Here is a 57,671-nt window from a genome sequence, read left to right on the forward strand (position 1 = left end):
TTTTAAGCTGGGAGCCCGCGTGATATACGGTTCAGGCAGTTCAACAGGGATGCATGTGTCCGGCCACGGCTATCAGGAAGATTTAAAGCTTATGCTCACATTGATGAAGCCGAAATACTTTATTCCGATTCACGGTGAATACAGAATGCTTCACCATCATAAATTGCTTGCTGAATCCATCGGAGTTGAAGACGGGCATACTTTTATCATTAAAAATGGGGATGTCGTTGATATTGAGAACGGAGAAGCACGCCAGACAAGGCGGGTACCTGCCGGAGATACTTATGTAGATGGTGTGGGTGTTGGTGATATTGGCAGCATCGTGCTCCGCGACAGAAAGCAGCTGTCCGAGGATGGCATGATTGTGATCGTGCTGACCATGAGCAAGAGTGAGCGCAAAATGATATCGAGACCTGATACGATATCGCGAGGTTTTGTCTACGCACGCGAATCCGAAGATCTGCTGAGAGAAATAAATCGGATTGCGGAGAAAACCGTCAATGATCTTCCAGAACAGGATAAAAGCCAGTGGAATGTCATTAAGCAGAGCATTAAGAAATCACTGGGGCAGTATTTATTTGAAAAAACAAAGCGCAAACCAATGATCCTGCCAATCATAATTGAAATTTAAACGAAAAGAGGCAAGCCGTAAACGGCTTGCCTTTATCACAGGATAACTCCAATCAGTCAGGAAACTTCCCTCCAGATTGGAGTTTCCCATTATCTAAAGGGCTGCTTATCCGCGGCGTCCGCCTCGGCCGCCCCGCTTACCTTCAGTATTGCGCTTTAATGACGAAATATTTTCTTCACTCGATTTTAAGAATTTTGCCATTTTGTCTTCAAAGCTTTCCTTCGGCTTAAAGTTTCCTTTAGAACGGAAATCTCTGGAACCGCCGCGGCGATCATCTCTTCCCTGGCGCGGCGGGCGCTGAGAATAAGAAGATTGGCCTTCCGGTCTGTCCACTGCTTTTTTGATGGAAAGGGCAATTTTGCCTTCCTTCTCGCTAAGCACTTTAACAGTTACCTCATCGCCAACTTTTAAATGCTCGTTCACATCTTTAACATAGCTGTCCGCTACCTCACTAATGTGAACAAGACCTGTCGTGCCGCCTGGCAGTTCGACAAATGCTCCGAAATTTGTAATACCTGTTACTTTTCCTTGTACCTTACTTCCAATTTCGATTGACAAAAAAACTTCCCCCTCGGTAGTGTTAACAACGTCTTATTATAACTTTTTTTTAAGATAATTTCAACGCCCGCGATATTCCACCGATATTCTACCCGTTAAAATAAGGGATAAATCATATTTTTTGTTAAATTTTATTAAAATTTATGTATTTTATTTCATGTTAAGCCATGAAACTAACTAATTTTGTATGCAGATGGCACTCTTTTAGATTGAAAAAATTTTTTATGTGCGGATACCTCTTTTTTATGTGCGGATAAAAATTTTTATGTGCGCATAACGCTTTTTTATGTGCGGACAGCTGGATTTTGTGTGCGGAAGGTTAATTTAGCCAAATATTTAAATTGCAGCTTGAATCATTGATCCCATGACATAATGGCAAACAAAAAAGCTCCTGAAACAGGAGCTTAAACCCTACACTGAATGACCTTCCTGCAGAACCTTCCTGCTGAAATGGCGCTTCATGATAATCCCATAGAGGGAAGCTAAAACCTGCTGAAAGAGCATGCCGATAACCACAGGAACCGCAACAGGAGCGGGAAAATACGTGACTGCCAGTACAGAGCCAACACTGATATTCCTCATTCCGCCATTAAACGTAACAGCCACAGTCGTACCCTGATCGTATTTCAGTAAATTTGCGATGATGAAGGATATAAGATAGCCCATAAACGCTACACAAAATACAGTGATCCCAATGAGGACCAATTTAAGATTGACCTCCTTCAGATACGGGGCAACAACAGCTCCATTAAGCATAACCACAATGGCCATTCCAAGCTTTGAAAAAGGAGAGAGGCGGCTGCTTAAGGCTGCGGCGCTTTTTCCTGCAAACTGATTGAAGAGCATGCCAAGGAACGATGGCAGAACAACCATTCCGAATAATCCAGCCATCATCGGCACGGCATCGATCTGTACAGATTTCTGAAAAAACACAGACAATGTCAGCGGAACAATAAAGGGTGACAGAAAGGTATCAACCAGAATGATGGACAATGTCAGCGGAATATTGCCGCGATAAATGGAAACCCAGATGAAGCTCGATATGCCGGTCGGAATAGCCATAGCCAGTACCAGACCTGTAATAGTTAAGGAATCATCACCGAACGCAAGTTTACCGGTGCTCCATGCAAAAAGAGGCATCAAGATATGAAGCAAAAACAAAATAAGAAAAAGCGGCTTAGGATGATGAATGATTTCTTTTAAACTGCTAAAACTGGAGTTCAGACTGCCAGAAAACGTCATAAACGCAAAAACCAAAGGAATGATAAAGGCTAAATCCTTGATATAACCAGCGAGCATAACACCTAGCACTACGCTTATTGGAGTAATCAATGGCATCATTTTCTCCAGCTGTTTATTTATTTGAAGTAGCACACTGAGTACTCTCCTTTTCCGAATAATTGTTTACCTAACTAATTATTTTATCATAAACTAGCTGGTTATATATCAAAATAGTGAAAAAGAGCCAAAAATAGGCTCTTTTGATTATCTGCGTCTTTCCGGCATATATTTCAGCCATTTTCGCAATCTCCAGCTATTCACTCCATACCCTGCAAGCCCAATGGCTGCGATGCCTGCGGATAACTGCATGATCAGTATTTCTTCTAAATAAATGCCAAAGCCTGACCCAGTTAAACCTAGCATGAACAGCTGAAAGAGCTGGTTCTTCCGATTTTCATAGATTGAAAACTGAAACTGCCTTCTTTGCCCGGCCACTTTCATTGTTTCCAATTTACGCGGTGTTTCCAGGAATTCCGCTGCTGAATAAAATATTTTAAAGAGCGGCTGGGATTGAATAATACTCCAAATAAATGACCATTTATTCCCCTGGGAGCTTAACCACTCTTTAAAAACAGGTTTGCCATGGTCAAGAAGATCATCTTCCGGTACCAGATGGCGAACAACCCCTTCTATTGTCATAAATGACCTGCCCAGAAAAACAAAGCGGGTTGGCACCTGTATGGGAAGAGCAGTAATCAGATCATTCAGCTCAAGCTTAAGAGCAATTAAGTCTATATCCTTTAATTGAGAAAAATCAAATGACATCCAATCCGAGAGCAGCTTTTCCATTGATCCCGCATCTGCTTCAGGCAGTAAAAACCCTAACTGTGACAGACAGTCAACAGTTTTACTGTAGTTTTTAGCGAGAATGGATTCAATTAAATTCTGAAAAGAGACTGCATCTTTTTTTGAAATTTCACCAGCCATGCCGAAATCGAGAAGAATAATCCGCCCTTCCCTTGTGAACAGCACATTTCCAGGATGGGGATCGGCATGAAACATCCCAGGTTCCAGCCATTGCGGCAGGAAGATCTTCATCAGACGGCGTGCCAGATCCTGACGGGATATTTCAAGCATTTCAACCGCTGCTGCATCATTAAGCCTTTTTCCCTCCACCCATTCCATGACAAGCACTTTTGAGGTGCAAAGCTCCTGATGGACATCGGGAATTTTAACTATCTCACTATCTTTAAATCGGTCTTTAAAATAAAGCAAGGTTTCCTTTTCCTTTGTAAAATCAAGCTCCCGCTCAATAACCTGCTTAAGCTCCTGAAATAGGACTTTTAAATTAATGAATCCCTTAGGAATAGGGACAAACCGATCCGCAAACCAGACAAGAATACTTAGGGTCCGGAAGTCGGTATGTACGATTGATTGGATATCAGGACGCTGCACTTTAATGGCAACAATTGAGCCGTCCTGCAGAGACCCTTTATATACCTCTCCAATCGAAGCGGATGCTATGGCTTCTTTTTCAATCGCCACCACCTTTTTAGAGAGCTCACTGCCCCATTCTTCGTTTAAAATCCTCTGGATTTCACTCCATTCCGATGGCGGTACCTTATCGGTCAGGTCTTGAAGCTCCTGGATAAAAGCATGCGGAAGCAAATCAGATCGGATACTGATGAACTGACCAATCTTAATCAGCAGCCCTTCCAATTCAAAAAGTGTTGTCCGGAATTTTTTCCCGATGCCAGACCATAAATTTTCCCATTCTGCTTCTGATTTGCGGGTCCATTTATACCAGTAAATTTGAAAAATAATGAGAATTGCCAACGAAAACACTTTGTACATGCGGAGCCATTTACTTCTCGCCTTCATTTCCATCATCTTCTTCCCAAGTAAAATGTACTGTCTTATTCTGCAATAAAGGCTGAATACCCTTTTCTTTTAATACGGTATCATGTTTAAAAAGTTTCATAACATAAAAAACAGCCCGTCCTTACACAAAGGACAAGCTGCCTGCTTGATTCTCCTGGATATACTGATGAGTTATGCTGACAATCTTTTCTTTATCATGGTCCATGGATGCCACATGATAAGAGTTATAGAGCGATATAGCCTTCTTTTTCGCTGAGCCAATCTTCTCTAAAATAAAATCAGTACATTCTGCCGGCACAACATGATCTTCTATCGACTTAAAGCCTAACACAGGTGTTTTAATGGAAGGCAATAAGAATGGTGTTCTTTCCATGATTTTCTGCAATTCGAAGATGGAGGGGACCGGAACTTTCCCGTAAGTAATTTCTTCTACATCCACTTTTTTAATATCAGGTGCACCTTCATCAATGTACCTGGGATATGTTTTCCCTTTTAAATATTCATAACCCGGAACCCGAAGAGCGGCATTTATTAACACAATACCTGCAATTTCCGGATATTTATTAGCCAGCCAAAGGGTCAATGCGCCACCCATCGATTGCCCTGCGGCATAGACAGATTTGCATCTGTCTTTTAGGAATTGATAACCCTTTTCAGCTTCAGCAAACCAATCCTCATGAGAGGTTATTTCAATATCTTTATAATGTGTGCCGTGGCCTTTAAGCCTTGGAGCAAAAACCGTATAGCCAAGCCTGGCAAATGACTCTCCCAAAAACCGTACACTCTGGGGAGTTCCAAGAAAACCATGTGTAATCAGGATTCCGACCTCATTGCCTTCATAGTAGAATGATTCTGCACCGTCCAAAACAGGATAACGTTCATTCATCAATTTGTTCCTCCCTCAGAATTAATTATTCACATTATATAACCAACTATTCCGACCTGTCAACTTGTATTTAAAGACATATACCCCCACCTAAGAAACTTTTAAAAAACGGCTGCACTATTATGTGCAGCCGTTCGGCCATTCTTTAATATCTCTCAAGTAATTCAATAATCACTTTAAATATTGAGGTTGTATCCATATAGGCGTATTTGCCTTTCCCATTAAAAAAATTGCCAGTTTGTATGACAGGATATCCCAGTCCTTCCAGCAATCTGATTTTTTCATCCAGGTTATCGACAACAAACGAAATATGATGGACACCTTCCCCGTATTTCTCCAGATGTTCCTGCCAAGTACTTGGTGAATCACTTGGTTCAATTAATTCAATTTGAATGAAGGGTGTATTGATGAACATATATCTAGATTTACCTTCTGTTGGCTGACCTCTGAAAATAACCTGTGTCTCTTCACTTGGGCCTGATTGTATAATGGGTGGCATATCGGCACCGAGAAGCTTACAATAAGCTTCTGCAGCTAACTCCAGATCTTTTACCACGATTGCCAGCTGCTCGACTTTATTTGTTCCAAGCATCGGGCTTTGTAATTCTGGGGCAGCTGCAGTGTTTCTTGCCTCAGGGCTTTCCAGGAGTTCAACCAATATCTTGCAGTCCTTCAAGGTATCTGCATAAACATATCTGCCTTCACTGGCTGTAAACTCTCCACTTTGCAGTGATGAGTATCCGCTCTCCTCGAAAAACGGCATCCGCTCTATGATGGATTCCACATCAAAGGCAATATGGTGTATGCCTTCTCCGGCTCTATCCAAAAACTCCCGCATCGTGCCCGGTTCCTCATTCGGTTCAATAAGTTCAAATTGAACAGTTGGCGTATTTAGAAAAGCTAATTTGCTTCTTGATGCAGTAGGCTTTCCACGGTAAATTACCTTTGATACTTCCTGATCACCTGTTAAAAACCATTCAGGTTTCGGAACACCCAGTAAACTTGAAAAAGCTTCACTTGCCTCTTCAATATCCCGAACAACAAAAGCCAGCTGGTTAATGGACTGATTTCCTGCCAATGGCACTTTAGCGGTTTTGCTTTCTGCCATAAAAACACTCCTCCTAAATAACGCTTCTCCTCAGGATAAACCCCGTACAGCAAGTCCTCCATCACTGGAAATCACTTCTCCTGTAATGGCACGGGATTGATCAGAAGCAAGCAATAGATACGCTCCAACATGGTCCTCACTGGTCATGGCTATGCGAAGTGGATTTCGGGATTTAATGCTTTTCTCTTTTGTATCCTGATCGACTGCTTTCACAAACGGCTTAAGCGGATGAATGACATTGAGTGCCGTCAATGTGCCGCCGGGGGCAACTGCATTTATCCTGATATCCGGGGCTAATTCAAAGGCAAGCTGGCGCATTAAGCCGATTTGCGCGTGCTTGCTTGCTGTATACCAGACTCCGCCCCCGTCCGGGTAAAAGCCGGCTCCGGAAACCGTGAAAATCATATTTCCATTTGTTTTTTTCAATTCTTCTGCACAAGCTTTTGCACCATTGAAGTAGCCTTTGACATTAATAGTAAATAAAAGGTCATAGGCGTCTGACATGGCCTCTGGCGGGACTTCGCTGAATTTGGCAAACCCGTCGAATACGCCGGCGTTAGCAACGAATACATCCAGTTTCCCCGCCGCTTCCACAGCCGCTTCAACGGCGTGAATGTGATCCTCGTATTCAGTGACGTCCCCTTCCACGCATAGAACACGATCACCGAATTCCTTTTTCAATTGCTCGAGGCCAGCTGCTGACTTATCCAAGACAGTTACAAAGGCTCCTTCCTGTATAAAACTCTCTGTAACAGCCCATCCAATGCCAGAGGCGCCCCCGGTCAAATAGACTGATTTTCCGCTAAGCAGTGCCATACTGGATGCTCCTCCTTATACAAAAATAGCAAGATTTCTGGTATTGAGTGTCGTCTGATCGACAATGAAAACCCTCTTGGACAATTTCCAGACGCCATCTTCATATATAAATTCATCATGCCGTTCTCCTGAAATCAGGTCATGATGGATGTCTGTACTGCGGCTGCGATAGATTAGAAGATAACTATTTACAGAAGCTTTTTCATTCGGGACATAGTCGGAAAGCTTCACATTGCTTACATAGCGGCGAGTGCGGGAAGGCGGAATTTCCGCCCAGGCATAATCCGTTTTTAACCGTTCGACTCTCAGGCTCAGCAACTCTATATCATCATTAAAAGAAAACATATCTTCCGCATAATCCGGCCTTTCAGTGCCTTCTTTATTGACGCGTACAGGCATTTGATAACTCAGAGATGAATGCATAAGGCTGAACCAGCCATCAAAATCGATATGATCAAGCAGCTCAGCTTCTCTGTAGAGCCATTGTTCAAATTCATAGGTTGCGAGCATTTTCTCTAAACTCATTTTGTATTCCCCCATTTCCAGGCATCGTTCCAGTTTACTTAAGCGTTCATGAGATCAAGCCAGTAGCGATAGAAGTTCCTTTGATTTGCTTCAGAAAACTTATCATCGTAGACAACACCAGGACCGATGAAACCACTGACCGGTTCACGGTGCATCCCCATCGTATAATTGTAAACAAGTTCTTTCATAACAGGCATTGGACCTGATGCGGCAGCGGTTATGTCAGTAAATACTTCTGTATCATCCTGCTCGAAAATGCCTGAAGGGCTGAACGTTAAAATGAATGAATCCCTTGAACGTTTCTTCCAGTCCTCTGCCGCATTTTTCTCTACGAGGAACCAGGCGATCACTTCCATTTTATCAGGCCCAATTGGCCTCCACATCCGAACGGTTGTATTCGAAATCAGCTGCCCTTTCACTTTTGTATGCGAAATGAGGAAGCTCAGGTTGGGAAAGATGTTACCGATCATATTTTTCAAATTGGCCAGCACACCATATTGTTCATCTGTTAAATTGGATTTATATTCCGATTTCAGCTCTTCAGGGAATGCGAAGTCAGGATTAGGAGTGCCCAGATTTAATCCATGCCCGTTCATTGTGTGGATCTGGTATCCCTTTTTAGAATATGTTGCACTGGGCACCATGCCCAATTTTGCAATGGATCCATGAGTGACCATTGTATGGTAGGAATCGCCGACAAAGTTATCTGCTCCTACCTTCCAGTTTGAATGGATGATGAATCTTTGCGGAGGGCCGACGACTTCCATTTCAGCACGCCCGGCTAAAATGTCCAAATACCATTTGAAATCGCCCAAAAAATCTGAAAGAGACTCTGCTTCTTCATTCCAGGTTCCAAAAATAAGGCCTTTATACGATTCAATCCTTATTTTGTGGAGTCCCAGCTTGGACTTATCCAGGTCAGTTCCATAAATATCCTTCTGCAGAGGCACTCCAATCAGATCACCATTGTTTTTAAAATTGAATCCATGATAAGGACATACAAATGAGGATTTATTTCCTTTGTCAGCACGGCATAATTTCATCCCCCGGTGTGTGCACATATTGTAAAAGCCGCGGATTTCATTCTCTGAATCTCTTGTAATGATAATAGAGTAGCCTGCTAAATCTCTTAGCATATAATCATTTTTATTTGGGATTTCTGATTCATGACCAATAAAAAGCCAGGTTTTCATAAACACCTTTTTATGCTCAATATCGTAAATCTTAGGATCTGCGAGGATAAAAGCAGGAATGGATCCAGCCTCAGGCTGGACTGTTTCGTTTAAGTAGCCGATTGTTTCTTTTTGGGTCATTTCTTCTAAGTTCTTAGTTGTCGTTTTAATCATATGTAAATTCCCCCTTCGTCTTAAAATAAGCTTCTCCAAGGAGCGAGGAAAAGAATTTACTATTCTCTTCCTCTATAGCAGCAGGCTCATCCAACCCGGATCATCTCATCCCTATTCTTCAATGAAGCCAGGATGCTTAGAGCTGCCAGGTAGCTTGTCTTTGGATTATTAGGCATCGGGTCATTTTCGACTTGAAGCGACAGCTTTCCGAAGGAACCTGCTGCCTCAATCGTATGGCTATTTTTCCTTACTGCTGGATCGGATATGATTTTTACTCCGGTATTCTCGGCACCTAACCCCGCGAGAGACAAAATAATGGATACATTGATATTCCTTGGGAATAATCTAATGGCTTCGGCGGCAGACCCCTCAAAAAGCACCTTTTCGCCATCAAGCGGGGCACCAGGAAGCGCCTGAGGAGGCTTCCTGGTGATAATGGATACAGAATCCAGTTCACCAATCGATTTAGCTGCTTTTAAAACATCCAGGCCGCCGATTGCCCCTGATGGCAAGTGAATTTTCGTATTATTTAAAATGCAAATTTCTTCAAGGCACTTATAAAATTCCCGGTCTGCCAATGCCCCAACACTGCTGACAACCAGATCTTTGCCTGAGAGCAAAATGGAAGCAGCGTACTCCTCTACAGCTTCAACAGTTGCTGCTTCTATAACCAGGTCGGCATCGGATTTTAAAAGGGATTCCACGTCTGCAAAGATTTCCGCACTAAATTCCAGTGATAATTCCTTTGCCTGTTCCTGGCAGCGGGTATGAAGGCCAATAATTTGCGCATTCGGTATTAAGCAGTCTTTATTAATGCTTTGAAGCAGGAACCTGCCTATATTCCCGCCTCCGATTAAGGCTAATTTCATATCGGTATCCCCCTAATTGGCAAACCCATAGGAATCTGCAAAAAACTCCAGGCCGCAATGCCGCGTTTCACGTGAAAGTCCGCTTTCCTTTAGGCCCGGGAAGTCCAGATGGAGATCCTGAAAAACGGTATGATTATTATGGAAAACGGCGCCGGCCTCTAACCGGTCTGCAAATTCGATTGCTTTGGATTCATCTGATGTCCAAACAGAAGCCCTTAAACCAAATTCACTGTCATTTGCAAGGCTGATGACTTCCTCATCCTCTTTAAATGGAAGGATCGGAATGACAGGTCCAAACTGTTCGGCACGAACAATTTCACTTTTCTGATCCACACCGGTAATGATTGAAGGAAGAATGTAATAGCCTTTATCCCAGGAATCAGGATCAAGCTGAATTCCCCCTGTGATGACTGTGGCACCGGATTTTCTGGCGCGTTCGATCAGGCCATTCACATATTCGTACTGAGCCTTATTGTTCAAAGGCCCCATCTCGGCATCAGGCTGAATGCCGTTTCCAACCTTAATATGCTGAAATTCTTTTCTAAGCTTTTCTGCCAGCTCACCGTATCGTGATTCATGGACATAGATCCTTTTAATGGCTGAGCACACCTGGCCTGCTGCCCGGAGAATACCGAAACGCAGGCGCTTAATAGCGCTTTCATCCAGATTGGCATCCTCGAGGATAATTGCCGCATCATTCCCGCCAAGCTCCATGTAGACATTTTTCACTGTGCCTGAAGCAGCACGCATGATTTCTTTGCCAGTCTCCGTACTGCCGACAAATGCAATGGTCCGGATTCGCGAATCTGAGCAAAGCTTATTGCCAATAACCCTTCCTGAACCAGTCACAACATTAATGACTCCGTCAGGGAAATAAGAAGCTACTGTCTTGAGAAATGACATGATCGTTAGCGGACAGCTCGTCGCCGGCTTTACAACGACTGTGTTTCCGGCAAGAACAGCCGGAATCACCCGCTTAAACGTAAGGATCATTGGTGAGTTCCATGGAGAGATCACCGCCGTTACACCACGGGGACGCTTGCGGATTTGAACCTTCTGGGAACCGGGAATGGATTCAGGCTTCCACCATTCCAGCAGCTCATCGGCAGCTTCCTTCATAATATCGACACAGCGCAGAAGGTCTTTTTTCGCTTCCACCAGCACTTTTCCATTTTCTCGGATCAGCAAGGTTACGTTCTCTTCGACACTTGCTTTAATCTCGTCCGCAGCCAGCTTCATCCGGTTAGCCCGATCCTCAATCTCACTTTTCGACCAGGTTTCAAAAGCTTTTGCTGCTGCTGAAATGGCCAATTCAACCTGCTCTTCTGTACATAAAGCAACTTCGCCCACGACTTCCTGATGATCAGCCGGATTTATAACATTTGTCTTTTTTTCTGCCTGGATCCATTTTCCGCTTATTAAATATTTTCCTGAAACAAATGGATACGTTGAAATCATCCCAATCACTCCCTTACAGCCTTTTCGGTTTGAAAGCTTCTGCCGCGCCCGGCGGCCCTCCGAATGGTTTCGCCATTGGCCCGACTGCTTCCATATCCACTACAATCATGGATGGTTTTCTCCTGTCCATTGCCTTCTCCAGTTCTGATGCGAATTCTTCAGGAGAACCGATTTTCGCAGAAGCAAATCCCATGGACTGAGCCAGCAAAACGAAATCTGGGCTAACTAAATCGACCGCTACCTGCCGTCCATAGGCTGCATCCTGAATATTCCGGAGAACGCCATATCCTGCATCATCAAACAGGATGACGATTAATGGAAGGTCTTCCTGTACTGCCGTTGCCATTTCACCCACATTAACCATGAAGCCGCCATCTCCAGCTAATAAAACAACTTGTCTATCCTTACATCCCATTTGTGCTCCGATTGCAGTCGGCAAACCTTGCCCAATCCCTCCGCCTGAAGCATGAATGGATGTACGAGGCTGAGATATTTCAAATAATCGGCTGCCCCAGACATTTGCCTGTACCGTAACGTCACGCACCAATACAGTATCCCTCGGGAGCAATTTACGCATAGCATCAGCAATATTTTCATATGGTCCAAGCGTAGCTCTCAGCTGAAGACGCAGTTCTTTTCTTACTGAAAGCACTTCTTCCAAATATTCTTCGGATGGCGTCGTAAATGATTCCTTAGCCAATTCTTCATTTACTTTTCTCAATATAAGCTTAGCATCACCTGCCAGCCCGATGGCAGCCGCATAATTTCTGTTCATTGCCTGCAGGTCAGCATCAATGCTGATATGATTTTCAGGAACTTCTATTTTCCAGTTGGAGGTTTCATTCCCTCTGAATCTGACTCCAATGCTGATCAGGAGATCCGATTTCTTCACTAAATCCTTTGTTAATTCAAAAGATGCAAAGTGGCCAATACACTGAGGATGATCCTCCGGAATGCTGCCCTTGCCTGACTGGCTTGTAATAACGGCTGCCCCGATTCTTTCCGCAAGCTCCTGCAATTCTTTGGAAGCCCCGGCGCTAATGACGCCCCCTCCTGCCCATATGACCGGGCGGCGGGCCTGGCTGACTTTGGTTATCGCCTCTTTTGGAAGATACGATATGGAGCTGTTTTCCTGCACATTCACTTCTTCCAATGAATAATCCTGTATAATCGCAGATTGGAAATCGATTGGGATTTCTACTGAAACAGGCCCTGAAGGTGCAGCAGCAGCTTCCTTAATCGCTTGTCTGATAACCGCTGCTGCCTGTTCAGGCCTTCTTAGCCGCATCGCTTTTTTGCAAGAACCCTCCATTATAGACAGCTGGTCTTTACACTCGTGAATATAGCCTCTGCCCGTTCCCAAATACGGTGATGCAACCTCACCTGTCAAATGAAGGACGGGAACACCCGCTGCCCATGACTCAATCAGTGAACCAGCTGCGTTTCCTGCACCAGTTCCCGTACTCGTGATGACCACTCCTAATTTTCCTGTCGCACGTGCATAACCATCTGCCATATTTGCCGCACCGCTCTCCCCGCGCGAGCATACCAGATGAATACTCCCATCACGAAGGATGGCATCATAGATCGGCATATTATGAATGCTTACAATCCCAAATGCCACCTCAACTCCAGCACGGACGAGTTCCTTCACCACTGCATCTGCTGCAGTAAATTCCATTGACTCATTTGCTTTTGCCGGCGCAATTTCCAATTGTTCCTGTTGGCTCATACTAATCATTCCTGCCTTTGCTTGAAATTAAAGCGCTTTCCCCAGCGCTCCAGCTGTTTCAATGGTTGATCCTGAAACATAACTTGCCTGCTTTGAAGCTAAAAAGAGAATGACACTGGCTACCTCTTCTGCTTCTCCAACCCTGCCCAGCGGAATCTTCCGCTTTGCTGCAAGATCTTTGTAATATTCCTCGGCATCCATATCAGGTGCATTTTTTAATCGTCTGCGTTCCCACTGGTCTGTACGGATTAATCCAAGACTTACGGAGTTGACCAGGATATTGTCTGATGCAAGCTCTTGGGAAAGCGTTTTACTTAAGTTCAGAAGACCTGCCCTTGTAGCAGCTGTAGCAACCATATGTCTTTCAGGTTCCTTTGCGAGCGTCGCATTAATATTAATGATCCTTCCGCCTCCGCTCTTCACCAAATATGGATGAACAGCACGTACCGCATGGATAATGGCAAAATATTTTAACTGAATCTGCTCCTGCCATTGCTCATCTGTAATATCGAAGAAATGGCCCATAACACTTTGTCCGGCTGCATTAACCAAAATATCAATTCCCTGAAATCGGGCTGCTGCCGAATCGACAAAACGGGTAACATCCTCTTTATTTGTTACATCACAAGTGGCAGCAAGAATCGACTCACGGGATCCGAAATGCAATAAATGGTCAAAGGCATTATCCTTCCTCTCTGCATTCCTGCCGCATACTGCCACATTGGCACCTTCCTGAAGGAACATTTCTGCTGTCTTGAGGCCTACTCCAGAAGTCCCGCCCATAATGACTGCTGTTTTTCCTTTTAAACCAAAGTCCATCACGATACCCCTTTCAAATATCTTTAGGTTAATGCTTTCAGGCTGATCCAGCCCGGATCTGGCTTTCCGCCCATCGCCGCACGTGCTTCAGGTTTTGGAGGTCCGGCTATTCCCCATTGATCCATCAGGTGTGGAACCCTTTTCCATACTCGAGCCACCCATTCTTCCTCGTCTTCAATGGTTTCGAGATAACAAGTGTATTCCATGACAAATTTGGCAGGATCCTGGAAGTAACAGAAGATGTTATTTCCCGGTCCATGGCGTCCAGGACCCCAAAGCTCCTGATAGCCTGCCTTTCGGACGTTCGAAATCCCCCGCATAACTTCGTCCACTGTGTCCACCTCATAGGCAATATGATTGACAGATGCATGCTGGTCCTGGTTGAAGGCAATTGAGTGATGCTTCCTGTTGCAGCGGAGGAAGGACATTTGGTGTTCGCTCCAATCAGTAACCTTAAATCCTAAAATATTTGTATAAAAGTCTGTAATCATATCCAGGTCTGCCGTATTCATGACAACATGATTCAGCTTCACCGGATCAACATTCTTCTTATTCCAGATTGTCGTGTGCATTTCCACCCATGCTGAAAGTTCAATGCAGCGGTTTTCCGGATCAGCAAAGCGTAGCCCGTACCCTTTACCTTCTTCATCTAAATAGCCCGGCGGTGAAATAATCGGGATCCCCTTGGAAGCCAGAATCTCCGCAGCCCTGTCAACGGCGTTCTTATCAACCATTCCAAATGCAATATGATGAAGCCCCGCTTTTTCTCCCCGCTTCAAATGTAAAATATGATTCTCTGAACCAGCACCTCTGAAATAGACAGAATCCCCATCTTCGGATACCTTATCAAGACCCCAAATCTTCTCGTAAAATTCAGCCTGCTCCTCAAGAACTGGAGTAATGAGACTAATGTGCCTCAAGTGAGTAATGCCTAACATCCCATGCACCTCCAAAGTAATAAGTCTTTCATTCAATCAGTTGCATGCAGCCATGTGTATCAGGAAACCTTTTTTGTTAAAGGAACCGGGATGACCCGGCAAATTTAAGTGTTAGCGGTCCATCCCGGTAATATTTATTAGATTGCCAGTTTGCTTGAAAACGATTATTTTCCGTTGATAATGGCTTCTCTTTCTTTCGCACGCTGAATGCGAAGCTCCTCAAGAGCACTCCCCTTCGGATATGTAGGAAGATTTGGTTTTACGGCACCAAGCATAACCAGCATTAACGCTTCTTCATCGCCATCATTATGAATGCCGCGGTACACTCCTGGTGGAGAACTGATGCAATCGCGTTCATTCAGACGAATTTCATGAACTTCTTCCTTCCCTACTTCCTGGATAAGAGCCTTTACACTCCCCTTAAGAATAAAGAATACTTCTTCCACATCATCGTGAAGATGAAGAGGTCCAACACATCCAGCTGGAAGGACCATCGTGCTGAGTGTGAAATGTTCCGCTGCAATTACATTTGAATCATTATTCGCTGTTGCTCCGCGGCCAATATATCTCATTTGCGCCCTTTTATACTTTGGATCAATTTCTTCCTGAAATTTAAGAACATTCCAGTCCAGTGATCGGTCTTCCAGCCTTGCTACATATTTTTTTTCAAAAGCCTGCACATCAAATTTTTCAGCTGACATTTAATATCACTCCTAAACTATTATTATGTTTTATATACAAAACAATGTTTTACTTACAGGTTAATAATAAATCCCAATATTTAATATGTCAATTAAAAATATTGAGAAAAATTAAATTATTGAAACTTTGTTTTAAATATAAAACTATTATACGATTACTTTTCTATTTGCAGGAATCTGTTCTATCCGAAGCTCCGCTGCCTCTTTTTTGATTGTGAAAATATAAGCGATGAAGCCCAGGCTCGCTGCAATAATAAGCATAACGATAGATGGGCCAAAATCCCCGCCTGCAAGGTCTCTCATCCATCCCATGATATAGCTTGAAAATCCGCCTAAAATATTTGTGAATCCCATAAGACCGGCAGCGCGCCCTGCTGTTTCCGGGGTCGAAAATTTCACTATAAATAAATTGCTTAAATGGAAGACTCCGCCTTGAGTTCCCATTGCGAGTCCCATACAAATACCTGCCAGAACCGGATGCGGTGCAAAAATAGCTGCTGTTAAGAATACTGCCGTTAAACTGAACAGAATCGTGGCCAGCAAGCTTGGACGTCTTGTTTTGTCTGCCAAAAATCCGCAGGATAATACAAACCCTAGAGCAAAAAGCCAGGATAATGAGGTAATCCCTGTCATTGCTTCTCTTGAGAAACTTTTCGCCTCAACGAGATAAGTAGGCAGCCAGATGCTTATTCCGAAAAACAAAAACGATGACATTAACATGCCAAACCAAACGATCCAGTAGCGATAGTCCTGGGCAAAGCTTTTCTTTGGTTTTTCAGTGCCATCAGACTTGCGGATATACGCAAGCTCTTCCTTATCAATTGCATAATGCTCTTCAGGAGTATCCCGGGTAAGGAACCAAAACATTGGAATAACAATAAATAGATTAAAAGCAGCCAGGAAGAAAAACGCAGCTTCCCAATGGAAAGTGGCAAGCACTAAAGTCAATATAACGGCACCACAGGCAGGTCCGAAATAATTGCCTGCGAGCCAGGTAGACTGTGCCCGGCCAAGTTCCCGTTGGTTAAACCAATTCGAAATGAATTTTCCGCAAACCGGAATCATCATCCCTTCACCGAATCCAAGAATAACCCTGCTGACTAAAAACATCTCATAGGAAGTTGACAAACCGCCTGCAATCATGGTCGCAGTCCAAATTACCAGCCCGAATACAGCGGTTTTCCGCGGGCCTGCTTTATCAATAACAAAGCCCCAGAAAATGTTTGAAACGGCGTAAGAGATTGTAAAGATAAATGTTATTAAGCCAATTTTGGCGTTTTTGTCTGCCCCTGTTAGCCCCAGATCACTAAGGAAGCCAGGATCCGTTTGAATAACCGAGATTCCCAGTTTATCAATTTGTCCAAAAAACCAGAAAAAGAATATAGGCACAGCAATATAGAGCCATCTTTTGTTCCCCTTCAGCATTTGTGATCCCCTTTCAAGAAACATATTCATTTTTTGTAACCGCTTTCAATTACATTCGATTCTCAAATATTATACTTCATAAGAAAAAAATTTTTTGGTGGTATTTTTTGCCCTCCTTTCAGCCATTCTTCGTTTTATATATAAAACAATGTTTACCACTTATTAATAGTGTAAAGTTTTTCGAAAATTGAGTCAATAAAAAATTTCAATTTGTTTTATTTGCTAAATGATGTTTTATATACAAAACAAAAAAGCTTGCAGTGCTGCAAGCTTTTAACCATTTCTTTTTATTCCTATAGATGATATCCCATATAGCCTGATAACTTTTTTGAAATCTCAAGCACTTTAGGCAGCGCTACTTGTTCAATAAACTCATCATGGAATGTTGCCTCTGTTGCTACAACATTAATAGCAGCCATAATGCTGCCGGATTTATCAAATATCGGTGCCGCTACCGATTGAATCCCATGGTGAAGCTCTCCTTTTGTAATGGAGTATCCATTTCCCCTGATTATTTCAATTTCATTTTGAAAATCAGCAAGGGACGTTTTGGTCCGATCCGTATACGGCTTCAATTCGGACCCATAAAAAAGCTGTTTCAGCTTTTCCTGCGGCTGATAGGCAAGCAGCAATTTTCCATTTGCGGTTGCATGAGCCGGGAGCCTCAGTCCGATATTGACATTAATAGCAGATACCCCTCTGACAGGAGCACTGCCAACATACACCACTTCATTCCCATCCAGAATGGATAAATGGCAGGAAGCCCCTGTTTCATCTCTTAATGTTTCCAAATAAGGCTGGGCAATTTCCGGAAGTTTTAACGTACTTAAATAGGAAAAGCCCAATTCCAATACCTGGGGCGTTAAACTATATCTCTTTGAGTTTTCGTCCTGGTCAAGATAACCAAGCGATTGGAGGGTATACAATAATCGATACGGGACCGTTCGGCTAACATTCAATTCTTTTGCAATTTCAACCAATGACAGAGTTGGACGCTCTTCATTAAAGAGCTTTAAGATTTCCAGTCCCCGTACCAGTGCATTGGCATTATACCGCTCTTTTTCCTCTTTTGCCATGCAAGTCACCCCCTGTGTTTACATTTTTACTAACATATTAACAAAACCAGGATAGAAATAGGAAGTATTTCTCTATGGTTACCTTTCTGCTAATTCTTCTTTTTTGTATGCTCCCTGCAGGAAATTCAAAATAAGGGCATTAAAATAGTCCGGATTCTCCTGATAGCATAAATGCCCTGTTTTCGGAATGGTTTTCAGAATTGAATTTGGGATGTACTGATGGAAAATTTCTGATTCGCTTACAGGAGTAACCTTATCCAATGCCCCGCAAATAACAAGGACAGGAACAGGAATGGAAGGCAGAATATCCATTTGATTTAAATTTGAAAGTGAAAAAGCCACAGAGCGATAGCCCATCGGCCTCACCTGGGACATGATGCGTTCTGCTTCCTTCTTTACTGCTGGATCCGGGTTTGGCGCAAGAAGCTCTTTTACTCTTAACTGAGCCAATTCCTTTGGATCCAATGTATCAATATTATGTAAGCGGTTCTTCAGCTTTCTTTCGTTTTCTTCATGACTCTGCCCAGCGGCACCGCGAGTGGCATCTGCAATAATCAGCCTGGTCACCATATCGGGATAACGGCTGCAGAAATCAAGCGCGATGGCTGAGCCCATTGAATGGCCTAATAGATTAACAGATTGATAATGCAGCCCTTCAATAAAGCCCTTCAAAACATCAGCAAATTGGCTGAACTGTGTAAATTCCTCCCCAGGATCAGAGCTCTTGCCATAGCCGGGCGCATCCCAGGCAATAACAGTAAATTCCTTACTCAGCCCTTCCAGCTGCTTTTTCCAGGATTGTGAATTGTTTCCCAGTCCATGAAGAATAACAAGCGGCTCACCATTTCCTTCTACTTCATAATGAATAGTTAAATCATTGACATCAATAAATGGCATTTTATTAACCTCCACACATGTTTGTTTTGTAAGTAAAACATCGTTTCGGTTAACCTAATCATAAATCATATTCTGGAATAGTCAACTGAATAATCAAAATATATTATATCCATTAACTCATTGCCCATTAAGATTTAGTTAACACCTTTTCAGTCCTTCCTAAAAACAAGTGTAAACTGCATTATATATCAGGTTGACAAACTTTTATGTAAACCATAAAATAAAACCAGTTAACCTATTAATCTGTATTGGAGAGTTATTATGAAAGTTAAAGAGATGACATTTGTAGCACTATTTGCGGCTGTTATGGGAGCACTCGGTCTTGTTCCTCCTATCATGCTATCTTTTACACCCGTTCCGATTACCTTGCAGACACTTGGAGTCCTTTTGGCCGGCGGTATTCTAGGCGCAAGGCTTGGCGGAATCAGCATGGCATTGTTTTTACTCTTGGTTGCTGCCGGTGCACCATTATTATCGGGTGGCCGCGGCGGCATTGGGGTTTTCTTCGGGCCAAGTGCAGGGTATTTGATTGCCTATCCGATTACCGCATTTTTTATCGGCTATTTACTTTCACGCTTCAAAACTTTAAAATTAATGAAGATCCTGCTCATAAACCTGACTGCCGGAATATTCCTAATCTATCTATTTGGCATTCCGGTACAGGCATTTATGATGAACATTCCTTTAGCTGATGCAATCAAATTAAGCCTTGTTTATATCCCTGGAGATGTGTTAAAAGCAACCCTCGCCTCATTCCTGGTTTACAGGCTGCTAAAGCATCCGATAATCAATAAGCAATTTTCTAAATCTCTGGAGACACTTTAAGGTGTCTCCTTTTCCATAAGGAGAGGAACAACCCGTTGACTAATATTACAGCTAATATACAAAAACTCGCTGAAGAATCTCCATCTAAAGCCGCATTCATTTCAAAAAGCCAAACTTTAAGCTATAAAGAATGGAGCTCTCATCTCAGCAAAACCGCTAACTGGCTTAATTCTCTATCTGTAACCAATAAAACTGCAGCAATCCTGCTGCCAAATGGAATTCCTTTTCTGCAATTATTCATAGGTGCCTCCATGGCTGGATGGACAGCTGTACCTTTCGACTTAAAATGGAAAGCCGAAGAACTTAACCAGCGAATCGAAATATCCAGCCCTGCTATCGTGATCACAGTTAAAGAATACTATGATCAGATTGCCCTCCTTCACCCTTTCGTGCTTATCTGGGAGGATGCCCTGGAGGAAATCTGCGGTCAGAGCACTAATTTTCACATCGATTCAGAAACTAACCGCCCATTTTATATGGGATTTACTTCAGGAACGACCGGAAGCCCAAAAGCTTTTATCCGTTCCCATAGTTCCTGGGCGGCCAGCTTCGAGGTGAACCATTATGATTTTAAGATGGATGAGAAAGAGCACGTACTGATACCAGGGGCACTTATCCATTCTCATTTCTTGTATGGTGCGGTAAGTACGCTCTGTACGGGCGGAACGGTTCACCTGCTCGAAAAATTCAGTGCACCACAAGTTCTCTCATGTATCGAGGAGCAGCCCATCAGCACACTTTATACAGTTCCGACGATGGTTTCAGCTATTTTAAGAGAAAAAAGAATCATAGATAAACCGATAAAAATCTTTTCCTCAGGTGCGAAATGGGATGAAACGTCGAAGCTGGAAATCAGCAAAATATTCCCCCAGCTCTCCATGATCGAATTTTATGGAGCGAGTGAATTGAGCTATGTAACATTTCTTGCTGATGAGGATAAGGCAGGATCAGTCGGAAAACCCTGCCATGGTGTTGAAATCGAAATTAGAGGAACAGACAGCAGGAAGCTCGCTCCTTATGAAATTGGCAAAATATATGTCAGAAGCGAACTTATTTTCGATGGTTACCTTTCAAATGAAATAATCCATTCCATAAGGGATCAGGATGGATGGGCCACCGTTGATGATATGGGCTATGTTGATGATGAAGGATATTTATACATCAGCGGGAGGCAAAAGAACATGATTTTATATGGGGCAATTAATATCTTTCCTGAAGAAATTGAAAAAGTGATCAGTTTGCACCCGGATGTCGAGGAGGCTGCTGTGATTGGACTGGAGGATCAATATTGGGGGCAAATTGCAGCTGCGGTTATCAAAGGCAAAACGGATGTCCTTGAGTTAAAGCGACTATGTAAAAAACATCTAGCCTCCTACAAAGTACCGCGCAAATGGATCTTCACTGAAGAAATGCCCTACACAGCCGGCGGAAAAATTGCCCGTGCCCAGCTGAAGGAATCCATCGAAAGAAAGGTGATTAGCCATTAAGAAGGCAGTGATTGTACAGGCAAAAAGAACACCTATCGGAAAAGTAAATGGGATGCTTAAAGACTATGAACCTCATGAAATCGCTGCCCCGCTTCTAAATTATCTGGCTGCAGGTATAGAAGAAAAAATTGATGATGTCATCTTGGGCAATGTCGTTGGACCTGGCGGAAATGTAGCACGCTTGTCAGCATTGGAAGCAGGACTCCCTCTGTCTGTTCCGGGCTTAACCCTGGACAGGCAATGCAGTGCGGGTCTTGAAGCCATTCGCTTGGCATGCTATTCCATCCAGGGAGGTGCAGGGACTTGTTATATAGCGGGTGGTACGGAAAGTGCCAGCACCTCTCCCTTTTCCAAAAGGGCCCGATTCTCCCCGGACAAAATCGGAGACCCCGATATGGGTGCAGCAGCGGAAAATGTGGCCGAGATGTACAGCATATCAAGGGAAAGTCAGGATACATACGCACAATTGAGCTATGAACGGAGCTGGAAGGCCTTTGAAAATGGACTGCTGACAGAGGAAATGATCCCAATTGGAAGCCATCTGCATGATGAAGAGTTTTTTAGAAAAAGAAAAATGGAGACTCTTCTTAAACGTGCAAAGCCTATATTTAAAAAGGATGGCACTGTAACAGCAGCCAACAGCTGCGGCATCCATGACGGGGCATCTGCTGTGCTGGTCATGGAAGAAGAAACAGCTATTAAAAATGGATACAGGCCCATTCTGCGTTTTGCCGATAGTTCAGTAGCTGGTGTACACCCCAACTATCCGGGATCTGCGCCTGTCCCAGCAATACAAGCGATCCTGGAAAGAAATTATTTAACGATTGACGATATTGATTTAATAGAAATTAATGAAGCATTCGCCTCAAAAATTGCTGCATGCTCCAATGAGCTCTCAATTCCATATGAAAAACTGAATGTTAATGGAGGCGCTCTAACAATTGGCCATCCTTATGGAGCTTCAGGTGCTGTAATGGTTACAAAATTATTTCATGATGTCCAAAGAAGATCTCCTTCCAAATATGTATTAGCTGCCATTGGAAGCGGAGGAGGCGTCGGGGTTGCTGTTTTGTTTGAAGGTGTATAATAAAACTGTACGTAAGCCTGGAGTATTGTTATTCCAGGTTTTTTGAATAATCAACGATAAATTCGACATATTAGCACAAGAATATCACCTGCTAGCATTTTGCTATTCGACACATATCAGCTGATATCATCATGATAACAGGTTATTTTCTTTATTAATGCAGCAAAATCATACAGTTTCATCAGCTGCCTGGATTATAACATAAGCGCCCAGAGAAGCACCAATGAATTCCAGCCATCCCCCTGCTGCCAGAAGCAGTCTTTTTTGTATGCTCTCTTCATCTTCTATAAGAATTCCTAAAGCGTCAAGGATGGCCGATACGGATATTAATGAGTAGCCCAGTGTCTCGAGATTGCTGAGCATATTGTTCTCCTCGTTTGCCACTCCCGCAGCTTCCAATGCTGCCCCCATCGATTGAATGGTACTGCCCAGTGAATTAAAGCCTGACACAGAGACTGATGGATTTTGAATTTCGATATTGTTTGCAGCTGTGTTGATTGAATTGCCGCCTGCCTGTGTAAAGCTACCGATAATTCCATATAAATTAGCAGCTTCTTCATTACCTTCAGCCACGCTTATTCTGCCAAATCCCTGCAGGCTATTGCCAACTGCCTGGACTCCGTTTCCGTCGCGTATTAATTTTTTGTTGAAATTGTTTTCATCTGGCTTCATGGTTTCACCAATCGCAGAAATAAATGTGCCCGCAACCAAAAAATACGCTCCGATAGTTAATAGATCATCTCCTTCAAGATACATGATTACCCCTCTCTAAAGAAGTTCTTCATTTAGCCACACAGAAGGTTTTGAGTCAGCTTCATTGTTTTCTTCACTGCTCTCAGAAGTGCTATCAGAAGTTATCTCCTGATTTTCCTCCTGAATCTGGCCAATTACTGATAAAACAGAGCCGACTGCCTGAATCCAGCTTCCAACGGCAATAATATTATTTGCGCTGTCTCCCGATTCTCCCAGCTCTTTTTCCTTGAGATTTATCGTGCCCCCATATGCCTGAAGGGAATTGCCAATCGATTGAAGAAGATTGCCATTTATATTAAAAATCTGACCGGCTGCAGTGGGATCTTCAAATTCATCTCCAAGTGCTGCCGCTCCGCCAAGAGCCTGAAGCCAGTTTCCTGCGATCACTAATTTCTCTTCATTTTCATCCTCTAAGTCTAAAGTTAATCCGGCGATGACAGTACTGTTTCCGATTGCCTGTATCTCATTCCCGACCTTTTCAAGTGACGGTCCGCTTTGCCCATCCGCCTGAAGAGCGTTACCTGTTCCTTGGAGGCTGTTTCCCACGATATCAAGGCCATCAAAGAGTTTTTCCATTTTTTCTGACTTTGCGGGTATGGTTGAGACAGCTGAAATGATCGTTCCGATCGCAGCTAAAGTCGCTCCGACGATCTCTTTTAGTTGATTGTCCATAACATACTCCTTAGCTGACGTATGTTAAATTATATTCAATTAATAAATAAGGGGTACGGAGTTGTGTAAATGATGGGAAGCAGTCCGGGGTCCGATAAAATGAATTAGAATGCAGACTGGGATTTGATGGCCAAGAAAACAGCGAACCAAAATGCTTCGGGATGAGTCCGCTGTGCTTTATACTTTTGCTCCTTCAAGTGTTCGCATCTTCCATTGATACAAGCAAAAATTTTCAGCTTAGAGTTTTGTTATTAATCCTTCCCATTGCAATGGTGCTGTAATATCTGCCATCAGACAGCTGTTTATCCATTTTTAATATTCCTTCAATTTCGAAGCCATTTTGCTCATAAAGCTTAATCGCCTTCTCGTTTGTTTCAAGAACATTTAAAGTAATCTTCTTGATATGATTGGAGTCCGCCCATTGAATAGACTGAACTAAAAGATTTTTTCCAATAGCAAAGCCCCAGAATTCCTTGAGTACACATACTCCAAATTCCACTTTATGTCCGCTTCTTTTCAGTTCGCTGCCTTCACATCTGGAGAAGCCGGCAATTTTCCCATTCACTTCAGCAACCAAAAATAGGTTCCGGCCACTAATGGAATCTTTATTAACTAACTCTTTAAAATCAGTTTCATCTATGTATGCTTCGCCTGCTTCGCGGTCCATGTTCTCCGTTTCTCCATCAATCTGCACCCTTACTGCAGATAGTTCCTTTGCATCTTCCTCGACAGCAGATCTTATAATATAGTTTAAATTTTTAACAATGTATTCTTTTGGTTTTATAATCATAAAATTCCCTCTCTTTTTATTTTGAGAAATGTCACGAAGTTCAAGAAAAAGAGCCGATTCTCCTCCATAAAAGAATGGCTCATACAGTTAATTAATGCTCGCCTTCTGTATAGATTTGAAAATTCACTCCGAATTTGTCGATTACGCTGCCATATGCAGGGCTGAAAAATGTTTCCTGAAGAGGCATCGTCACTTGTCCGTCCTGCTGCAGTGCTTCAAAAAATTTCTTCGATTTTTGAGAATCTGATGTAGAGAGGCAAATGGTCACCTGATTGCCTATTTGATGACTCTGGCCAGGGAATGTATCGCTAAACATGAGTTCGTTCTCCCCAACCTTTAAAGTTGCATGCATAATGCGGTTCTTTGCATCTTCTGGAAGTGGATATTCAGGGTTTTCCGGCCCTTCCTCAAATGTTTGCTTATACAGAACTTCCGCTTCGAGCGCTTCTCTGTAAAATTCAATTGCTTCAGTCGCATTTCCGTCCATCACTAAATAAGGAATCACTTTTACTGTCATCTTAATCAGCTCCCATAATTTTTTCATTTTTCTTAACATTTATTACAAAATTGATTTTACTACAAAGAACGTACGTTCGCAACTGTTATTTAAAAAAATAAATATAATCGGTCTATTTTATTCACTAAGTCTATATTTTATAGGAAAGGTGCAATAACTTGTACCACATTCCATAGAAAAAAGGTGTGATGAGAGTGTTTACGGTGTATTATCTTGATGGGAGAAATGTTTTATTAAATCAGCTTCGCAACAGTGTTCCAAATGAAGGTGAAGAGGTTAAGATCAAAGGACGAAAAGGCAAAGTGACCAGTGTAACGGCAGTAGAGGAAAGAAAAATCCATATTCAGGTAGAGCTTGAAAGTGTGAATAAAGCGAAGCTTGCAGCAGAAGATGATAAAAAGAAAAAGAAAAAGCGATGAGAAAAACCCGCCAAATTCTGCGGGTTTTTCATATTAGTGCAATGTTTCTCTGATTTCCTGCATTTTTTTCCTGATTAGAGGATAAAAATTATTCTTAGCGCTTGCAGTCGAATTCCCGCCAAAGAATTCGGTGCCGGGACAGGTTTTCACAGCATGCCCATGACTGCTGTCCAGCACCCGCTCACCTGAGTTAATATCCCACCAATGATGATAGGTGATGCTGTCTATGGATGGTGCCAGGCCATATTTCATCATCAGGAGAGCTGTGACTGTCACGATTGTTTCTTTTTGTTCACCAGTCATATGATTATCGTCAAAATTCCCGAGATTTTCAATCGCTATCGCATCCGCTTCAATCTTGTGCATAGCTTCTTTATTCTGAAGTCCAAATGATCCTTCCGGTGCTATATCGAACGGCCTCCCCACTGCCACCTTTCCATCCGGGAAAGTCGTCAGCTGCTGGCTGATCATACTCCACTTCATGCCGCTTATATGATACTCCTCCATTCCCTTCATTAAAGCAAAATGATTTGAGCCATTGAACTGTTTGTAAGAAGGCTGATAAGTGTGATGCTGCTGAACTTTAGCCACTTTTCTCGTGAACTTCTGATTGAATATCCAATCCCGGAATTCCTCTCTTGTCATGAGGACAAACTTTCCATTCATGGACAATTTCCTGGGAACAATCCTTAGCTTTTGCCCTGCATTTATGGAACTGGATGATAGCCCATTTGCTGACTTAATAATCGGCACGGCTGAATCATATTTTTCCGCCAGCATCCAAAGTGTATCTCCGTGTGCTACTTTGTACATGATTGGAACACGGAGCTTTTGCCCTATTAAAAGCCTGTCTGACTGCAAACCGTTGTATTGCTTCAAGTCCCCTGCGGTTGATCCATATTTTTTTGCAATTAATGTCAGGGTATCCCCCTGCTTTACCTCATAAATATTGCGGGGATTGTTTTCTGCATGTACAGAGATCCAATTGAATTGCCAGATTAATGCAAGACTAAAGACTAGAAAAATGCATTTTTTCATTCTCAATGTCCTTTCCATTCGTTTTTATTATTTTTATTTAACTAAAGGAATTTATCCTAACTTTTTGGCATGACCAAAAATCTGCAGGGTATTTTCTATAGCAGGGAAAACTAAAAAAAAATGTAAGGTGTGTATCAGCATGAAAAATGATTACTTCTCAGAGGTTTGTGTACCTGTTCAGATTCCTGTTGGATTCAGGCCGGCAGAAATAGAACAATCAGATTTTACTTTCGACCGTGAAGACCGATTTATCGATTACCGGCTCGAAAAAGATGGGCAGGATTATGATGTCAGCGTGGATGACAATGGGCAGTGGTATTTTTTCACTTCATTCGTTTGTGATTCACTGGATGAGCTTAAGCTTTCCAGACAGATCTTCAGGCCGCCCTATTTAAAGAAGGAGGAATTGCCCCTAGCGGATTTAATGGAGAAAATACAAATCAGGCCGTTATACGAAGGACATGATAAAGCATACGGGCACGCTTTTGCTTTATCAGATAACCTGTCTTCTGTCCCTGCATTTCGGCAGGCAAGAATGGCCAATTATGATGGTTCGGATGATCCCGCGATAATTAAAAAAATCCATTATATCCAAAATGAATACAAGGGTAAAAGCACACGGTTTATTTCAGGATTTGAGACACGTTCTTTTGCGTCCATCACGGAAAATGATTACTATGCCAGGGAAATACACCTGCCGAATAATGCTAGAATTTATTTGAAACTGTTTGTTTACTTTTCAAGATATGGTATTCTTCCTTCACAGCAGATGATGCCGCGCTTTCTGGCGAATTTGTGGGCGTCTGCTCAGAGTTTGAATACTGCGGCCAACCCTGCCCTTTATAGAGAAGAAAATATAGAAACATATTAGGGCAGCTGCACTCAGCCGCAGCTGCCCTTCAACTTAGCCTGATGTCCCCATTTCTTTTATTGAGACGTTAACGCTGAATTTAACCGGAATCTCGCTAAACGTTTCATCCCAATTATTTTTAACCTTATTCCACACTTGAGGATAACTGATTTGAAGACTTCTTCCAAATCCCAGGACATCCATTTTATACTCTTCCTGCGTTTTCGCTAATACATTTTTTACCAGACGCTCAATTTCTTTTTCTGCAGCTTTTTCCGCCCTTTTCATGTACTTGCTGTCAAATGCTTTTCCACTGATATCCCAATGCTCACCTATACGCCCTTCAGTTTCAATTTTAACAGTGAAAGAAATCGAATCTCCTTTTACAGTGGGTTTTATTTTACTTTTCATCGATAAACTCTCATATACAATTGGCAGATGCGCTTCATCATCATAGCTCCTTACAAGCCCGCCTTTCCCTTTCCCTGTTATCCAGGATACTCCTTCAGTTTCCTGATCATTCAAGAATGCACGGAGAGTCTTCGTATTTCCGTCAATCATTGCAGCACCTGTAAGCTTTCTATCATTATTTTCTGTCGCAACTGTCTGCAAGAGAAAGCTATTTCCTGAATTCAGCTGCCCTTCTATTTTGGCTATTGGCGTGGGAGTAAGGATTTTCGTGGTCCGTTCCATACCTTGTACCATTTCGACAACCTGGATTGCAGGAATAACAGTTGCCTCGGCAGATTCCAGGGTTTTACTTGCACTGCCTTTGGCAATAACAATTAGCGTACTTGGCCGCATCTCCTGTTCTCTGCGAAAAAAATCGAGCACCTGTTCAAGATTATAGCTGCGGGCAAGTTCCTCCCCAATAACGATGACTTTGGCATGTTCTCCAAAAGCACGTTTGTCAATTCGCAGAATCATATTTCTCAAAGCAGGGAGAACCGCATCTCCTGTTTCCGTAATATTTTTATATGCCCTCACTTGTGATTGCCCGCCATTCATTGCATTATTGGCTGTCTCTGCCGTAATAAGCTGATTCGTCAATTTGAAAACATCACCATTGGTCATGCCTCTTTGGCGATCTTCAAATTCCCCTTCATTGTCCAAGTCAATGGCCGTACCTATTATAAGTCCAAGCTCCTCGATTTCCTTGCTGCTCCAGCAGCCGGATAAAAATATAACCACCAGTATAAAAAGCAGGACTTTCTGAGTCAGTTTCATGCTTTACCACCCTTTATTTTTGAAATGATAAGCAAGGCGATGGGCAAAACACCAAATAATAAAAGAGCCGTATTTCCAATCATATCGCCCATTGCAAACACTTCATTCATATTGGCAGGAATCATTCCTATGAGGTAAATAACAGGCATCAGGCCAAACTGAAATGGTCCGATTTTCTTTTTAAAGATTTGAGAAAGACCCAGCGAAGCTGCATAAAAGGTGATAGTAAAGGTTGTAAAGATCTGCATGATCCAAATAGTCAGCAATAAAGACTCAAATCTTTCAAAAATGAGCCCTTGGATTTCAAAACTTCGGATCAGATCTATCGTTGGCCAGGTTTTCGTTAAGACGCCATCCACAGACAGTGCTCCAATAACCATAACCACTGTAATCAAATAAAAGCACATTGAAGTTCCTGTGCCAACTAAGACTACCTTCACTGCCTGTGATGGCTTATCCATAAAAGCGACAATGACAAGCATAATCTCGATTCCTAAGAAAGCGACAACTGTCGTACTCACACCTTTTATAATAGGAGTTATTCCTGAACCTAAAACCGGACGGAGATTATCAAGTTCAAAGATTCCCATACTCATGCTGATGACAATTAGAAAAATGATTACGGTAATCGGAAGAATCAGTTCAAATAAACGGGCAATTGGGTCAATGCCCCCGACGATGAGATAAAGGCCTATCCACATAAATGGCATAATGATCGCCCAAATAGGGGTGCCTTCAAGCAAAAATAAACTTGTTACCTCTGAAAGTACCCTTACTTCATAGGCAGCAAGGCTAAAGAAATAAATGACCATGACCAGACTGAGGAAACTGCCGATCCATTTGCCTGCTATTTCCTGACTATATTTATAAATGGTCCTGCCAGGATACCTTTGGCTAAGCTTCGCGATTATTACCCCTGATCCCATTGCTAATAGACCGCCTAGAATTACTGTTATCCAAACATCAGGCGATTTCAATTTTTCTGCTGATGATCGCGGTAAGGTAAGTATGCCTGCAGCAAGAATATAATTAACCAGGATGACAGCTGCTTGAAGACTTGAAAGCTTCTCCTTTGAACCGATTTTCAAGCGGATAACCTCCTGTGAAATAGTCTATCTTTTCCGAGTCGGATCTTTTGGATGAAACATACTTGGCCTTTCTTTCAATACTTTTAAAGGGAATCGTACGATAAAGTCCTTCCAGTCACTAAGCCGGTAAGGAACGGCCAGACTGATATAGGGGACACCAAAACTCTTGAGCTTGACTAAATGACTGCTGATAAAAAGGAAAAACAAAATAACTCCATATAAACCAAAAACAGCAGCAAAAAACATGCAGGCAAAACGAAGATAGCGCAGAGAAATCCCTAAGCTATATTCAGGAATAGCAAAAGATGAAATGGCGGTAACCGCAACAACAATGACCATAATTGGGCTTACGATTCCTGCTGAAACTGCTGCTTCCCCAATAATTAAAGCGCCGACAATGCCGATTGCAGGACCAATTGGCTTTGGCAGCCTCAGCCCGGCCTCACGAAGAATTTCTATTGCCACTTCCATAATTAGAGCTTCTATTATAGAAGGAAAAGGAACCCCGTCCCTGGTGCCGATAATGGACATCGCTAATTTAGTCGGGATCAGTCCCTGGTGGAACGAGACAAAAGATATGTACAGCGCAGGTCCAAAAAGAGATATAAAGATGGCAATAAAACGCAATAATCGGATGAGCGAGCCGGAAATCCAGCGTTCATAATAATCCTCAGAGGCTTGAAGCATCATGCTGAATGTTACAGGAACCAGGAGTGCAAATGGGGTGCCATCCAGCAAAATGGCCACTCTCCCTTCCATTAAAGCAGCATTTACCCTGTCAGGCCGTTCAGTATTCTGCACCTGGGGAAAAGGACTAATGTAATTATCCTCAATAAGCTGTTCTACATACCCTGATTCCATCACATTGTCGATGTCAATTTCCCGGATTCTCGATTTTACTTCCTCAACTATTGATGGATTTGCAATATCTTCAATATAAGCAACAATAAGGTCCTTTTTTGAGCGCTTTCCGACTATAAACTTTGAGAATATCAGCTTTTCCGTTCCTCCATTTCTCCTTAATAGAGCTGTATTATCACTAAGATTTTCTGTGAAGCCTTCACGCGGCCCTCTGACAGCCTGCTCGGAAACAGGCTCTTCAATATTTCGTGTTTTCCCCTTTGCGGTAGCCAATATAAGCATTTTTGAGGATCCATCCAGGAGAAGTACAGCAGAGCCCTTTAAGATTTGCGGTACCGTTTCTTTTATAATAGAGGCAGTATAAATATCACTGAGGGATAGGATATGATTTTTTATATAATCGACTGTGAATTTCTCATTTACCTCATGGCTGCCAAAATGCTGTGTATCTGTAAAATCCTGCATTAGCGACTTCATGATATGTTTATCAATCAGCTCTTTATCTGAAAGGCCGTCAATAAAGATTAGTGCACCCCGAATACTCGTCAGCCCAATATTAAACTCCCGAAAATGAACGTCTGAATTATGGCCAATCTCCTTTTCGAATACTTCCAGATCTTTATGAATATCACCAGAAAGGCTATAAGCAGTTTCACCTTCATTTATCCCGCCATGTTTCCTGATGCTGTTTTTTAGTGGTTTCTTTTTTATCTGGTAAATTTTCATTTTAAAGAACCATCCTTTGAAGGCCCGATTTTGCGAAATAATGCTGAAATCCCTAAAGGTACAATTAGCACTGCAAAACTCTGGAAGAGAATCTCCCAATCAGGCAGATGGGAAACGATAGCTTTCCACATTTTATTCACCCTTTAAATCAGCTAAAATGCTGCTGAACGGTACAGGAATTATTACTGATGTGATTAGGCTTCCACTTCATTCATTCAAACATCCATTCAAATACCATGTTTAAAGAAATTTTTATAGAGCTCTCAATGCAGTTTTTTTGTTTTTTTATGTAAGCGTATCCATTTCGCCACAAAGAGCCATTTTCCGACCTTTCAGCGCAAGAAAAGTCTAATCCTGCGCTTTCCCGAGAAATACGAAAAGCGCAAAGCGCCTTGCCCGCCCCGACACCTAAAGGGGGCAGGCTGCTTGCACTAGACAGTTATCGAAGTTTATAACTTTAACAAATATTAAATGAAAAAAGCGGGGAATAATTTCCCCGCTCATTTGCCGTCTGTAATTTCTTTGAATATTTCATATGATCGTTTTTGTTTTTCTTCATCATAGATATAAGAAACCGCCATGATTTCGTCAACATTGTACATATCCTGGAACTGTTCCAGCTGCCCTTTGACTGTTTCTTTGCTCCCCATTAAGGTCACGCTTGACATTCCCTCTGCCGCTTCCTTCTCCATTGGGTTCCAGATCGAATCCAAGTCCTCAACTGGCGGGCTCAATTTCATGGAAGTTCCTCTGACAACATTCAAGAAGAACTGCTTCATCGTGGTTGATAAGAATTCGGCTTCCTCATCCGTTTCCGCTGCAATGACATTTAAGCAAACCATCATATATGGTTTATCGAGATACTTAGAAGGCTTAAAGTTGGCACGGTAGATCCGGATGGCATCCTCCATCCATCTTGGCGCAAAGTGTGAGGCAAATACATAAGGAAGCCCCAGCTCAGCAGCCAAATAGGCAGAATCTGTCGAAGAGCCAAGAATATAAATTGGAATGTTCGTTTCCACTCCCGGGTGTGCTTTTACATAACTTTGCTCCTCTAATGGACCAAAGTATGTCAGCAGCTGCTTCACATCTTCCGGGAATGTATAAACAGAATCATTTTTCGAGCGGCGAAGCGCATTAGCCGTCATCATATCCGTACCAGGTGCCCTTCCAAGACCAAGATCGACACGATCTGGATAAATGGTCGCCATCGTTCCGAACTGCTCGGCAACAACTAATGGTGCATGGTTCGGCAGCATAATTCCGCCGGAGCCGATTCGAATGGTTTTTGTATGTTCCAATGCATGCTTTATAAGTATAGCAGTGGCAGAACTGACCAGTGTCGGAGTATTATGATGCTCCGCAATCCAATAGCGTTTGTAGCCCATCTCCTCTGTTGCCTGAGCCAGATCAACCAGATCCTCGATCGCCTGTCTGCTTTCCTTCCCCTCTCGTATTGGGGCAAGATTCAAAACAGAAACAGGTATTTGTATATTTGTCATTTTATTGTCTCCTTCATGAAGAATTGATTTTATTTTAACAACCGAAATAAATTTAGGAAAATATAATGCTTAGTGTGAGCAAAATTATAGAGGAGAATTTATTAAGAATTAAATTATAGAGGTTATAAGCGATCTTCTTCGGGTTATGAGCGGAAATGCTATTTTATGAGCGATTTCCCTCGGGTTATGAGCGAAAATCTTATTTTATGAGCGATTTTCCTCGGGTTATGAGCGAAAACCATATTTTATAAGCGATTTTCCTCGGGTTATGAGCGAAAATCCTATTTTATGAGCGAAATTGTATCCATGTCCAACATCAGATTTTACCCACAGCCTAAGTATGAAAAAACCAGCCCCCTTCTATAGGGACTGGAGCTCAGCTTACTCTTAACGGTTCTTCGTTTTCAGGACAATCACTGTTCTTTGCAGGTTCCTTTTTACTCAAAGCCAGCAGCAGAATCATTCCAAAGATACAGGCTGTACCAGCCCATTGGAACATGCCGAATGGTTCATTGAGCCAGATAACAGTAGTAAATACTGCGGCGAGGGGCTCCAGGCTGCTTAATAGACTGGTTTCCGTTGGAGAAAGGGTTTGGAGACTTTCAATATAGAACCAGAACGCAAGCATTGTTCCAAAAATAATTACGAAAACCAAATACAGGAATGCTTCTGCCGATAAGCTGCCGAAATCCATTTGCCATGGGGGATGGATGAAACTCAATGCAGATCCGCCAATGACCATCGCCCATCCAACCACGACAAGGGAATCATATTCCTTCAGCAGCGGGACGGCATACAAAGTATAAAACGCCAGTGCCACACCAGATAGAACTCCCCAGACAATGGCAGGTGCCGGTACGGACAGCTGAGAAACAGAACCGTTGGTCAAAAGAAAGAAGCAGCCTGACAGGGCAAGGGAAATTGTTACAAAATCCTGTCTTGAAAACACCGTTTGTTTCCGTAAAACCAGGTAAATGATAATCATAGCAGGTGCCAGATATTGAAGCAGTGTGGCAACAGCCGCATTGCCATGATGGATGGATGCCATATAGGTATACTGCACGGCTAGCATTCCTGCGAGACCAAAGATCAAGAGCATGATGGCTGCCTTTTTATTTTTCCAGACTCCAAATACCTGTGAGCGGTCTTTCAGCAGAAATTGAACGGCTAACAGAAGAACACCTGCTGTCAGCAGACGGGCAGTAACAAGCCAATCAACAGAGATTCCAAATTCCTGAAAAAGCTTTTGCGCAACTGTTCCGCCAACACCCCAAAATGAAGCTCCAAAAATAACAAGCAATAAACCGGTACTCCTTGAACGACCCCTCATGTAAATTCCACCTTAAATATAATAATAGTGTTATAATAAGCCAAATGCTGTGATAAAAATAGCTAAATACAATAAAAAAATATAACTATATTGAGGTGGAATTTTGCAGATTAAAGATTTTAAAGTGGATGAAAGCCTGAAAGAGCTGACCAGCCACAGGACAGTGGTGCTGCCTGTCGCCTGCTACGAAACGAAAATTGCAGATAATATACAAGGTAAAATCCCTTTGCACTGGCATGAGGAGATTCAATTTATCCTGTCAGTAAAAGGCGATGCTATGGTCCATATAAATGAGGAGAAATTGGCGGTTAAAGAAGGTGAGGGCATTTTCATCAATAGCGGATGTCTCCATTCGGCCGAGGATGTTAGCGGAGATTGCGTATATATTTGTTTAAATGTCTCCCCTCATTACCTGCTTCCAGAGGAATTATACAGCAGCTATATTTTTCCATATATATCAGCAACAAATCTCCCATACATCATCCTGAAACCCAGCGAGGATTGGGGAAAAAGCATATTAGAAAGCATGATGGAAATCAAGAAATTAATTAATGATAATTCTCCATTTTACGAGATTAACATAACCAGTCTGCTGACATTCATTTGGCAGCAGTTAATCAGAAACGGATTCCAATTGGAATACAGCGAGACTGAAGTGGAAAAACATAATCGGATGAAGGAAATGCTGAATTGGATACATCAGCATTTCGCTGAAAAAGTCACTCTTGCTGATATTGCCAAAGCTGGCAGGCTGAGCAATTCCGAATGCTGCAGATACTTTAAAAAAATCTTAAAGACGACACCCATTAACTACTTGATTCATTATCGCATCCAAAAAAGTCTCCCCCTGCTGCAAGAAAGAGACTCCAACGTCACAGAAGTTGCTTTTAAAGTAGGATTCAACAGCAGCAGTTACTTTATTGAAAAATTCCGCAAGTCTATGAAAATGACACCTTTAGCGTATAAAAAGAATCGAAATTAATTGCAGCTCAGGAAATGGCCATTGATTGTCCGAACTGTTCCTGCCCGGGGGCTGAAATATATGTGTTTATTTCTAATGTCCGGCTGTCTATATTCAAAAAATACTCTTTCAGGTTTCCCTGATATACAACATGGAAATCTTCCATTTCCATAAACTCATGCGGTATAATCAGCGACGGCGGTTTAGTAAAATGGACAATTTCACACCTCTGCAGGACAGTTGCTACAAATTGTGAGCAGAAAAAAGCATTATTTCTTGAGAACTGTTTATTAAACATGATTGCAAAAAGCCCCAGCAGATTATAGCCGTAATTGTCTTTTTCAGATTCTATCTTATTTATGAATGCTTTAAGCTTATTCTGCTGTGCATCTGTAACAGAACAGCTAATGATCGTACATCTTGAGTCACAAAAAAATTCTCCCCGGATATTTTCTTTAACAAAGCCGCCTATGAATGGATTTTTCGTCGTTTTTCTGCCAAAACTGTATACTTCTTTTAATTCAGGATCAAGTGAGATAGATGCATGATTATACGGCTTTCTTGTGTAAAGCTTAATAAGCCGGGTAAATAACGTTCCGGTATCCGTAAGGAGTATATAGATTTTTTGATTAGACATAACGTATCTCCTTATCAAAAATATGATTATATTTTTATAATAAAGAAACACGGTCTATAGATTAAGAAGCCAGCGCTGTATATGCTTCTAGGGCTTGAGACTTATGGCTAATGGAATAATTTTCATTCATAGCACTTTTAGATAAAAATAAATATAAATGTAGGAAAATGAAGTGGAAGTCTAGAACATTATGCAGTGAGCATGAATATGGAGGGTGAGTTTATTGGAACAGACTATTTTTCACCATATGGATACAGTGCGGGGCATAACAGAAAAATCGATCAAAAGTATTCCTGAAGAAAAATCTGATATCATTCCCGAAGGATTCAACAATAGTATCCGCTGGAATTTCGGTCACATTGCATTTGTGCAGGAAAAGCTGGTATTTGGAATATCCGGTGAAGATATGAACGTCCCGCTGAACTATGAACGGTTATTTGGCGCTGGAACAAAGCCTGCAGATTGGACCGAAACACCGCCTTCATTTGATGAAATTTCATCTGTCTTATCTGAACAAAAACCCAGAATACAGACATTTCTTCATGGACGTCTTCATCAAAAACTGCCCAGACCATTTACAAACCGCGGCGGAATAACTTTTCACACAACTGGAGAGGCATTTCTGTTTGGATTTTATCATGAAGCGATGCATATGGAAACAATCAAACGCATCTATCGATCCATTTCTTCTATGCTGGACTAAATATCTATGAAAAGACTGTTGAGAAAGAAAATTCTCAACAGTCTTTAATCAAACCTTTAAATTCAGTTTACCATGGACACCTATTTCTGCGTCTTCTATCATCATCACTTCTTCTGCGATCTTTTCTATCATCCTCGACAATAATAACCCTATTCGCACGGATTAATACATTATCAACTTCAATTTCTCTTCTTCTGTCATCACGATCAAATGCACCTGCTACATCATCAAATCTTCTTCTTCCACATGACATCTAAATCACCTCCTTGTCCCATTTACATTAAAATATGCATTCTTTGAAAGAATGCTTGTATTAGCACCCTGATGAAGATATCTATTTTTTAATAAGGGAAAGATTCATTTTTTTGAATTAGAAAATCCTCTTGTGTGGCTCAGTTCTTTCTTAAAAAAACCCCACAATATTCTTACCGTAGAATCAATTAAGTAAAAAAAACATATGAAGTTTTTTCGCGAAACTGCAAAGAAAATGGTTCCAGCAAATAGCTGGAACCACCTTAATAATATTACGCGAATTCACTTTAATGAATCATACATTTCCTAAAATACCAGTAATACTAATCACTTCTCATAGCGTTAAAAAACGGATTCCATGCAATCCTCTCTTTATTCACTATTTTATTCCATAAACCTTATCAAATCCCCATGCACAATGTCATCAGACAGCCCAAGCTCTTTTCTCGAGATATTCATTAACGGTTCACAGCTATTAATGTCTGTTTCTTCCTCCGATTCGCTTTTAAAGCATTTACCGGCTTTGTAAAAATAGTCTTTAGACATAAAGCTTCCATCCCGGAAAATAACTGGATGGTGGGGATCCCTTGTAAAAAGGTTTTGCCCGAAGCTGAAGTTATCCTCAGCACTAATGCCGAGCAGATGAAGGATTGTTGCCCTGATATCGACTTCCCCGCCAATGTTCGAAAACGTTTTGCCTTCCACTCCCGGCACATGAATAATAAGCGGCACACTCTGCAGCTGCATGCGGTTAACAATGGTATCTTCCTGTCCCAGCAGCTCCAGAACACCATGTTCGTATTTGTCCGAGATGCCATAATGGTCGCCGTACAATACAAACATTGTATTTTCATAGAGTCCGCTTGCTTTTAAGTCCTGGAAGAATGTTTTAATGGCTTCATCCTGGTATCTAACGGTTGTCACATAGCGGTTGACGACCATTTCACTGGTGCTGGCTTCAGAAATGAACTGATCGTCCTCCTCCAGCAAAAATGGGAAATGGTTTGTCAATGTGATAAACCTGGCATAGAAAGGCTTTTGCAGTTTTTCCAGATGCTGAATGGACTGCTGGAAAAATGGGATGTCCTTTATGCCGTAGTTCACTGAGTTCTCTTCTGTGACCAAATAATCGGCTTTTGAAAAATAACGATTATACCCCAGAGAATCATACATGGCCTCCCGATTCCAGAACGAAGCGTCATTCCCATGGAAAACGGCTGAGTAATACTTCTCATCAGATAGAATATGCGGCAGGCTTCGATAAGCGTTTTCCGTTTTTCTGACAAACGCCGATCCGCTCGATAACGGATAAAGGCCTGTATCGATCATGAATTCCGAGTCGGACGTTTTCCCCTGTGCTGTCTGATCATAGACACTGCTGAAATAAAAGCTGTCTTCAATCAGTGAATTAAGGAATGGCGTTATTTCCTGGCCATTCACCTTCTGATTAATAACAAAGTTCTGTGTGGACTCCATACTGATGAGAACGACATTCATCCCTTTTGCCGCACCAAAGTAATCGGAAGGCTTATCTTCTTGTGATTGGACATACTCCGCTGAGGCTTCTGCGTCGGATGGACTGGCAAAAGCGCGATTGAGCGGATATGATGCAGCGATGCCAATATCATAAAGATGATACTGATACAATCCAATATGCTTAACAAGCTGCTGGCGATTATATGATTCCGAAAATAAATGAGGCACTTTCACCATGCCGAGAATGATGGTCATCAATACAAAAAACACACTGACAGCCGTGTACAATCTTTTTGATTTAGCAGTGATTTGCTCATGTACAGGCTTCCGTTTTATATAGAAAAGCCAAAAAACGGCCAGATCAGCAAATAATAAAAGATCCCATGGGCTAATCAATTCAAGTGTGCTCGGTCCAATCCCTCCCACATTTTTAAACTGAAAAAGAATCGGTACGGTTACAAAATCAGTATAAAATCGATAATAAAGCAAATCCCCGAAAAGAATGCCCGTCAAAATCACCATCGTTGAAAATATGGCTGCCGGTTTCACCTTCCGCTTAAAATAAATATTAACTCCAAGAATGGCCATTATGGCCCCAATCGGGCTCAAAAGCATAAATAAAATATCAGTCCAGTTCTCCGGATGCAGATTAAATGCGATAAAGGAAACAATGACCGTTTTAATCCAGATTAAAATGACGGCAAACCATATGGGTGAAAGGCTTTTAAATAACTTCATAATCATACCGCTTTTCATTTTGTTTTTCTAAAATACCTGTCATTATTTCGAGGGATGACATGACCTTCTGCTCATCCTGCGCCCCCATAAGAGCCACCTGAACCCAATTTCTATCAAGCAGGTACCTGCTTTCATAGCTTAGGAGAATTCCTTTCTGTTTGCATGCGTCTCCAAACTCCCTGCTGGAAATGCTCTGCGGCAGACAGATCGTCAGGATGCCAGGGGAATAATCGTCGTCTCCAAGAATGGAAAAACCGCTGTCTTCCAGCTTCTTCCTTGCTTTTCCAGCCAATTGATTTAATTTCTCATAATCTATCAGCTTTATACTCTCCTTTAATGCGCTGACCAGATTGGAAGAATGGGTGTATGGAATGCTTTGATTTTCTTCGTACATCTTTAAGTCCAGATATCTTGGAACTGCGCTGTTGCCATTAATCTTGTCACGATGGAATACGATTGCCAGACCCGGATAGGAACCAAATCCCTTTCCGCTGACGGTCGATGCAAAATAAATATTCTTAAGGTTCATCGGCAAAATACCGGCCGTGCTGCAAGCATCCACACAAAGCTCGGCATCATGCTCCCCGCATAGCTCCTGAATGCCGCTGATATCGAATACATACCCGGTTGACGTTTCACAATGCACCGTCCATACCCATTTTATAGAGGGGTTTTCTTTCAGCATGCAGGCTATTTCTTCGCGGGTAATCGGTTCATTCCACTCTTTTTCAATGGTTTGAAAAGATAATTGAAACCTTCTTGCATGATCAATTAGACGAAAGCCAAATTCGCCATTGGCCAGGATCAGCCCATCCCCCTCCATGTTTTTCAGCTGTGCTGCCACCAGATCATTGGAAAGTGTTCCTGTGCCAACAACAACTTCTGCATGAGAGGCATTTGTTATCTTGCATAATTGAGAACGCAAGTCTTTCAAACCGAGTATAAAATCAAGATTGCGATGAGATACGGCTTCTTTGGAAAAAGCCCTTTTCACTTTTGCATGAATGGGCACAGGACCCGGCAAAAATGAATGCTGATCGGCAGGTGCTGAATTTCTGGCCATTAAGCGTTCAAAGGCTTTCGTTGAACGTTCGAAATTCTCTTTTGTTAAATACATGGGCTGAAACCGGGCTCCTTCCTCTCCTGTCAGAGGACCAAAAGGCAGAAACCCCATCCGCTTATACAATTTCAGCTGTGTGACTGTGCCGGATATAAGCGCCATCGTATAATTTTTTTCAAGGCAAAGCTCTACAAGCCTTTCACAAAGCTGATAAAAAACACGGGTGCTGCGATACTCTTTTTTGACTGACAGCAAGCGGATCTCACAAAATTCTCCCTTAACTGGCAAGTATTCTTCGAGATTAGGAAGTTTATAATCAAGCGAAAATGGCCTTTTGGCGCGGATCGCGATCATTCCGGCAACTTCCTCGCCAGACTTGGCAATGACATATGTATTTTCTTCATGAAATTTATCGATTAAATGCTGATCTTCATTTTGCTTATGCTGAGGAATTTCTTCCACAAATGTCTGGTAGTTCAGCTGATGAATTTGTTCTAATTCATCAGGTTCGGTTGCGATTTTGCAGATAATATTCACAGTTTACCTCCTATGTTTAGGCATGATGAAATGGGTATGGGAAATGAGAACAATCAAAAGCAGAAGCAAAAGACCTGCAGAAATGATGAATGAATCACCAATCACCGAGGCTGTTATGGGAATCGAAGCCATGGCGATAAAACCTGATCGTGTATACTTCCGTAGAACTGCATAGGCAATTCCCATCGTGATAGCCATTAGCGCTATTGTCATGGGCTCCAAAAACAAAGCGGAAGCCAAGTAGACCACCACTCCTTTTCCCCCGTGAAAGCCCAGCTGAATGGGAAATAAATGGCCAATAAGCACACAAACTGCGCTAAGGATTAATAAACCCTCACCTTCAAACATAAGTCCAGTTACATATAAAGCGGCCCATGCCTTTACAGCATCTATTGCTATTGTGAGCAGGAACCCCTTCTTGCCGATAGCTCTGCCTGCATTGGTAGCACCTACATTCCCGCTCCCCTTTTTTCTTATATCCTCTTTTGCTATGTATTTAACCACATAATAAGCCCCGGTTACGCTTCCCAATGCGTAGGAAAAGATCATAACCATCAGGGCTGTCCACACATCATCGATCATAAGCACCTATCCCGCCTTATACTAATTAAACGATCAAAAAGGGTAAAAAGTTTCATATATTTGCAAAATTACAATCTATAATCTGCTACAGATAGTATAACACCCCTAATTTTACCATTAATCAAATTGAATGCCAGAGCCTGATTTCATAATTCTCCTATTTTATTGCCAACATTAAACTTTCTGTAAAAATAATTATTTAGTGTTGACATTGTTTAGCAATCGCATATAATTTGCATTAAGGCAAAACTTTTTAATAAAACCATAAATCTTGTCCATGTGACGTATAATTGCACATAAACAATTAATTTGGGTTAATTTAAATATGGGAAATAAAGGGGGATAAAATGATGAAGGATCCAGCAATCAGCATAGAGGATTTGCATGTTTCCTATTTCGGAAATGAAGCGGTGACAGGAGTCAGCCTTTCTGTTAATACAGGAAATCTGGTAGGAATTATCGGGCCGAACGGCGCAGGAAAATCGACTTTTTTAAAGGCAATGCTAAATCTCATACCAAAAGATAAAGGGGCAGTAAAAGTGCTGGGAAAACCCATTGCTGAAGTACGCAAAAGTATCGCCTATGTCCCGCAAAGGAATGACATTGACTGGGATTTCCCCATCACTGTGCTGGATGCGGTTCTTATTGGGACCTACCCCCATTTAAAACTGTTCCGCCGTCCAAAGAAAAAGGACAAAGAGTGGGCCATGGAATGTCTTCAGCGAGTTGGGATGCAGGAGTTCAGCAGAAGGCAGATCGGGGAACTGTCAGGCGGCCAGCAGCAGAGAGTTTTTCTTGCGAGAGCACTAGCCCAAAAAGCGGATTTGTTCTTTCTGGATGAGCCATTTGTTGGAGTTGATGTATCCAGCGAGGAAACTATTGTGAACATTTTGAAGGAGCTCTGCAGACAGGGAAAAACAGTGATTGTCGTACACCATGATTTAAGTAAAGCAAATGATTATTTCAATCAGCTAATTCTCCTAAATAAGGAATTGATCAGTTTTGGGACCGTTGAAGAAGTGTTTAAACCTGAAGTAATTGCAAAAGCATACAAGGGGCATTTTGCTTTTATGAATGAGATTGGGGTGTCGTTATAATGGCTTTTATTGAAGCGGTCATGCAATATGGATTTCTGCAAAAAGCGTTATTAACCTCGGTTATGGTTGGAATTATCTGTGGAGTCATCGGGTGCTTTATCATCCTGAGAGGAATGGCTCTCATGGGAGATGCCATATCACATGCTGTTCTTCCGGGAGTGGCTATTTCATATATGCTGGGAATTAACTTCTTCTTTGGCGCAGTCATAAGCGGCGTGATTACAGCTATCGCCATTGGTTTTGTATCCCAAAACAGCCGGATTAAGCATGATACCTCGATTGGAATTATGTTTACAGCGGCATTTGCTTCAGGAATCATTATTATTACCATGTTAAAAAGCAGTACAGATCTATACCATATTTTATTTGGCAATGTACTGGCAGTAAGATTATCAGACATGTGGATCACACTAGGCATCAGCCTGGTTGTATTGGCGGCTGTATACCTCTTTTACAAAGAATTATTGGTCACATCGTTTGATGAAACAATGGGAGCCGCTTACGGACTGCCAGTTCGTTTCATTCATTATTTCCTAATGACTCTCTTGACAATGGTGACCGTTGCTTCCCTCCAGACTGTTGGTATCGTCCTGGTTGTTGCCATGCTGATCACCCCTGCAGCGGCAGCTTATCTCTTAACCGAGCGGCTGTGGATGATGATTTTCCTTGCCTCTGGCATTGGTGTGATTTCATCCATCGTGGGACTTTACTTTAGCTTCACCTACAACTTAGCTTCAGGAGCAACGATCGTCATATCATCCACTGCTATTTTCATTCTCGTTTTCCTATTCTCGCCAAAGCATGGGCTAATATGGAAAACGCTGAAAGTAAAGAAAAAGAGAGCTTCATTAGTTTAATTTTCATAAAATCAAATTTTCAGGAGGTAAGACTATGATTAAAAAAGGCTTTCTATTATTAGCTGCATCCATTCTTTCTGTGTTATTCCTGTCAGCCTGCAGCAGCGGAAAAAGCAGCACATCAGCAAATGAAGATGGAAAAATTCAAGTTGTCACTACCTATTCGATTGTGTATGACATTGTTAAAAATGTAGGCGGGGATTTGGTTGAGATTCATAGTTTAGCGCCCATTGGTTCCAATCCCCACGAATATGACCCGCTTCCTGAAGATGTGCAAAAAACAACCGATGCAGACGCTGTATTTTACAACGGGCTGAATCTGGAAGCAGGCAACTCATGGTTCAATAAGCTGATGGAAACTGCCGGAAAAGACGGTGAAGATGCGCCAGTCTTTCTGATGAGCAAAGGCGTTGATGCCATGCACCTAACCACAAAGGGCAAAGAAAGTGAAGAAGACCCCCATGCATGGCTGGACATTAGAAATGGGATCAAATACGCGGAAAATGCCAGAGATGGACTTATCAAAGCAGACCCGGACAACAAAGAGGTTTACGAAAAAAACGCGGAAGAATATATTGCAAAGCTTCAGGAGCTGCATGATAAAGCGGTGGAACAATTTAATGAAATTCCAGAAAACGAACGTGTTCTCGTAACAAGTGAGGGTGCTTTTAAATATTTCAGCGAAGCCTACGGATTCCAGGCAGAATACATCTGGGAAATCAATCAGGAAAACCAGGGAACACCGGAGCAAATTACAAGAATTGTGGATATTATTAATGAAAAAGGAATTACAGGACTATTCCTGGAAACAAGCATTGATGCAAGAAGCATGGAAGCTGTATCCGATGAAACCAATGTTCCGATCATGGGAAAGGTGTTTACAGACTCTCTGGCAAAGCCGGGTGAAGACGGCGATACGTACATCTCGATGATGGAATGGAATATTAAAACCATTAAAGAAGGCTTGACCAGGTAATAGAGTTCACAATTCCAGCAAGCAGGTGAATCATGTGATCCCCATTAGTTCAAAGAGATATCTTCTCGAGATTTATCTATTACAGGAAGCACATGGGCATGCGACCATCTCCGGCATTGCAAAGGTATTGAGAGTCACCGTTTCAGCTGCATCTAAAATGGCCGGAAAGCTTAAATCAGACGGTTACATTCATTTTCAGCCCTATGGAACTGTCAAACTGACAGAACAAGGTTTAGAAATTGGCAAAAACCTATTTCAGGATCATCAGGTTTTAATGGAGTTTTATCAAATAATTGGGGTTGAAGAGAAACTGATCCGGAAGAAAGTTAGAGAAGTTGAAATGCATATTGGAACGGAAGTGGTTTATAAAATTAAGAGCTTTATAGAAGATCATAAGAAAAACGCTTGAGATGTTCCATGAACATTCAAGCGTTTTTTTGCCCTAGTGAAGAAAATGATATAAGCAGCATCTAGCAGAAAAAAGACTGTCCCTACTGAATATCACATTCAGAAGGGACAGTCTTTTTCATTGTTTAATAGAAAACTGCTAAAGGACTCCATTAGGCAGTTTCTTCCCAAATACTCTCCATGTTCTCAAGAGTTTTCCCTTTCGTTTCAGGTACGAACTTCCATACAAAAATGGCTGAAAGAACACTCATCAGTCCATAGAAGCCGTAAGTTAAGCCGCCGCTGAATTCCATCATCATCGGATAAGTCGATGAAATGAAATAGTTTGCAGCCCATTGTGCAGCAACAGCTACCGCAACTGCCTGTCCGCGGATTTTGTTCGGGAAAATTTCCGAGATCAATACCCAGCAGATCGGCCCCCATGACATCATGAAAGACGCTGTGTAAACGATAATAAAAATTAACGTTCCCATTCCGATTAAATTGGAAAAAGCCATTCCTGCAACACCAAACATCCCGATCGCCATGCCAATGGAACCTGTGATCAATAATGGCTTGCGCCCCCATTTATCTACAGTTAAAATGGCCACAACTGTAAAGATGACATTTATGACACCCATAACAATCGTCTGCAGCATCGAGGCATCCTTTGCTGCTCCCATGCTTTCGAAAATTCGCGGTGCATAATACAAAGCAACGTTGATTCCGACAAATTGCTGGAATACAGACAGCAGAATTCCTATCACAATCACTAATTTTCCGTATGCAAACAGCTTTTCTGCTGGAACATTGGCTGAGGCTGCTACCGATTTTTTGATTTCACCCAGGATCGTTTTAGCCTCTCTTGCACCATTAATTTTCGTAAGCACTGCTAAAGCTTTATCATCATGATTTTTAATGGCCAGGTATCGGGGTGTCTCCGGAACAAGGAGCAGCAGCAGACCAAAGGCAAGGGCCGGAATGGCTTCCGAAGCAAACATGTACCTCCAGCCAACATCATTGATCCATTCCAATGGACGGCCGCTGGCAATGCCCCAGTTTACAAAGTACACGACAAGCATCCCGAAAATGATCATAAACTGATTGAATGAAACCAGGCGTCCGCGGATATCGGCAGGTGCAATTTCGCCGATATACATGGGAACAATGGCTGACGCCAGCCCAACCCCAATTCCGCCAATGATGCGATAAAGATTAAACGTCAATAATAACGAGATGGTCGGTTCCCCTTTAGTGAAAAATAAAAATTCAGGAAAAGCGGAGCCTAAGGCAGATAAGAAAAATAATACAGCCGCAGCAATCAGCGATTTTTTCCGCCCAAACCTTGACGCAAAATAACCGGATATTAAACCGCCAATGATACAGCCAATTAATGCACTGGAGGTTGTAGCCCCATGAGCCAGCGATCCTAATCCCAAACTATCGATCAAATAGATTTCCAGTGACTTTTCAGCTCCGGAAATTACAGCTGTATCATATCCGAAAAGCAAACCGCCTATCGCAGCAACCAATGTAAGTGAACCAATATATAGAGAGTTCCGATTCTGTTTCATAGCTTGTAAAAGACAGATTTGAACCAGAATAGAGCGCTTACAATTTTTACATTACTATAATTCAAATCTATCTTTACTCCTTTCTAGTAGAAATGTTTAAACAATGAGAAACTTGAAGCTGGTTTTTGTTTTGAAGACCTCATTTTTCTCCAGGACAATAGAAGGAAAGTTTTCGTGATGAACAGCATCAGGCGGACATTGAGTTTCGAGACACAGCCCCAAATGCCTTTTTGACTGAACACCTCTAATTTGAAACTCATTTCCCAGCATGTTCGCTGTATATAAAACAACACTCGGCCTATCCGTTTCCACTGTCAGTTTTCGCCCGCTTGCAGAATCCACTACAGTCATTTCACCTGTATTTAATAGAAATGGATGATCATATCCTCCGCCCGCAAGCATGTTCTGCTGATGGCCGGACTTTACGCCTTCTTTGATTTTCTTCCCTGCTCTGAAATCAAACGGTGTATTTTCAACATGTATGAATTTCCCAGTAGGAATCAATGTTTCATCAAGCTCCAGAAAGTGATCACTTTGCATGGTCACCTCGTGCTCAAGAATGTCGCGCTTCAAGTCCCCGCTCAGGTTAAAATAAGTATGGTTTGTCAGATTGATAATCGTTTTTTTATCAGATATCGCTTCATAACTAATGACCAGTTCATTCTCATTGTTCAGTGTATAGTTTACAGTTACCTCAAGTGTCGCAGGATACCCCTCTTCCCCATCCGGGCTTATATAGGAGAACCTGATATTCGCCTCATTCATACCCTTTTCGGCGGCCGAGTCCCAAATGACATTGTGAAAACCGCCTGTACCACCATGCAGATGGTGTTCGCCATCATTTTTTGGCAGCTGGTACGCAGCTCCATCAAGAGTGAAAGCCGATCCTGCTATCCTTCCGGCCACCCTTCCGATAATAGCACCGAAGAATGGTGAATGATTTGTATATTCTTCAAGTGTGTCGTACCCCAGGATCACATTCTCTCTATTTCCTTCACGATCGGGGACAGATATCCCGGTAATGATTCCCCCGTAGTCGATACACGATACGTTCATTCCATGATCATTGCTGATTGTATAGGATTTAACCTTGTGTCCGTTCCATTCGCCAAAGATGCTTTCAGTTATGTTCATGTCGATCTCCCTCAAGTCAGCTTACTTTTTCCTAAAACCGGCCAAACCCTCATTCAGCTTCCTGGTTTGAGCATAAACTTCTTTGTATAACTGGTAAAGCTCCTGATATTTCTTAACGTTTTCAGGGATGGGTGTATACGTCTTCTCATAAGTTATGAAGTCATCGGCACAGGCTTCCAGAGATTCATACCATTGGCATCCGTATGCCGCCAGCATAGCCGCACCTACAGCAGGTCCCTGTTCACTTGAAAGCTTTACAATGGTGCTATTGAAGATATCGGCCTGGATTTGCAGCCAGGCATCACTTTTGGCTCCTCCGCCGATTGAAATGATGGTATCGACAAGCTTGCCGCTTTCCCTGAATATTTCAATCGATTCATTTAAAGAAAAGGTAATTCCTTCAATAACTGATCGTACAAAGTCAATTCGGTTATGTGAGGAGTCCATGCCGATAAAGCTTCCCCGAATTTTCGAATCTGCATATGGCGTGCGCTCACCGGCTAAATAGGGTGTAAACAAAAGGCCGTTCGATCCAATCGGAACCTCGCTCATTTCAGCCAGCAAGGAGTCGAATGATTCCATTTCTGCAAACGTATCTTTAAACCAGCTCAAACTATGTCCTGCTGCCAGGGTGACACCCATTGTATAATAGGCATTTTCTTCACCATGATTAAAATAATGGACTTTCCCCTGAAAATCCTTGTCATTTTGTTCTTCATAGGATAAAACGACTCCGGAAGTGCCAATACTGCATAATGTTTTGCCTTCGGACAGAATACCTGAACCGATCGCACCGCAGGCATTGTCAGCTCCACCTGCAAATACCTTCGTTAAAGAAGATAATCCCGTCTTCTCAGCAATCTCAGGCTTTAACGTCCCTACACATTCATGGGACTCAACTAAAGGCGGACAGATATTCACATCAATCCCGGTTAGCCCGCATATCTCTTCACTCCACATTTTCCGGCCGGCATTCAGCAGCAAAGTGCCCGCTGCATCACTATATTCACTATGAATCCTTCCAGTCAGTTTAAAGCGAAGATAATCTTTAGGGAGCATAAATACAGCCGCTTTTTCAAAAACTTCCGCCTCATATTGCTTCACCCAAAGCAGTTTCGGTAAAGTGAAGCCTTCCAGTGCCGGATTCTTTGTGATTTCAAGCAGACGGCTCTCCCCAGCCATGTCATAGATCTGTTTACACTGCTCTGTCGTGCGGGTATCATTCCACAGGATTGCATTGCGCAGAACTTTATTCTCTTCATCCAGAAGGACCAGGCCATGCATTTGGCCTGAAAAACTGATTCCCTGTATGTCTTCCGCACTTCCATCAAACTGCTCTGTAAGTTCTTTAAGAGCAGCCACTGTTTTATCAGCCCATTCAGCAGGGTCCTGTTCACTATAACCCGACTTTTCATGAATGAGCGGATAAGACCTGGAAACTTCGCTGCATACTTCTCCCTTTTGATTCATTAATAAAACTTTTACCGAGCTCGTGCCAAGGTCAATCCCGATTACATATTTCATGATTGATCATCCTTTAGATAATGAAATGTATGCTAAGCTTTACTTTTTAAAAATGTACTGGGACACTTTTGTATTCCCAGTACATTTAATCTTTTTATATTAAACTCTTACGCTTTTACACTCGCATAGGCTTCGAGAATGTATTTATTTAAGACAGCTTTTAGCTGTTCCTGTCTTCCTGATTTGTTTTCAATCTTTTCAAGCTGAAGGGCATGCTTTTCAAGCTTATGGAAGTCTGCCTTTCCTTCAACGATTTCAAGTCCGATGCCTTCTGTATAGCTGCTGTATCTGTCAGCAACAAAGTTGTCTAATACTTTATCTTCAATTAAACGCTGTGCAACTTTTGCGCCAACCGCAAATGTGTCCATTCCTGCAATATGAGCATAAAACAGGTCCTCAGGGTCAAATGATCCTCTTCGTACTTTCGCATCAAAGTTAAGGCCGCCTGTTCCAAGGCCGTTATTTTTAAGAATTTCTACCATTGCCAGTGCTGTAGAATAGATGTCTGTCGGGAATTCGTCCGTATCCCATCCCAGCAGGGTATCTCCCTGGTTGGCATCCACAGAACCAAGCATTCCATTTATGCGTGCTGTGTGCAATTCATGCTCAAAAGTATGGCCGGCAAGTGTCGCATGGTTTGCTTCAATATTGAATTTAAAGTAGTCTTTTAAGCCGTAAGTTTGCAAGAATGATAAACTGGTTGCCACATCAAAATCATATTGATGTTTGGTAGGCTCCTTCGGCTTTGGCTCGATTAGGAATTGTGCGTCAAACCCAATTTCCTTCGCATAATCGATTGCCATATGGAAGAACCGCGCAAGATTATCGAGTTCAAGCTTCATGTTCGTATTCAGCAGTGTTTCGTATCCTTCGCGGCCGCCCCAGAACACATAGTTCTCAGAACCCAGCTCCTTGCCGATCTCAAGTCCCTTTTTCACTTTTGCAGCAGCATAGGCAAATACATCAGCATTAGGTGCTGTCGCCGCACCGTGCAGCCAGCGCGGATGTGAAAACATATTAGCGGTATTCCATAATAGCTTTGTTTTGCTGGATTTCATGTATTCCTTAATCATGGCCGTAATTTCATCTAAGTTCTTAAACGTTTCTCTTAATGAATCCCCTTCAGGCGCAATATCAGCATCATGGAAGCAGAAAAACGGGACGTTCAGTTTTTCATAGAATTCAAAAGAAGCTTCTACACGCGCCTTGGCCAAATCCATTCCGGAAAATCTGTCATAGGAACGGATCATCGTTCCATCTCCGAAAGGATCAGTGCCTTCCGCCGTAAATGTATGCCAGTAAGACACTGCAAAACGGAGAAGGTCTTCCATCTTTCTGCCGTTGATCATTTCTTCAGGATTATAATATTTAAAAGCTAATGGATTATTAGAATCTGGACCTTCGTATTTTACTCCGCTCACATTATTAAAGTAGTTCATGTTCATTCCTCCATCTTCTCTTTTCATTTGTTATCGCTTTCATTTGATTACAAATCGATTTTACCACCTTGAACTTAGTTTGTCTATTGAATGAACTAAGTTTTATTTTTATTTTTAATTATGGTATAAATGGAATATGATTGTAATAGACAAAGAAATTGAGGATTTGAGGAGAAAGATAATGACTTGGAATCAGCAGCTGGTAAAAATGAAAAACAAATCACGCGTTCTGCAGACGATCATCGACCAATCCCCTATCTCACGGGCTGATATCGCACAGCATTTGGGACTGACTAAAGGTACTGTTTCCTCTTTAGTCAACGAGCTGATTGAAGAAAAAATCTGTTCCGAAACGGGACCAGGCAAATCGAGCGGAGGACGTCGCCCTGTGATGCTGCTCTTTAATGAAAAAGCAGGCTATGCGATTGGAATTGATTTAGGGGTTAACTATATTCTAGGTGTCATGACTGATTTATCGGGCAATATTGTGAGCGAACATTTAAAGCATATGAATAGCATGAGATATGAAGAAACCATTCTTGTCATAAAAGAAGTCATCCAATCCTTATTGGACTCTACCCCTGAGAGCCCCTATGGTGTGATCGGAATAGGTATTGGAGTGCCGGGAATCGTAAATAAGGAAGGCAGTAATATCCTGCTGGCACCTAATCTGGGCTGGACAGATATCCATTTGAAGGCAGAAATTGAGACAGAGTTTCACCTTCCCGCTATCATCGACAATGAAGCGAACGCCGGAGCATACGGGGAAAAGCGTTTCGGAGCCGGAAAAAACTTTGAAAATCTCATCTACGTAAGTGCTGGAATTGGCATAGGAGTCGGCTTTATTTTACAAAATAGCCTTTATCGTGGCGCTGAAGGCTTCTCCGGTGAAATGGGCCATATGGTGATCGATATAGATGGAAAAGAATGCAGATGCGGCAGCAAAGGCTGCTGGGAATTGTATGCTTCTGAACAGGCTTTATTAAACCAAGCAAAGAATATTCAATCCTATTTAAAACGGGATGATCTGAACCTGGAGTCATTAGTTGAAATGGCGGAAGAAGATGAGGAAGTAAAGGATCTGTTCCGGCTTATTGGCCGATGCCTCGGCATTGGCATAAACAATATCATCAATACATTCAATCCCGAGCAGATCATTATAGGAAATCGCTTAGCCATTGCCAAAGATTTATTACTGGATTCGATTATGGAAGTTGTCGAGACCCATTCCTTAAGATTTAATCAGGAAAACGTAAACATTACATTTGCAGATTTATCGATTTACTCCACAGCACTTGGGGCTTCAGCTTATGCCACAGAAAACTTTCTGAACTCGGATCTGCAGGAAAACCTGAATAAATAGACTGCCTGTATCCTATAAGAAAATTGGTGAAAGATGAAAAGAATGTCCCGGATGTGCGGGACATTCTTTCATGTTTCTTGATTGTGTCAAACCAGCCTGAATTAATTCCTGATCAAACCTTTTTTTTACAGTTATGAAAGAAACCACTATTTAGTAGGCAGCAATGACACTTTTCATCCACCAGAATATATACCTGCTGAAAACGACTGAGCCTTTTTCATACATCATTCTTGATTATCAAGAAAAAGAATACACTAAGGTAAAAACAGAATTGCTCTCCTGTGTACATCCATTTGCTTCCATAATCTTTCTCATGGCGGCATTATCAGCGCTTGTTGCCCCGAGATATTTTTCAGCTTTATATTCATACTGCAATCTATGAAGTCCTATTAAATGCAGGTTCTTACCATACCCTTTACCCTTGAAATCAGGGTGGATGCCGATCCAAAACATCCTTCCTTCCCGGTCCCGGTCAGGTTCCAAATGAGGAAAAACGGCTCCAGCCGGTTCTGAATGAACTGTATAAACCGTAAACATATTATCTGCTTGTTCAGGGAGCTCTGCTTTCATGCTCTTTAAAAATTTCTCAGTTTGTTCATAAGTAAAATTCATAACTTCAGATAAAAAAATAATGGAACTATTGTTAAGGAGCGGCCAAACTTCATAAGGAGGGGCTTGTTCAATCTTGGATTCTGCAAACTGCTTTTTAAAAATAACTCTCTCACCAATCACTTTCATTTTTCCTCGCGAAACCATTAATTCATCCAAAATTTCTTGAGGGCACTGAAGCTTTACTTTTTCAATTCTGCTCTCATCCATGGTAAGAAGCCTATTAATTAAATAATCTGCTTTATTGGGACTTATTCGTTCATCCTGAAAGATTTCCAGAATAATCTCTGAATCACCTTTAATACTGTGTACACCTGCTGCCTTCAGGTCTTTTAATAGTTTATCCATAGTAATCACCTCCACTTAAGCGATAAAGAAAATGGCCATTGAAAAAATTCCATGGCCATTTGATCTCTTTTACATATTCCATTACAGATGCTGTGCAGTAACCGAACGTTCACATTCCAAAATTCCTGCCGGCGGACCTTCATACAGGATTTCTCCGCCTCCAGCGCCTCCATCCGGACCTAAATCAACGATCCAATCACTTTTTCGGATAACATCCAGATTATGTTCTATGACTATAACGGTATTGCCCTTTTCCACCAATTTATTAATGATGTCCAGAATATTAGCGACATCCGACATATGCAATCCCGTAGTTGGTTCATCAAGTATATAAATGTTTCCTTTAGTATTCAGTTCCTTTGCAAGCTTAAGTCTTTGACATTCGCCTCCTGACAAGGTGGTCAGCGGCTGTCCCAATGACAAATAGCCAAGACCGACAGTCTCCAGGGCTTTGAGTTTTTTCTGAATGTCTTTTGCATCAAAATACTCCACAGCGTCCGCTATAGACATCTCCATGATTTCAACAATATTTTTGCCCTTATATAAGTATTGAAGCACGTCCTGCCTAAAACGGCTTCCATGACATTCACTGCATTCGACTTCCATTGTATCCATAAAAGATAAATTGATCTCGACCGTCCCGGTGCCTCCGCATGTCGGACACCCACCGGTCGAATTATAGCTGAATAATCCGCTCTCCACTCCATTGGCATCTGAAAAAGATTTGCGAATCGAATTCATAATGCCAGTGAAAGTTGCCGGATTAGACCGTATGTTGGCGTGGACCGGGCTTTGGTCAATACGGATTGCCTCAGGAAAATCTTTTGCAAACACTTCGTTCACAAGTGTGCTTTTCCCTGAACCCGCTACTCCTGTAATAACAGTAAAAACCCCTCTTGGAACTGAAAGACTCACATTCTTCAAATTGTGAAGAGTGCTTTTCCTGCATTCCATTAACTCGGAAACCGGTCTCGGATTGGCGTTGATTTCTGCACTGCGGTTCAAATAATTGGCAGTCAATGTATCAGAAGATAAGAAACCCTGATAACTGCCGGTATACATAATCTCTCCCCCATGTGTTCCGGCTTGAGGCCCAACATCAACGATATGGTCGGCTATTTGGATGACGTCTGGATCATGCTCGACAACTAAAACGGTATTGCCCCTTTCACGCAGCCGAACCAGCAATTCATTTAACCGATAGACATCCCGCGGATGCAGTCCGGTGCTTGGTTCATCAAATATGTACATTAAGCCTGTTAAGTTACTGGATAAATATTTTACCATTTTCACCCTTTGGGATTCACCTCCCGATAGTGTTGGTGTTTCCCTTGTCAGATCCATATAGCCCAGTCCAATATCACATAGATTTTCCAATCGTTCCATGATCCCGTCAACAATTGGCTTAGCTTCAGGTGATGTAATCTTTGGAAGAGTATTAATTAGCTGATCCAATTGCATGGATGTAAGGTCATAGATGGAATAGCCTTTGATTGTGGATGAAAGCACCTTCTCATTGTACCGTTTTCCTCCGCAGGAAGGACATTTCGTCATGGTGCTGAAGTTCTTCAGGAGCTTCTCGCCTGTTTTTGAAGTTTCTTTGTCCCTCTTCACATGCTGCCTCATAAATTTGACTGCCAGGCCTTCATAGGTTGCATTCATATCATTATTCATATAACTCACTTTTACTTTTTGCGGCTCCGCATAGACAAGCTTATTAAATTCTTCTTCTGTATATTCATTTATTTTCTTATCAATATCGAAGAATCCGGATTCCGCATACGCTTTCCATTGCCATGTTCCAGGTCCAAATCCCGGAAGCAGAATAGCTCCTTCATTTAAGCTTGTTTCCTTATCAAGAGCAGCATCAAGGTTTAGCGTAATAATTCTCCCAATCCCTTCACATTTCGGGCACATGCCGCTGGGATCATTAAATGAATATGCGTTGCTGTAACCTATATGAGGTTCTGCAAACCGGGAGAAAAACAGGCGAAGAAGAGGATTAATATCTGTAGCGGTTCCAAGTGTGGATCGTGCATTTCCGCCGAGCCGTTTTTGATCGACTACAACGGCAGTAGAAAGATTATTAATTTCATCTGCTTCCGGACGGCTATATTTTGGAAGAAAAAGCCGCTGAAAACTGCTGTACGTCTCATTTAACTGGCGGCCTGCCTCCTGGGCAATCGTATCAAAAACGATGGACGATTTGCCTGAACCGGAGACACCTGTAAATATCGTGATCTTTCCTTTTGGAATCTGCAGATCAATATTTTTCAGGTTATTTACTCTGGCATTGAAAATTTCGATGAATTCCTGCTTCACACAATCAGCTCCTTTTGATATCACTTTTCTTATGTAAGAAATTTGCGCGGAGAATAATCATACCAATAGTGGAAATCAAATTGCAACAATATTCTATAATTATTTTTAAGTTTTAGGGAAAAACGACTCTTCCGGTGATTGATTATATAGAAGGAATGACAACAGCCCTGCAGGCTTTCTCATAAAACTCAATTGGCCCTGCTCCGCCAATAATGGCATATTCATATCCTATTTCTTTCATATCTTTTAAGCAGTGATGAAGCAATGCATTTCCTATGCCTTTTACCCTCCTGTTTTTTACTACACCCATAGGACCGAAATATCCCTTTTTGTTCTGGCAGACATCAAATGCTGCAAAGCCAATAATCCTTCCGTCTTCATCACATGCGATATAGATTGACGGCTTTTCCTTCTGAAATCCCCCCTGAATGGTATGTGCCCATTCTTTAGAAAAGTTTTTCTCTATAAAGTCTGCAAGCTCCCTCTCATCACCTTGATGAACTTTCCTGACAAAAGGGGTGTTCATTTGAGGAAAAGTATAGCTGCCAAGGTGAGTGATCATGTCCCTGGAGGACGTTCCGAGGGTTAAGATGGTTTTTTTCATATCCTCAGATAGCCTGCCAGAAATGGTGGAATCAGCAAGTAATGCTTTAAGTAAGTGCCCTTCATTAACAAAAACCTGATTATATCTGTGCATAAAAGCAATCGCTGTATCAAAGATGTCTATAACCTCATCGGTTACTGGGATGCTGAAAAATTCACTTTGCGTTATTCTTTGCGTATTTTGAACTGCTCCGCTCAGCAAGCTTGGGTTTAAATTGCATTTCAAAGATATTTCTCCCAATGCGCCTGCTCTTTCTTCCAGACACCCAATTAGCAGGTGGACAGGATGAATCACATTACAATCTGACATACGGGCTTCCTTTTCTGCACTCTTTATAATGCTTAGCATTCTATCCGTGAATTTTGCTGAATGGCCCAAGTTAAACACACCTTCACTATTTTTTGTCCTCAAACACCTTTCCTTGAAAAATGAATTCTCTTAAAATGCAATAATTCCTGCCAAATCTTAACAATCGAAAAAATTCCAAAGGAAAATGGAAGAAATTAACGAAGTAAAAGGATAAGGAGGTGAAAAACGATGACTCTCCTTTTTTACAAAGCGATGGAGGCGTTCAAGAAGGATGCGGAGCGTCTTGAAAAAGAAAAGCTTCAAAAGGAAAAGTCGAATGAGAAAAAATCAAAATAATGAGTTGTTCTTTCATTCCCCATGGGGGAATTTTTTTTGAAATTTTAAAACAGCAGCCATTTTCACAATGCCCAAATGGTGGACAACTGGCTGCTGACATAAAGTATGCGTCCCTGCCTATTGCAGAAACTCATACTTCTTTTCTTTTCCAGCCTGCCTGGATATTCCTATTGAGTTACTTTTGTTTTTTCTGTCTCCATCAAAATATTTTCATCAATCCTCCGATATATTTCTTCCAATTGATCTTTATCTTTTAGGATATTTTTCATGTTTTCTTCTACGAGCTTATGAAATGTTTTCTTTTTCATTAACGCCATCCTTTCTAAGCTTGCTGCCATATACTCAGCAGGTTTCTTTTAACATCAATGCTTCAGAGACAAACTTTTTTATTTCCTCTTCGTCTTCCGGTTCCGGGTTGAACTCTATTCTCAGGGGGTTCCCGACAACTGTTCCACCCTGTTCTTCTATAAGTCTCTGAAGCTGATCAAGGGCGCCGCAAAAATCAGGATAGGAGGTATCTCCTGAACCAAAGATGGCAAAGGGTTGCTTATCCAGATCAAGCTGCTCGATTTCTTCAATTATATCGAGACATTCATCCGGATAATCCCCGTCTCCCCATGTATACATTCCAATAAAAGTAAGATCATAGTTTAGCAGTTCGGAAGCACTTTGAACACTCATAAAATCTTCTAAATCCACATCATGATTTTGATCTTTCAGTTCCCCCGCTATTATATCTGCAATTGCTTCTGTGTTCCCGGACATACTTGCATAAAATACGCCAATTTTCATTCCTCTTCACTCCTATCAATGAATTAGTGCTGATGTGTTATACCTGTGGCTGATCCATTTACTTTCTCTATGTGAACAGATAAAAAGCTGGTCTTCAAAGCCTGCACCTCTGAATCCATGTCCAGCTACGGTTTCAATGGGAATCAGGGACATGCTATTCTTATGGACTTCATAGATTCTTGAAAAACCGTCTACATCCTGACTTGTCGTGGCATATACTTTTTCATTTGCCTCAAAAATATCCAGGAAAGCTCTTTCTGATATAGGCTGCTGGCATACATCCCATTTTTTTGTAAAAGGATTCAGAAACTCAATCGTTCCCATACCGGATCGGGCGTTTCCTTTTGCAATGATAAGAAGGTCATTTTCATCTCTATAAATAGAGGAAATCATCGAATGCTTTTCTTTTTTTATGAGCTGCAATTCCCCTTTTCTAACATAATATCTCCATAACCCTCCATTCTGGGAATTGATTTGTGTCCCAATATAAAGGATTCCCTGATGATATAGCAGAGATCGGATAAGGGGCTTTTGCGGCATATTTTGAAATGGTCTAATAACAGACCAATCGGAACCAAAATTAGTTGATATGTATAGGCAGCTGCCGCCATGGGTTACGATGAGTCCCTTGCGGTTTCCTGTAATATCCCACAGCCGCTGGGCTGTTGGGAATGAGGTTTGATTCCACTTTTTTCGCTGCAGATCGTATCGGATAATTGTGCCATTGTCTCCGATTCCGAATATGAAATGACCTAATTGCACAAGTTTGTATATATTTTGAGTTAATCCATACTGAAGGAGCCAGTCTCCATCCTCAAAGGAATAAATGCCCGCCTGCTTAACTGCTACAATGAAAGGAAGATCCTGAGTTGATAGAACTGCAGTGGAGCCTTTGTCAAACATGTTCCATCTCCTCATTTTTCACTGTCCATTCATAGGCAGCTTCGGCAAATTGCTGACACTCAAGGATTTGCTCATCTGTTTCCGGATTGAGT

57 protein-coding genes (2 of these 57 cut by a window edge) are annotated in these 57,671 nt (G+C 42.0%); 13 read left to right on the plus strand and 44 right to left on the minus strand.

Going from position 1 to position 57,671, the window contains the following annotated elements; translation table 11 throughout:
• Nucleotides 1–631 carry the final stretch of a ribonuclease J gene (locus tag ACXAD1_RS12115; RefSeq protein WP_370224530.1) on the plus strand. 1,043 nt of this gene lie to the left of the window's left edge, so only the last 631 of its 1,674 coding nucleotides appear in the window; the start codon falls outside the window, past its left edge; the stop codon is at nt 629–631.
• Between the two features lie 105 nt (nt 632–736).
• Here the strand turns inward: ACXAD1_RS12115 and ACXAD1_RS12120 are convergent, their stop codons facing one another.
• The 17 genes from ACXAD1_RS12120 to ACXAD1_RS12200 form a co-directional block, all read right to left on the minus strand.
• A complete protein-coding gene (locus ACXAD1_RS12120) occupies nt 737–1,189 on the minus strand; it encodes a S1 domain-containing RNA-binding protein (protein WP_009334297.1) in 453 nt (150 codons plus the stop codon).
• 411 nt (nt 1,190–1,600) lie between these two features.
• Nucleotides 1,601–2,563 carry a bile acid:sodium symporter family protein gene (locus ACXAD1_RS12125; protein WP_370224532.1) on the minus strand — a complete coding sequence of 321 codons (963 nt, stop codon included), beginning with the start codon at nt 2,561–2,563 and terminating at the stop codon, nt 1,601–1,603.
• A gap of 111 nt (nt 2,564–2,674) precedes the next feature.
• Nucleotides 2,675–4,291, minus strand: a complete 1,617-nt coding sequence (locus tag ACXAD1_RS12130; protein WP_370224534.1) for an ABC1 kinase family protein — start codon at nt 4,289–4,291, stop codon at nt 2,675–2,677.
• A gap of 121 nt (nt 4,292–4,412) precedes the next feature.
• Complete coding sequence (locus ACXAD1_RS12135; RefSeq protein ID WP_474910131.1) at nt 4,413–5,177, minus strand: alpha/beta hydrolase; 765 nt, start codon at nt 5,175–5,177, stop codon at nt 4,413–4,415.
• Nucleotides 5,178–5,322: 145 nt separating this feature from the next.
• Nucleotides 5,323–6,285, minus strand: coding sequence for a VOC family protein (locus ACXAD1_RS12140; protein WP_474910132.1), 963 nt, complete (start codon nt 6,283–6,285; stop codon nt 5,323–5,325).
• Nucleotides 6,286–6,315: 30 nt separating this feature from the next.
• Complete coding sequence (locus ACXAD1_RS12145) at nt 6,316–7,101, minus strand: SDR family NAD(P)-dependent oxidoreductase (RefSeq protein ID WP_370224537.1); 786 nt, start codon at nt 7,099–7,101, stop codon at nt 6,316–6,318.
• 15 nt (nt 7,102–7,116) lie between these two features.
• Nucleotides 7,117–7,626 (minus strand): aromatic-ring-hydroxylating dioxygenase subunit beta, encoded by a 510-nt coding sequence (locus ACXAD1_RS12150; RefSeq protein WP_474910133.1) that lies wholly within the window; start codon nt 7,624–7,626, stop codon nt 7,117–7,119.
• A 38-nt stretch (nt 7,627–7,664) separates the two neighbouring features.
• Complete coding sequence (locus ACXAD1_RS12155) at nt 7,665–8,972, minus strand: aromatic ring-hydroxylating dioxygenase subunit alpha (protein ID WP_370224540.1); 1,308 nt, start codon at nt 8,970–8,972, stop codon at nt 7,665–7,667.
• Between the two features lie 86 nt (nt 8,973–9,058).
• On the minus strand, nt 9,059–9,841 hold the full coding sequence (gene nadX, locus ACXAD1_RS12160) for an aspartate dehydrogenase (RefSeq protein ID WP_370224542.1): 783 nt from the start codon (nt 9,839–9,841) through the stop codon (nt 9,059–9,061).
• Between the two features lie 12 nt (nt 9,842–9,853).
• Nucleotides 9,854–11,299 carry an aldehyde dehydrogenase family protein gene (locus ACXAD1_RS12165; protein ID WP_474910134.1) on the minus strand — a complete coding sequence of 482 codons (1,446 nt, stop codon included), beginning with the start codon at nt 11,297–11,299 and terminating at the stop codon, nt 9,854–9,856.
• Between the two features lie 13 nt (nt 11,300–11,312).
• Nucleotides 11,313–13,031 carry a thiamine pyrophosphate-binding protein gene (locus ACXAD1_RS12170; RefSeq protein WP_474910135.1) on the minus strand — a complete coding sequence of 573 codons (1,719 nt, stop codon included), beginning with the start codon at nt 13,029–13,031 and terminating at the stop codon, nt 11,313–11,315.
• Between the two features lie 27 nt (nt 13,032–13,058).
• Nucleotides 13,059–13,850 (minus strand): SDR family oxidoreductase, encoded by a 792-nt coding sequence (locus ACXAD1_RS12175; protein WP_206839401.1) that lies wholly within the window; start codon nt 13,848–13,850, stop codon nt 13,059–13,061.
• 23 nt (nt 13,851–13,873) lie between these two features.
• Entirely contained in the window at nt 13,874–14,788 is a 915-nt protein-coding gene (locus ACXAD1_RS12180; RefSeq protein ID WP_474910136.1) for a VOC family protein, read from the minus strand.
• 164 nt (nt 14,789–14,952) lie between these two features.
• Nucleotides 14,953–15,489 carry a cupin domain-containing protein gene (locus ACXAD1_RS12185; RefSeq protein ID WP_035329812.1) on the minus strand — a complete coding sequence of 179 codons (537 nt, stop codon included), beginning with the start codon at nt 15,487–15,489 and terminating at the stop codon, nt 14,953–14,955.
• A gap of 147 nt (nt 15,490–15,636) precedes the next feature.
• A complete protein-coding gene (locus ACXAD1_RS12190) occupies nt 15,637–16,914 on the minus strand; it encodes an MFS transporter (protein ID WP_474910137.1) in 1,278 nt (425 codons plus the stop codon).
• Nucleotides 16,915–17,207: 293 nt separating this feature from the next.
• Complete coding sequence (locus tag ACXAD1_RS12195) at nt 17,208–17,990, minus strand: IclR family transcriptional regulator (RefSeq protein ID WP_035329809.1); 783 nt, start codon at nt 17,988–17,990, stop codon at nt 17,208–17,210.
• Nucleotides 17,991–18,068: 78 nt separating this feature from the next.
• Complete coding sequence (locus ACXAD1_RS12200; protein ID WP_474910138.1) at nt 18,069–18,887, minus strand: alpha/beta fold hydrolase; 819 nt, start codon at nt 18,885–18,887, stop codon at nt 18,069–18,071.
• Between the two features lie 261 nt (nt 18,888–19,148).
• Between ACXAD1_RS12200 and ACXAD1_RS12205 the strand changes: the two genes are divergently transcribed.
• The 3 genes from ACXAD1_RS12205 to ACXAD1_RS12215 are packed head-to-tail and all read left to right on the plus strand — an operon-like array spanning nt 19,149 to nt 22,286.
• Complete coding sequence (locus ACXAD1_RS12205; RefSeq protein ID WP_474910139.1) at nt 19,149–19,712, plus strand: biotin transporter BioY; 564 nt, start codon at nt 19,149–19,151, stop codon at nt 19,710–19,712.
• 35 nt (nt 19,713–19,747) lie between these two features.
• Nucleotides 19,748–21,199 carry an AMP-binding protein gene (locus ACXAD1_RS12210; RefSeq protein WP_474910140.1) on the plus strand — a complete coding sequence of 484 codons (1,452 nt, stop codon included), beginning with the start codon at nt 19,748–19,750 and terminating at the stop codon, nt 21,197–21,199.
• A complete protein-coding gene (locus ACXAD1_RS12215; RefSeq protein ID WP_474911301.1) occupies nt 21,195–22,286 on the plus strand; it encodes an acetyl-CoA C-acyltransferase in 1,092 nt (363 codons plus the stop codon). Before ACXAD1_RS12210 ends, ACXAD1_RS12215 begins: the two co-directional genes overlap by 5 nt.
• Before the next feature lie 168 nt (nt 22,287–22,454).
• Here ACXAD1_RS12215 and ACXAD1_RS12220 read toward each other — a convergent pair whose 3' ends face one another.
• The 4 genes from ACXAD1_RS12220 to ACXAD1_RS12235 all read right to left on the minus strand — a co-directional run bounded on the left by ACXAD1_RS12220 (nt 22,455) and on the right by ACXAD1_RS12235 (nt 25,018).
• Nucleotides 22,455–23,042 carry a DUF6944 family repetitive protein gene (locus tag ACXAD1_RS12220; protein ID WP_474910141.1) on the minus strand — a complete coding sequence of 196 codons (588 nt, stop codon included), beginning with the start codon at nt 23,040–23,042 and terminating at the stop codon, nt 22,455–22,457.
• 12 nt (nt 23,043–23,054) lie between these two features.
• Nucleotides 23,055–23,711 (minus strand): DUF6944 family repetitive protein, encoded by a 657-nt coding sequence (locus ACXAD1_RS12225; RefSeq protein WP_206839387.1) that lies wholly within the window; start codon nt 23,709–23,711, stop codon nt 23,055–23,057.
• A gap of 232 nt (nt 23,712–23,943) precedes the next feature.
• Nucleotides 23,944–24,501, minus strand: coding sequence for an N-acetyltransferase family protein (locus tag ACXAD1_RS12230; RefSeq protein ID WP_474910142.1), 558 nt, complete (start codon nt 24,499–24,501; stop codon nt 23,944–23,946).
• A 91-nt stretch (nt 24,502–24,592) separates the two neighbouring features.
• The gene (locus tag ACXAD1_RS12235; RefSeq protein ID WP_474910143.1) at nt 24,593–25,018 is read right to left on the minus strand and encodes a VOC family protein; all 426 of its coding nucleotides are present in this window, start codon (nt 25,016–25,018) and stop codon (nt 24,593–24,595) included.
• A gap of 188 nt (nt 25,019–25,206) precedes the next feature.
• Here ACXAD1_RS12235 and ACXAD1_RS12240 point away from each other — a divergent pair, with 188 nt between their 5' ends.
• Complete coding sequence (locus ACXAD1_RS12240) at nt 25,207–25,437, plus strand: hypothetical protein (protein ID WP_211202532.1); 231 nt, start codon at nt 25,207–25,209, stop codon at nt 25,435–25,437.
• Nucleotides 25,438–25,470: 33 nt separating this feature from the next.
• On the opposite strand, the gene ACXAD1_RS12245 is transcribed toward ACXAD1_RS12240, so the two are convergent.
• A complete protein-coding gene (locus ACXAD1_RS12245; protein ID WP_474910144.1) occupies nt 25,471–26,475 on the minus strand; it encodes a LysM peptidoglycan-binding domain-containing protein in 1,005 nt (334 codons plus the stop codon).
• A gap of 139 nt (nt 26,476–26,614) precedes the next feature.
• On the opposite strand from ACXAD1_RS12245, the gene ACXAD1_RS12250 reads away from it, so the two are divergent.
• The gene (locus tag ACXAD1_RS12250) at nt 26,615–27,346 is read left to right on the plus strand and encodes a hypothetical protein (protein WP_474910145.1); all 732 of its coding nucleotides are present in this window, start codon (nt 26,615–26,617) and stop codon (nt 27,344–27,346) included.
• A 33-nt stretch (nt 27,347–27,379) separates the two neighbouring features.
• Here the strand turns inward: ACXAD1_RS12250 and ACXAD1_RS12255 are convergent, their stop codons facing one another.
• The 6 genes from ACXAD1_RS12255 to ACXAD1_RS12280 all read right to left on the minus strand — a co-directional run bounded on the left by ACXAD1_RS12255 (nt 27,380) and on the right by ACXAD1_RS12280 (nt 34,059).
• Nucleotides 27,380–28,552 (minus strand): Ger(x)C family spore germination protein, encoded by a 1,173-nt coding sequence (locus ACXAD1_RS12255; protein ID WP_474910146.1) that lies wholly within the window; start codon nt 28,550–28,552, stop codon nt 27,380–27,382.
• On the minus strand, nt 28,549–29,640 hold the full coding sequence (locus ACXAD1_RS12260; protein ID WP_474910147.1) for a spore germination protein: 1,092 nt from the start codon (nt 29,638–29,640) through the stop codon (nt 28,549–28,551). The genes ACXAD1_RS12255 and ACXAD1_RS12260 overlap by 4 nt, the downstream gene beginning before the upstream one ends.
• Before the next feature lie 24 nt (nt 29,641–29,664).
• Nucleotides 29,665–31,227, minus strand: a complete 1,563-nt coding sequence (locus ACXAD1_RS12265) for a spore germination protein (protein ID WP_474910148.1) — start codon at nt 31,225–31,227, stop codon at nt 29,665–29,667.
• The gene (locus ACXAD1_RS12270; protein WP_474910149.1) at nt 31,224–31,358 is read right to left on the minus strand and encodes a hypothetical protein; all 135 of its coding nucleotides are present in this window, start codon (nt 31,356–31,358) and stop codon (nt 31,224–31,226) included. Before ACXAD1_RS12270 ends, ACXAD1_RS12265 begins: the two co-directional genes overlap by 4 nt.
• 369 nt (nt 31,359–31,727) lie before the next feature.
• A complete protein-coding gene (locus ACXAD1_RS12275) occupies nt 31,728–32,729 on the minus strand; it encodes an LLM class flavin-dependent oxidoreductase (protein ID WP_474910150.1) in 1,002 nt (333 codons plus the stop codon).
• A 376-nt stretch (nt 32,730–33,105) separates the two neighbouring features.
• A complete protein-coding gene (locus tag ACXAD1_RS12280; protein ID WP_474910151.1) occupies nt 33,106–34,059 on the minus strand; it encodes an EamA family transporter in 954 nt (317 codons plus the stop codon).
• Between the two features lie 103 nt (nt 34,060–34,162).
• Here ACXAD1_RS12280 and ACXAD1_RS12285 point away from each other — a divergent pair, with 103 nt between their 5' ends.
• The gene (locus ACXAD1_RS12285; RefSeq protein WP_474910152.1) at nt 34,163–35,041 is read left to right on the plus strand and encodes an AraC family transcriptional regulator; all 879 of its coding nucleotides are present in this window, start codon (nt 34,163–34,165) and stop codon (nt 35,039–35,041) included.
• 7 nt (nt 35,042–35,048) lie between these two features.
• Here the strand turns inward: ACXAD1_RS12285 and ACXAD1_RS12290 are convergent, their stop codons facing one another.
• Nucleotides 35,049–35,657, minus strand: a complete 609-nt coding sequence (locus ACXAD1_RS12290) for a hypothetical protein (protein ID WP_474910153.1) — start codon at nt 35,655–35,657, stop codon at nt 35,049–35,051.
• Nucleotides 35,658–35,880: 223 nt separating this feature from the next.
• Here ACXAD1_RS12290 and ACXAD1_RS12295 point away from each other — a divergent pair, with 223 nt between their 5' ends.
• A complete protein-coding gene (locus tag ACXAD1_RS12295) occupies nt 35,881–36,360 on the plus strand; it encodes a DinB family protein (RefSeq protein ID WP_474910154.1) in 480 nt (159 codons plus the stop codon).
• 67 nt (nt 36,361–36,427) lie between these two features.
• On the opposite strand, the gene ACXAD1_RS12300 is transcribed toward ACXAD1_RS12295, so the two are convergent.
• The 4 genes from ACXAD1_RS12300 to ACXAD1_RS12315 all read right to left on the minus strand — a co-directional run bounded on the left by ACXAD1_RS12300 (nt 36,428) and on the right by ACXAD1_RS12315 (nt 41,005).
• A complete protein-coding gene (locus ACXAD1_RS12300) occupies nt 36,428–36,613 on the minus strand; it encodes a hypothetical protein (protein WP_474910155.1) in 186 nt (61 codons plus the stop codon).
• A 383-nt stretch (nt 36,614–36,996) separates the two neighbouring features.
• Complete coding sequence (locus tag ACXAD1_RS12305) at nt 36,997–38,826, minus strand: LTA synthase family protein (RefSeq protein WP_474910156.1); 1,830 nt, start codon at nt 38,824–38,826, stop codon at nt 36,997–36,999.
• Complete coding sequence (locus ACXAD1_RS12310) at nt 38,813–40,423, minus strand: aminotransferase class V-fold PLP-dependent enzyme (protein WP_474910157.1); 1,611 nt, start codon at nt 40,421–40,423, stop codon at nt 38,813–38,815. The genes ACXAD1_RS12305 and ACXAD1_RS12310 overlap by 14 nt, the downstream gene beginning before the upstream one ends.
• A 3-nt stretch (nt 40,424–40,426) precedes the next feature.
• Nucleotides 40,427–41,005 carry a glycerol-3-phosphate acyltransferase gene (locus ACXAD1_RS12315; protein WP_474910158.1) on the minus strand — a complete coding sequence of 193 codons (579 nt, stop codon included), beginning with the start codon at nt 41,003–41,005 and terminating at the stop codon, nt 40,427–40,429.
• 350 nt (nt 41,006–41,355) lie between these two features.
• Here ACXAD1_RS12315 and ACXAD1_RS12320 point away from each other — a divergent pair, with 350 nt between their 5' ends.
• The 4 genes from ACXAD1_RS12320 to ACXAD1_RS12335 are packed head-to-tail and all read left to right on the plus strand — an operon-like array spanning nt 41,356 to nt 44,344.
• Nucleotides 41,356–42,102: a metal ABC transporter ATP-binding protein gene (locus ACXAD1_RS12320; protein ID WP_206839894.1), complete on the plus strand. Its 747-nt coding sequence runs from the start codon at nt 41,356–41,358 to the stop codon at nt 42,100–42,102.
• Nucleotides 42,102–42,959 carry a metal ABC transporter permease gene (locus ACXAD1_RS12325; protein ID WP_474910159.1) on the plus strand — a complete coding sequence of 286 codons (858 nt, stop codon included), beginning with the start codon at nt 42,102–42,104 and terminating at the stop codon, nt 42,957–42,959. The genes ACXAD1_RS12320 and ACXAD1_RS12325 overlap by 1 nt, the downstream gene beginning before the upstream one ends.
• Nucleotides 42,960–42,993: 34 nt before the next feature.
• A complete protein-coding gene (locus tag ACXAD1_RS12330) occupies nt 42,994–43,935 on the plus strand; it encodes a metal ABC transporter substrate-binding protein (protein ID WP_474910160.1) in 942 nt (313 codons plus the stop codon).
• A gap of 34 nt (nt 43,936–43,969) precedes the next feature.
• A complete protein-coding gene (locus tag ACXAD1_RS12335) occupies nt 43,970–44,344 on the plus strand; it encodes a metal-dependent transcriptional regulator (RefSeq protein WP_312886175.1) in 375 nt (124 codons plus the stop codon).
• A gap of 151 nt (nt 44,345–44,495) precedes the next feature.
• On the opposite strand, the gene xylE is transcribed toward ACXAD1_RS12335, so the two are convergent.
• From xylE to xylA, 4 genes are all read right to left on the minus strand, one after another.
• Complete coding sequence (gene xylE, locus ACXAD1_RS12340; protein WP_474910161.1) at nt 44,496–45,896, minus strand: D-xylose transporter XylE; 1,401 nt, start codon at nt 45,894–45,896, stop codon at nt 44,496–44,498.
• A gap of 96 nt (nt 45,897–45,992) precedes the next feature.
• A complete protein-coding gene (locus ACXAD1_RS12345; RefSeq protein ID WP_474910162.1) occupies nt 45,993–47,030 on the minus strand; it encodes an aldose epimerase family protein in 1,038 nt (345 codons plus the stop codon).
• Nucleotides 47,031–47,051: 21 nt separating this feature from the next.
• A complete protein-coding gene (gene xylB / locus ACXAD1_RS12350) occupies nt 47,052–48,554 on the minus strand; it encodes a xylulokinase (protein ID WP_474910163.1) in 1,503 nt (500 codons plus the stop codon).
• A gap of 107 nt (nt 48,555–48,661) precedes the next feature.
• Nucleotides 48,662–49,993 (minus strand): xylose isomerase, encoded by a 1,332-nt coding sequence (gene xylA, locus ACXAD1_RS12355; protein WP_474910164.1) that lies wholly within the window; start codon nt 49,991–49,993, stop codon nt 48,662–48,664.
• Between the two features lie 181 nt (nt 49,994–50,174).
• On the opposite strand from xylA, the gene ACXAD1_RS12360 reads away from it, so the two are divergent.
• The gene (locus tag ACXAD1_RS12360) at nt 50,175–51,356 is read left to right on the plus strand and encodes an ROK family protein (protein WP_474910165.1); all 1,182 of its coding nucleotides are present in this window, start codon (nt 50,175–50,177) and stop codon (nt 51,354–51,356) included.
• Between the two features lie 237 nt (nt 51,357–51,593).
• Here ACXAD1_RS12360 and ACXAD1_RS12365 read toward each other — a convergent pair whose 3' ends face one another.
• The 7 genes from ACXAD1_RS12365 to ACXAD1_RS12395 all read right to left on the minus strand — a co-directional run.
• Nucleotides 51,594–52,313, minus strand: a complete 720-nt coding sequence (locus ACXAD1_RS12365) for a GNAT family N-acetyltransferase (RefSeq protein ID WP_474910166.1) — start codon at nt 52,311–52,313, stop codon at nt 51,594–51,596.
• A gap of 81 nt (nt 52,314–52,394) precedes the next feature.
• Nucleotides 52,395–54,635 carry an ATP-binding cassette domain-containing protein gene (locus ACXAD1_RS12370; protein WP_474910167.1) on the minus strand — a complete coding sequence of 747 codons (2,241 nt, stop codon included), beginning with the start codon at nt 54,633–54,635 and terminating at the stop codon, nt 52,395–52,397.
• A gap of 142 nt (nt 54,636–54,777) precedes the next feature.
• Nucleotides 54,778–55,626, minus strand: coding sequence for a GNAT family N-acetyltransferase (locus tag ACXAD1_RS12375; RefSeq protein WP_474911302.1), 849 nt, complete (start codon nt 55,624–55,626; stop codon nt 54,778–54,780).
• A 425-nt stretch (nt 55,627–56,051) separates the two neighbouring features.
• Entirely contained in the window at nt 56,052–56,192 is a 141-nt protein-coding gene (locus ACXAD1_RS12380; protein ID WP_244671149.1) for an FbpB family small basic protein, read from the minus strand.
• 34 nt (nt 56,193–56,226) lie between these two features.
• The gene (locus ACXAD1_RS12385; RefSeq protein WP_474910168.1) at nt 56,227–56,676 is read right to left on the minus strand and encodes a flavodoxin; all 450 of its coding nucleotides are present in this window, start codon (nt 56,674–56,676) and stop codon (nt 56,227–56,229) included.
• A gap of 15 nt (nt 56,677–56,691) precedes the next feature.
• Complete coding sequence (locus ACXAD1_RS12390) at nt 56,692–57,579, minus strand: beta propeller repeat protein (protein WP_206839357.1); 888 nt, start codon at nt 57,577–57,579, stop codon at nt 56,692–56,694.
• A protein-coding gene (locus ACXAD1_RS12395; RefSeq protein WP_206839356.1) for a flavodoxin crosses the window boundary here: on the minus strand, nt 57,572–57,671 show its end. It continues 368 nt past the right edge of the window; 100 of the gene's 468 nt are visible here — the last part of the coding sequence; the start codon falls outside the window, past its right edge — the gene reads right to left on this strand; it ends in the stop codon at nt 57,572–57,574. The genes ACXAD1_RS12390 and ACXAD1_RS12395 overlap by 8 nt, the downstream gene beginning before the upstream one ends.

The organism is Cytobacillus sp. ABV4_503, assembly GCF_056158445.1.

Excerpts from the sequence above, each read along its gene's own strand:
- ACXAD1_RS12150 (WP_474910133.1), bottom strand. The coding sequence starts at position 7,626 with ATGAGTTTAGAGAAAATGCTCGCAACCTATGAATTTGAACAATGGCTC.
- ACXAD1_RS12240 (WP_211202532.1), top strand. The coding sequence starts at position 25,207 with ATGAGAGTGTTTACGGTGTATTATCTTGATGGGAGAAATGTTTTATTA.
- ACXAD1_RS12185 (WP_035329812.1), bottom strand. The coding sequence starts at position 15,489 with ATGTCAGCTGAAAAATTTGATGTGCAGGCTTTTGAAAAAAAATATGTA.
- ACXAD1_RS12155 (WP_370224540.1), bottom strand. The coding sequence starts at position 8,972 with ATGATTAAAACGACAACTAAGAACTTAGAAGAAATGACCCAAAAAGAA.
- xylE (WP_474910161.1), bottom strand. The coding sequence starts at position 45,896 with ATGAAACAGAATCGGAACTCTCTATATATTGGTTCACTTACATTGGTT.
- ACXAD1_RS12315 (WP_474910158.1), bottom strand. The coding sequence starts at position 41,005 with ATGATCGATGATGTGTGGACAGCCCTGATGGTTATGATCTTTTCCTAC.
- ACXAD1_RS12180 (WP_474910136.1), bottom strand. The coding sequence starts at position 14,788 with ATGTTAGGCATTACTCACTTGAGGCACATTAGTCTCATTACTCCAGTT.
- ACXAD1_RS12140 (WP_474910132.1), bottom strand. The coding sequence starts at position 6,285 with ATGGCAGAAAGCAAAACCGCTAAAGTGCCATTGGCAGGAAATCAGTCC.
- ACXAD1_RS12230 (WP_474910142.1), bottom strand. The coding sequence starts at position 24,501 with ATGATTATAAAACCAAAAGAATACATTGTTAAAAATTTAAACTATATT.
- ACXAD1_RS12390 (WP_206839357.1), bottom strand. The coding sequence starts at position 57,579 with ATGTTTGACAAAGGCTCCACTGCAGTTCTATCAACTCAGGATCTTCCT.
- ACXAD1_RS12345 (WP_474910162.1), bottom strand. The coding sequence starts at position 47,030 with ATGAACATAACTGAAAGCATCTTTGGCGAATGGAACGGACACAAGGTT.
- ACXAD1_RS12245 (WP_474910144.1), bottom strand. The coding sequence starts at position 26,475 with ATGAAAAAATGCATTTTTCTAGTCTTTAGTCTTGCATTAATCTGGCAA.
- ACXAD1_RS12290 (WP_474910153.1), bottom strand. The coding sequence starts at position 35,657 with ATGTCTAATCAAAAAATCTATATACTCCTTACGGATACCGGAACGTTA.
- ACXAD1_RS12325 (WP_474910159.1), top strand. The coding sequence starts at position 42,102 with ATGGCTTTTATTGAAGCGGTCATGCAATATGGATTTCTGCAAAAAGCG.
- ACXAD1_RS12225 (WP_206839387.1), bottom strand. The coding sequence starts at position 23,711 with ATGGACAATCAACTAAAAGAGATCGTCGGAGCGACTTTAGCTGCGATC.
- ACXAD1_RS12360 (WP_474910165.1), top strand. The coding sequence starts at position 50,175 with ATGACTTGGAATCAGCAGCTGGTAAAAATGAAAAACAAATCACGCGTT.
- ACXAD1_RS12275 (WP_474910150.1), bottom strand. The coding sequence starts at position 32,729 with ATGACAAATATACAAATACCTGTTTCTGTTTTGAATCTTGCCCCAATA.
- ACXAD1_RS12380 (WP_244671149.1), bottom strand. The coding sequence starts at position 56,192 with ATGAAAAAGAAAACATTTCATAAGCTCGTAGAAGAAAACATGAAAAAT.
- ACXAD1_RS12385 (WP_474910168.1), bottom strand. The coding sequence starts at position 56,676 with ATGAAAATTGGCGTATTTTATGCAAGTATGTCCGGGAACACAGAAGCA.
- ACXAD1_RS12175 (WP_206839401.1), bottom strand. The coding sequence starts at position 13,850 with ATGGACTTTGGTTTAAAAGGAAAAACAGCAGTCATTATGGGCGGGACT.
- ACXAD1_RS12165 (WP_474910134.1), bottom strand. The coding sequence starts at position 11,299 with ATGATTTCAACGTATCCATTTGTTTCAGGAAAATATTTAATAAGCGGA.
- ACXAD1_RS12300 (WP_474910155.1), bottom strand. The coding sequence starts at position 36,613 with ATGTCATGTGGAAGAAGAAGATTTGATGATGTAGCAGGTGCATTTGAT.
- ACXAD1_RS12265 (WP_474910148.1), bottom strand. The coding sequence starts at position 31,227 with ATGAAAATTTACCAGATAAAAAAGAAACCACTAAAAAACAGCATCAGG.
- ACXAD1_RS12130 (WP_370224534.1), bottom strand. The coding sequence starts at position 4,291 with ATGAAGGCGAGAAGTAAATGGCTCCGCATGTACAAAGTGTTTTCGTTG.
- ACXAD1_RS12200 (WP_474910138.1), bottom strand. The coding sequence starts at position 18,887 with ATGCCATTTATTGATGTCAATGATTTAACTATTCATTATGAAGTAGAA.
- ACXAD1_RS12320 (WP_206839894.1), top strand. The coding sequence starts at position 41,356 with ATGAAGGATCCAGCAATCAGCATAGAGGATTTGCATGTTTCCTATTTC.
- xylB (WP_474910163.1), bottom strand. The coding sequence starts at position 48,554 with ATGAAATATGTAATCGGGATTGACCTTGGCACGAGCTCGGTAAAAGTT.
- ACXAD1_RS12365 (WP_474910166.1), bottom strand. The coding sequence starts at position 52,313 with ATGGATAAACTATTAAAAGACCTGAAGGCAGCAGGTGTACACAGTATT.
- ACXAD1_RS12195 (WP_035329809.1), bottom strand. The coding sequence starts at position 17,990 with ATGGCAAAAGAGGAAAAAGAGCGGTATAATGCCAATGCACTGGTACGG.
- ACXAD1_RS12220 (WP_474910141.1), bottom strand. The coding sequence starts at position 23,042 with ATGTATCTTGAAGGAGATGATCTATTAACTATCGGAGCGTATTTTTTG.
- ACXAD1_RS12135 (WP_474910131.1), bottom strand. The coding sequence starts at position 5,177 with ATGAATGAACGTTATCCTGTTTTGGACGGTGCAGAATCATTCTACTAT.
- ACXAD1_RS12305 (WP_474910156.1), bottom strand. The coding sequence starts at position 38,826 with ATGAAGTTATTTAAAAGCCTTTCACCCATATGGTTTGCCGTCATTTTA.
- ACXAD1_RS12145 (WP_370224537.1), bottom strand. The coding sequence starts at position 7,101 with ATGGCACTGCTTAGCGGAAAATCAGTCTATTTGACCGGGGGCGCCTCT.
- ACXAD1_RS12170 (WP_474910135.1), bottom strand. The coding sequence starts at position 13,031 with ATGAGCCAACAGGAACAATTGGAAATTGCGCCGGCAAAAGCAAATGAG.
- ACXAD1_RS12250 (WP_474910145.1), top strand. The coding sequence starts at position 26,615 with ATGAAAAATGATTACTTCTCAGAGGTTTGTGTACCTGTTCAGATTCCT.
- ACXAD1_RS12280 (WP_474910151.1), bottom strand. The coding sequence starts at position 34,059 with ATGAGGGGTCGTTCAAGGAGTACCGGTTTATTGCTTGTTATTTTTGGA.
- ACXAD1_RS12190 (WP_474910137.1), bottom strand. The coding sequence starts at position 16,914 with ATGCTGAAGGGGAACAAAAGATGGCTCTATATTGCTGTGCCTATATTC.
- ACXAD1_RS12235 (WP_474910143.1), bottom strand. The coding sequence starts at position 25,018 with ATGACAGTAAAAGTGATTCCTTATTTAGTGATGGACGGAAATGCGACT.
- ACXAD1_RS12270 (WP_474910149.1), bottom strand. The coding sequence starts at position 31,358 with ATGTGGAAAGCTATCGTTTCCCATCTGCCTGATTGGGAGATTCTCTTC.
- ACXAD1_RS12330 (WP_474910160.1), top strand. The coding sequence starts at position 42,994 with ATGATTAAAAAAGGCTTTCTATTATTAGCTGCATCCATTCTTTCTGTG.
- ACXAD1_RS12255 (WP_474910146.1), bottom strand. The coding sequence starts at position 28,552 with ATGAAACTGACTCAGAAAGTCCTGCTTTTTATACTGGTGGTTATATTT.
- nadX (WP_370224542.1), bottom strand. The coding sequence starts at position 9,841 with ATGAAATTAGCCTTAATCGGAGGCGGGAATATAGGCAGGTTCCTGCTT.
- ACXAD1_RS12205 (WP_474910139.1), top strand. The coding sequence starts at position 19,149 with ATGAAAGTTAAAGAGATGACATTTGTAGCACTATTTGCGGCTGTTATG.
- xylA (WP_474910164.1), bottom strand. The coding sequence starts at position 49,993 with ATGAACTACTTTAATAATGTGAGCGGAGTAAAATACGAAGGTCCAGAT.